55 protein-coding genes and 5 pseudogenes (2 of these 60 cut by a window edge) are annotated in these 54,880 nt (G+C 64.9%); 35 read left to right on the top strand and 25 right to left on the bottom strand.

What is annotated here, in order from left to right:
* Nucleotides 1-722, bottom strand: the 5' portion of a protein-coding gene (locus AB8Z38_RS01600; RefSeq protein ID WP_369722760.1) for a histidine kinase. It extends 649 nt beyond the left edge of the window; 722 of the gene's 1,371 nt are visible here — the first part of the coding sequence; its start codon is at nucleotides 720-722; its stop codon lies off the left edge, out of view.
* Nucleotides 723-909: 187 nt separating this feature from the next.
* Between AB8Z38_RS01600 and AB8Z38_RS01605 the strand changes: the two genes are divergently transcribed.
* The 5 genes from AB8Z38_RS01605 to AB8Z38_RS01625 all read left to right on the top strand — a co-directional run bounded on the left by AB8Z38_RS01605 (nucleotide 910) and on the right by AB8Z38_RS01625 (nucleotide 5,245).
* A complete protein-coding gene (locus AB8Z38_RS01605) occupies nucleotides 910-1,680 on the top strand; it encodes a MotA/TolQ/ExbB proton channel family protein (protein ID WP_369722762.1) in 771 nt (256 codons plus the stop codon).
* A complete protein-coding gene (locus tag AB8Z38_RS01610; protein ID WP_369722763.1) occupies nucleotides 1,677-2,348 on the top strand; it encodes a hypothetical protein in 672 nt (223 codons plus the stop codon). The genes AB8Z38_RS01605 and AB8Z38_RS01610 overlap by 4 nt, the downstream gene beginning before the upstream one ends.
* A complete protein-coding gene (locus tag AB8Z38_RS01615) occupies nucleotides 2,341-2,946 on the top strand; it encodes a hypothetical protein (RefSeq protein ID WP_369722764.1) in 606 nt (201 codons plus the stop codon). Before AB8Z38_RS01610 ends, AB8Z38_RS01615 begins: the two co-directional genes overlap by 8 nt.
* Before the next feature lie 118 nt (nucleotides 2,947-3,064).
* Complete coding sequence (locus AB8Z38_RS01620; protein WP_369722765.1) at nucleotides 3,065-3,805, top strand: metallophosphoesterase; 741 nt, start codon at nucleotides 3,065-3,067, stop codon at nucleotides 3,803-3,805.
* Nucleotides 3,806-3,811: 6 nt separating this feature from the next.
* A complete protein-coding gene (locus tag AB8Z38_RS01625) occupies nucleotides 3,812-5,245 on the top strand; it encodes a serine/threonine protein kinase (protein WP_369722767.1) in 1,434 nt (477 codons plus the stop codon).
* Nucleotides 5,246-5,250: 5 nt separating this feature from the next.
* Here the strand turns inward: AB8Z38_RS01625 and AB8Z38_RS01630 are convergent, their stop codons facing one another.
* The 4 genes from AB8Z38_RS01630 to rpe all read right to left on the bottom strand — a co-directional run bounded on the left by AB8Z38_RS01630 (nucleotide 5,251) and on the right by rpe (nucleotide 6,633).
* Complete coding sequence (locus tag AB8Z38_RS01630) at nucleotides 5,251-5,409, bottom strand: hypothetical protein (protein WP_369722768.1); 159 nt, start codon at nucleotides 5,407-5,409, stop codon at nucleotides 5,251-5,253.
* Nucleotides 5,410-5,466: 57 nt separating this feature from the next.
* Complete coding sequence (locus AB8Z38_RS01635) at nucleotides 5,467-5,640, bottom strand: hypothetical protein (RefSeq protein ID WP_369722769.1); 174 nt, start codon at nucleotides 5,638-5,640, stop codon at nucleotides 5,467-5,469.
* Between the two features lie 4 nt (nucleotides 5,641-5,644).
* Nucleotides 5,645-5,782 (bottom strand): hypothetical protein, encoded by a 138-nt coding sequence (locus AB8Z38_RS01640; RefSeq protein ID WP_369722770.1) that lies wholly within the window; start codon nucleotides 5,780-5,782, stop codon nucleotides 5,645-5,647.
* Between the two features lie 149 nt (nucleotides 5,783-5,931).
* Complete coding sequence (gene rpe, locus AB8Z38_RS01645; protein ID WP_369722771.1) at nucleotides 5,932-6,633, bottom strand: ribulose-phosphate 3-epimerase; 702 nt, start codon at nucleotides 6,631-6,633, stop codon at nucleotides 5,932-5,934.
* Nucleotides 6,634-6,886: 253 nt separating this feature from the next.
* Between rpe and AB8Z38_RS01650 the strand changes: the two genes are divergently transcribed.
* Nucleotides 6,887-7,669, top strand: a complete 783-nt coding sequence (locus AB8Z38_RS01650) for an EF-hand domain-containing protein (protein ID WP_369722773.1) — start codon at nucleotides 6,887-6,889, stop codon at nucleotides 7,667-7,669.
* 16 nt (nucleotides 7,670-7,685) lie between these two features.
* On the opposite strand, the gene AB8Z38_RS01655 is transcribed toward AB8Z38_RS01650, so the two are convergent.
* Nucleotides 7,686-8,681 carry a P1 family peptidase gene (locus AB8Z38_RS01655; RefSeq protein ID WP_369722775.1) on the bottom strand — a complete coding sequence of 332 codons (996 nt, stop codon included), beginning with the start codon at nucleotides 8,679-8,681 and terminating at the stop codon, nucleotides 7,686-7,688.
* A gap of 53 nt (nucleotides 8,682-8,734) precedes the next feature.
* Nucleotides 8,735-11,540, bottom strand: a pseudogene (locus AB8Z38_RS01660) (PAS domain S-box protein).
* A gap of 239 nt (nucleotides 11,541-11,779) precedes the next feature.
* On the opposite strand from AB8Z38_RS01660, the gene AB8Z38_RS01665 reads away from it, so the two are divergent.
* A complete protein-coding gene (locus tag AB8Z38_RS01665) occupies nucleotides 11,780-12,166 on the top strand; it encodes a response regulator (protein WP_369722776.1) in 387 nt (128 codons plus the stop codon).
* A gap of 73 nt (nucleotides 12,167-12,239) precedes the next feature.
* Here the strand turns inward: AB8Z38_RS01665 and AB8Z38_RS01670 are convergent, their stop codons facing one another.
* The 5 genes from AB8Z38_RS01670 to AB8Z38_RS01690 form a co-directional block, all read right to left on the bottom strand.
* A complete protein-coding gene (locus tag AB8Z38_RS01670; protein ID WP_369722777.1) occupies nucleotides 12,240-13,358 on the bottom strand; it encodes a branched-chain amino acid ABC transporter substrate-binding protein in 1,119 nt (372 codons plus the stop codon).
* Between the two features lie 160 nt (nucleotides 13,359-13,518).
* Nucleotides 13,519-14,256: an ABC transporter ATP-binding protein gene (locus AB8Z38_RS01675; RefSeq protein WP_369722778.1), complete on the bottom strand. Its 738-nt coding sequence runs from the start codon at nucleotides 14,254-14,256 to the stop codon at nucleotides 13,519-13,521.
* Nucleotides 14,256-15,089 carry an ABC transporter ATP-binding protein gene (locus tag AB8Z38_RS01680; protein WP_369722779.1) on the bottom strand — a complete coding sequence of 278 codons (834 nt, stop codon included), beginning with the start codon at nucleotides 15,087-15,089 and terminating at the stop codon, nucleotides 14,256-14,258. Before AB8Z38_RS01680 ends, AB8Z38_RS01675 begins: the two co-directional genes overlap by 1 nt.
* Nucleotides 15,086-16,363: a high-affinity branched-chain amino acid ABC transporter permease LivM gene (gene livM, locus AB8Z38_RS01685; RefSeq protein WP_369726720.1), complete on the bottom strand. Its 1,278-nt coding sequence runs from the start codon at nucleotides 16,361-16,363 to the stop codon at nucleotides 15,086-15,088. Before livM ends, AB8Z38_RS01680 begins: the two co-directional genes overlap by 4 nt.
* Before the next feature lie 58 nt (nucleotides 16,364-16,421).
* Entirely contained in the window at nucleotides 16,422-17,339 is a 918-nt protein-coding gene (locus tag AB8Z38_RS01690; RefSeq protein ID WP_369722780.1) for a branched-chain amino acid ABC transporter permease LivH, read from the bottom strand.
* Between the two features lie 341 nt (nucleotides 17,340-17,680).
* On the opposite strand from AB8Z38_RS01690, the gene AB8Z38_RS01695 reads away from it, so the two are divergent.
* Entirely contained in the window at nucleotides 17,681-18,205 is a 525-nt protein-coding gene (locus tag AB8Z38_RS01695) for a hypothetical protein (protein WP_369722781.1), read from the top strand.
* Here AB8Z38_RS01695 and AB8Z38_RS01700 read toward each other — a convergent pair.
* The 3 genes and pseudogenes from AB8Z38_RS01700 to AB8Z38_RS01710 all read right to left on the bottom strand — a co-directional run bounded on the left by AB8Z38_RS01700 (nucleotide 18,167) and on the right by AB8Z38_RS01710 (nucleotide 20,862).
* Nucleotides 18,167-18,559 (bottom strand): carboxymuconolactone decarboxylase family protein, encoded by a 393-nt coding sequence (locus tag AB8Z38_RS01700; protein ID WP_014494190.1) that lies wholly within the window; start codon nucleotides 18,557-18,559, stop codon nucleotides 18,167-18,169. The genes AB8Z38_RS01695 and AB8Z38_RS01700 overlap by 39 nt on opposite strands.
* A gap of 129 nt (nucleotides 18,560-18,688) precedes the next feature.
* Nucleotides 18,689-19,471: a 3-oxoadipate enol-lactonase gene (gene pcaD, locus AB8Z38_RS01705; protein ID WP_369722782.1), complete on the bottom strand. Its 783-nt coding sequence runs from the start codon at nucleotides 19,469-19,471 to the stop codon at nucleotides 18,689-18,691.
* A 36-nt stretch (nucleotides 19,472-19,507) separates the two neighbouring features.
* Nucleotides 19,508-20,862 (bottom strand): annotated as a pseudogene (locus AB8Z38_RS01710) (3-carboxy-cis,cis-muconate cycloisomerase).
* 170 nt (nucleotides 20,863-21,032) lie between these two features.
* Between AB8Z38_RS01710 and AB8Z38_RS01715 the strand changes: the two are divergent.
* From AB8Z38_RS01715 to AB8Z38_RS01755, 9 genes are all read left to right on the top strand, one after another.
* A complete protein-coding gene (locus tag AB8Z38_RS01715; RefSeq protein ID WP_369722783.1) occupies nucleotides 21,033-21,479 on the top strand; it encodes a carbon monoxide dehydrogenase subunit G in 447 nt (148 codons plus the stop codon).
* Nucleotides 21,480-21,613: 134 nt separating this feature from the next.
* Nucleotides 21,614-22,099, top strand: coding sequence for a (2Fe-2S)-binding protein (locus AB8Z38_RS01720; protein ID WP_369722785.1), 486 nt, complete (start codon nucleotides 21,614-21,616; stop codon nucleotides 22,097-22,099).
* A 31-nt stretch (nucleotides 22,100-22,130) separates the two neighbouring features.
* Complete coding sequence (locus AB8Z38_RS01725; RefSeq protein ID WP_369722786.1) at nucleotides 22,131-22,937, top strand: xanthine dehydrogenase family protein subunit M; 807 nt, start codon at nucleotides 22,131-22,133, stop codon at nucleotides 22,935-22,937.
* 62 nt (nucleotides 22,938-22,999) lie between these two features.
* Entirely contained in the window at nucleotides 23,000-23,923 is a 924-nt protein-coding gene (locus AB8Z38_RS01730) for an AAA family ATPase (protein ID WP_369722787.1), read from the top strand.
* Nucleotides 23,924-24,049: 126 nt separating this feature from the next.
* On the top strand, nucleotides 24,050-25,252 hold the full coding sequence (locus AB8Z38_RS01735) for a VWA domain-containing protein (RefSeq protein ID WP_369722788.1): 1,203 nt from the start codon (nucleotides 24,050-24,052) through the stop codon (nucleotides 25,250-25,252).
* Between the two features lie 10 nt (nucleotides 25,253-25,262).
* On the top strand, nucleotides 25,263-25,586 hold the full coding sequence (locus AB8Z38_RS01740) for an XdhC family protein (protein ID WP_369722789.1): 324 nt from the start codon (nucleotides 25,263-25,265) through the stop codon (nucleotides 25,584-25,586).
* A 2-nt stretch (nucleotides 25,587-25,588) separates the two neighbouring features.
* Nucleotides 25,589-26,290 (top strand): XdhC family protein, encoded by a 702-nt coding sequence (locus AB8Z38_RS01745; RefSeq protein ID WP_369722790.1) that lies wholly within the window; start codon nucleotides 25,589-25,591, stop codon nucleotides 26,288-26,290.
* Nucleotides 26,287-27,900: an NTP transferase domain-containing protein gene (locus tag AB8Z38_RS01750; protein ID WP_369722791.1), complete on the top strand. Its 1,614-nt coding sequence runs from the start codon at nucleotides 26,287-26,289 to the stop codon at nucleotides 27,898-27,900. The genes AB8Z38_RS01745 and AB8Z38_RS01750 overlap by 4 nt, the downstream gene beginning before the upstream one ends.
* Nucleotides 27,901-28,069: 169 nt before the next feature.
* Complete coding sequence (locus AB8Z38_RS01755) at nucleotides 28,070-28,459, top strand: DUF4189 domain-containing protein (protein ID WP_369722792.1); 390 nt, start codon at nucleotides 28,070-28,072, stop codon at nucleotides 28,457-28,459.
* Nucleotides 28,460-28,487: 28 nt separating this feature from the next.
* Here AB8Z38_RS01755 and AB8Z38_RS01760 read toward each other — a convergent pair whose 3' ends face one another.
* Nucleotides 28,488-30,269 (bottom strand): CHAD domain-containing protein, encoded by a 1,782-nt coding sequence (locus tag AB8Z38_RS01760; protein WP_369722793.1) that lies wholly within the window; start codon nucleotides 30,267-30,269, stop codon nucleotides 28,488-28,490.
* Nucleotides 30,270-30,470: 201 nt separating this feature from the next.
* Here AB8Z38_RS01760 and AB8Z38_RS01765 point away from each other — a divergent pair, with 201 nt between their 5' ends.
* Complete coding sequence (locus AB8Z38_RS01765; protein ID WP_369722794.1) at nucleotides 30,471-30,881, top strand: DUF2000 family protein; 411 nt, start codon at nucleotides 30,471-30,473, stop codon at nucleotides 30,879-30,881.
* Between the two features lie 94 nt (nucleotides 30,882-30,975).
* Here the strand turns inward: AB8Z38_RS01765 and AB8Z38_RS01770 are convergent.
* The 3 genes and pseudogenes from AB8Z38_RS01770 to AB8Z38_RS01780 form a co-directional block, all read right to left on the bottom strand.
* Nucleotides 30,976-31,388: pseudogene (locus AB8Z38_RS01770) on the bottom strand (GFA family protein).
* 12 nt (nucleotides 31,389-31,400) lie between these two features.
* On the bottom strand, nucleotides 31,401-31,889 hold the full coding sequence (locus tag AB8Z38_RS01775; RefSeq protein ID WP_369722795.1) for an SRPBCC domain-containing protein: 489 nt from the start codon (nucleotides 31,887-31,889) through the stop codon (nucleotides 31,401-31,403).
* Entirely contained in the window at nucleotides 31,886-32,221 is a 336-nt protein-coding gene (locus AB8Z38_RS01780; RefSeq protein ID WP_369722796.1) for an ArsR/SmtB family transcription factor, read from the bottom strand. Before AB8Z38_RS01780 ends, AB8Z38_RS01775 begins: the two co-directional genes overlap by 4 nt.
* A 106-nt stretch (nucleotides 32,222-32,327) precedes the next feature.
* Between AB8Z38_RS01780 and AB8Z38_RS01785 the strand changes: the two genes are divergently transcribed.
* The 10 genes and pseudogenes from AB8Z38_RS01785 (at nucleotide 32,328) to AB8Z38_RS01830 (ending at nucleotide 41,968) form a co-directional block, all read left to right on the top strand.
* Nucleotides 32,328-33,017, top strand: a complete 690-nt coding sequence (locus AB8Z38_RS01785; RefSeq protein ID WP_369722797.1) for a TetR/AcrR family transcriptional regulator — start codon at nucleotides 32,328-32,330, stop codon at nucleotides 33,015-33,017.
* Between the two features lie 167 nt (nucleotides 33,018-33,184).
* A complete protein-coding gene (locus AB8Z38_RS01790) occupies nucleotides 33,185-33,931 on the top strand; it encodes an HlyD family secretion protein (protein ID WP_369722798.1) in 747 nt (248 codons plus the stop codon).
* Nucleotides 33,928-34,860 (top strand): ABC transporter ATP-binding protein, encoded by a 933-nt coding sequence (locus AB8Z38_RS01795; protein ID WP_369722799.1) that lies wholly within the window; start codon nucleotides 33,928-33,930, stop codon nucleotides 34,858-34,860. Before AB8Z38_RS01790 ends, AB8Z38_RS01795 begins: the two co-directional genes overlap by 4 nt.
* A complete protein-coding gene (locus AB8Z38_RS01800) occupies nucleotides 34,857-36,020 on the top strand; it encodes an ABC transporter permease (protein WP_369722800.1) in 1,164 nt (387 codons plus the stop codon). The genes AB8Z38_RS01795 and AB8Z38_RS01800 overlap by 4 nt, the downstream gene beginning before the upstream one ends.
* Before the next feature lie 107 nt (nucleotides 36,021-36,127).
* Nucleotides 36,128-37,435, top strand: coding sequence for an adenylate/guanylate cyclase domain-containing protein (locus AB8Z38_RS01805; RefSeq protein WP_369722801.1), 1,308 nt, complete (start codon nucleotides 36,128-36,130; stop codon nucleotides 37,433-37,435).
* Between the two features lie 135 nt (nucleotides 37,436-37,570).
* Nucleotides 37,571-37,762, top strand: a complete 192-nt coding sequence (locus AB8Z38_RS01810) for a hypothetical protein (protein ID WP_369722802.1) — start codon at nucleotides 37,571-37,573, stop codon at nucleotides 37,760-37,762.
* Nucleotides 37,763-37,891: 129 nt separating this feature from the next.
* Nucleotides 37,892-38,623: a GntR family transcriptional regulator gene (locus tag AB8Z38_RS01815; RefSeq protein ID WP_369722803.1), complete on the top strand. Its 732-nt coding sequence runs from the start codon at nucleotides 37,892-37,894 to the stop codon at nucleotides 38,621-38,623.
* A 47-nt stretch (nucleotides 38,624-38,670) separates the two neighbouring features.
* Nucleotides 38,671-39,915, top strand: a complete 1,245-nt coding sequence (locus AB8Z38_RS01820; RefSeq protein ID WP_369722805.1) for an MFS transporter — start codon at nucleotides 38,671-38,673, stop codon at nucleotides 39,913-39,915.
* A gap of 22 nt (nucleotides 39,916-39,937) precedes the next feature.
* Nucleotides 39,938-40,838: pseudogene (locus AB8Z38_RS01825) on the top strand (amidohydrolase).
* Between the two features lie 119 nt (nucleotides 40,839-40,957).
* On the top strand, nucleotides 40,958-41,968 hold the full coding sequence (locus AB8Z38_RS01830) for a PhzF family phenazine biosynthesis protein (protein WP_369722806.1): 1,011 nt from the start codon (nucleotides 40,958-40,960) through the stop codon (nucleotides 41,966-41,968).
* Nucleotides 41,969-42,013: 45 nt separating this feature from the next.
* Here AB8Z38_RS01830 and AB8Z38_RS01835 read toward each other — a convergent pair whose 3' ends face one another.
* On the bottom strand, nucleotides 42,014-42,475 hold the full coding sequence (locus AB8Z38_RS01835) for a DUF488 family protein (protein ID WP_369722807.1): 462 nt from the start codon (nucleotides 42,473-42,475) through the stop codon (nucleotides 42,014-42,016).
* A 10-nt stretch (nucleotides 42,476-42,485) separates the two neighbouring features.
* Nucleotides 42,486-43,307, bottom strand: coding sequence for a DUF72 domain-containing protein (locus tag AB8Z38_RS01840; protein WP_369722808.1), 822 nt, complete (start codon nucleotides 43,305-43,307; stop codon nucleotides 42,486-42,488).
* Between the two features lie 120 nt (nucleotides 43,308-43,427).
* Here AB8Z38_RS01840 and AB8Z38_RS01845 point away from each other — a divergent pair, with 120 nt between their 5' ends.
* The 4 genes from AB8Z38_RS01845 (at nucleotide 43,428) to AB8Z38_RS01860 (ending at nucleotide 47,005) form a co-directional block, all read left to right on the top strand.
* Nucleotides 43,428-43,823 (top strand): hypothetical protein, encoded by a 396-nt coding sequence (locus AB8Z38_RS01845; RefSeq protein WP_369722809.1) that lies wholly within the window; start codon nucleotides 43,428-43,430, stop codon nucleotides 43,821-43,823.
* Nucleotides 43,824-43,899: 76 nt separating this feature from the next.
* Nucleotides 43,900-44,103: a hypothetical protein gene (locus AB8Z38_RS01850; RefSeq protein WP_369722810.1), complete on the top strand. Its 204-nt coding sequence runs from the start codon at nucleotides 43,900-43,902 to the stop codon at nucleotides 44,101-44,103.
* 241 nt (nucleotides 44,104-44,344) lie between these two features.
* Nucleotides 44,345-45,481 carry a glycosyltransferase family 2 protein gene (locus AB8Z38_RS01855; RefSeq protein ID WP_369722812.1) on the top strand — a complete coding sequence of 379 codons (1,137 nt, stop codon included), beginning with the start codon at nucleotides 44,345-44,347 and terminating at the stop codon, nucleotides 45,479-45,481.
* A gap of 18 nt (nucleotides 45,482-45,499) precedes the next feature.
* Nucleotides 45,500-47,005, top strand: coding sequence for a glycosyltransferase family 39 protein (locus tag AB8Z38_RS01860; protein ID WP_369722814.1), 1,506 nt, complete (start codon nucleotides 45,500-45,502; stop codon nucleotides 47,003-47,005).
* A 13-nt stretch (nucleotides 47,006-47,018) separates the two neighbouring features.
* On the opposite strand, the gene AB8Z38_RS01865 is transcribed toward AB8Z38_RS01860, so the two are convergent.
* Nucleotides 47,019-48,905 carry a CHASE2 domain-containing protein gene (locus tag AB8Z38_RS01865; protein ID WP_369722815.1) on the bottom strand — a complete coding sequence of 629 codons (1,887 nt, stop codon included), beginning with the start codon at nucleotides 48,903-48,905 and terminating at the stop codon, nucleotides 47,019-47,021.
* 84 nt (nucleotides 48,906-48,989) lie between these two features.
* Nucleotides 48,990-49,514 (bottom strand): FecR domain-containing protein, encoded by a 525-nt coding sequence (locus tag AB8Z38_RS01870; protein ID WP_369722816.1) that lies wholly within the window; start codon nucleotides 49,512-49,514, stop codon nucleotides 48,990-48,992.
* 576 nt (nucleotides 49,515-50,090) lie between these two features.
* Between AB8Z38_RS01870 and AB8Z38_RS01875 the strand changes: the two genes are divergently transcribed.
* On the top strand, nucleotides 50,091-51,188 hold the full coding sequence (locus AB8Z38_RS01875) for a tlde1 domain-containing protein (RefSeq protein WP_369722817.1): 1,098 nt from the start codon (nucleotides 50,091-50,093) through the stop codon (nucleotides 51,186-51,188).
* Between the two features lie 7 nt (nucleotides 51,189-51,195).
* On the opposite strand, the gene AB8Z38_RS01880 is transcribed toward AB8Z38_RS01875, so the two are convergent.
* Nucleotides 51,196-51,822, bottom strand: a complete 627-nt coding sequence (locus AB8Z38_RS01880) for a glutathione binding-like protein (protein ID WP_369722818.1) — start codon at nucleotides 51,820-51,822, stop codon at nucleotides 51,196-51,198.
* Between the two features lie 161 nt (nucleotides 51,823-51,983).
* Between AB8Z38_RS01880 and AB8Z38_RS01885 the strand changes: the two genes are divergently transcribed.
* Together AB8Z38_RS01885 and lepB are read left to right on the top strand one after the other, a co-directional pair.
* The gene (locus AB8Z38_RS01885; protein ID WP_369722819.1) at nucleotides 51,984-52,823 is read left to right on the top strand and encodes a LysR family transcriptional regulator; all 840 of its coding nucleotides are present in this window, start codon (nucleotides 51,984-51,986) and stop codon (nucleotides 52,821-52,823) included.
* A 74-nt stretch (nucleotides 52,824-52,897) separates the two neighbouring features.
* A pseudogene (lepB, locus tag AB8Z38_RS01890) lies at nucleotides 52,898-53,206 on the top strand (signal peptidase I); the annotation flags it as partial.
* Between the two features lie 111 nt (nucleotides 53,207-53,317).
* On the opposite strand, the gene groL reads toward lepB, so the two are convergent.
* On the bottom strand, nucleotides 53,318-54,880 hold the 3' portion of the coding sequence (gene groL / locus AB8Z38_RS01895) for a chaperonin GroEL (RefSeq protein ID WP_369722820.1). The gene runs 78 nt beyond the window's last position; only the last 1,563 of its 1,641 coding nucleotides appear in the window; the start codon falls outside the window, past its right edge; its stop codon occupies nucleotides 53,318-53,320.

The raw sequence follows: 54,880 nt of genomic DNA on the forward strand, positions 1-54,880 counted from the left end.
AGCGCCGCGCGTTGTTCGGTGCCCTCTTGCAGGCGGCTGCCGAGCGCATCGACCGCGCCGCCGATCATCGCAAGCTCCATCGAGCGAAAACGCGGCAGTTCCGTGCGATACTGGCCGCGGGCCATGCGCTGCAAGGCGGTGACGATGTTGCGCGCCGGCGCGAGCGCATGCGCGATCGCGAGCGAGGCAAGCACCCCGATCGCCGCCGCCATCAGCAGGGCAACGTCGATGACATTGAGGATGTACTCCCAGGCAAGCGAGATCGCGGCGGCGGAATCCGGTGTCGCAACCACGGTGCCGGCGGCAGCAGCTCGGGGGCTGACAGGCCGCACCACCTCGGCGTGGCTACCGAGCAAGGTCGGCACGATAGCGGCAAACCAGGGCGGCGGCGTCTTGCCGATGCCTTGGCTCTGGCCGCAGAGCGGCTTTTCGAATGCGGCCGCCGGCTGGAACTCGATGCAGACGCCTGGGGAGATCAGTTTCATGATCTCAAGCGTGCGCCAGTCAGGGACGGGCAGAAGATGCTCGCGCGTTCTGCTGCTGCGCAACAATAGCTCGTGCCAGTACAGCGCCTGAAGCGCCTGCGCGACCCGCTGCGCGGAGGCCGCGGTTGCCCGGTCGACGCTGCGATAGGCATCGACCGTGGCCCATACGGTCGCGGCTCCCAGGCACAGCGCGACGATCAGAAGCAGGCGGGCGACGAGCTGAAGCACGAGGCGCATGCGATCACCCCAAAGTTTGGTAAGCTCACAGTAACAACGCCGCCGCGCCTTGCCAATCGCAGGCGGTGCTGGAGGACGTGGCTCGGGCAAATTTCCCGAGCCAATTTGGGCATGGCTCTTTGGACCGAGAGCAGGGGCTTTGATCTAATCAGCAACGCAGATCGTTGCAGGCCGGGAGCGATGCAGCATGAGTTCGATGACGATTGGTCCGACCGCGCGGCAACCAGCCGATCCGTCCGAGCGAAGCGCGCTCCTGTTCTGGATGATCTTCACCGGTTTGTCTGTCTTTGCCGTGGTGCTGCTGTGGCGGTTCGGCCTGATCCATCTGATGCTCACTTCGGACCGGACCTATATTTCCAGCGTGATTGCGTTGCTTTATGTCGTCACCTGCGGTCACTGCTTTCTGCGGACGCGGGCGATTGCGCGCGAAGGCGCTGCGGCGCGGCGCTGTCGCACGGTGCTGTCGGCGTCCGACGGCAGCCGGGCGCTCGACGCAAGCGCGACGTCGCTGCCGCGCGGGCTGGTGCGGGATCATATCGAGAGCCTGGTGACCAAGGCGGCCGCGCAGGATTACCGGCCGGTCGACCAGACCTTGCTGCTGCGGACGCTGGCCGACCGCTTGCGCGGGTCCAACGGGTTCGGCGCCTTCGTCTCGGATACGCTGATGAAGCTCGGCCTGCTCGGTACCATCATCGGCTTCATCATCATGCTGGCGCCGATCGCCGGGCTCGATGCCGCCGACAAGGTCGCGATGCGGTCGTCGATGGGGCTGATGAGTGACGGCATGGCGGTCGCGATGTACACGACGCTGGCGGGTCTCGTCGGCTCGATCCTGGTCCGCATTCAATATTACATGCTCGACGCCGCGACGCAGCGAGTGTTCTCGGATGCCGTGGTGCTGACCGAGACTTATGTGACGCCGGCTCTCGAGCGCAGGCGTCCGGGACCGCCGACATGATGGATGATTTCGGACTCTATCCACGCGAGGAGCCGTTTGATCCCCTGGGCGTGATGCTGTTCAAGGCGCTCCAGGTGGTCGCTTTCCTGTTCTTCCTCGCGCTGCTCGCGGTCTCCCCGGATGCCAAGGAAGGCAAGATCGACTCCAAGGCCGAGTTCATGATCACGCTGGACTGGCCGGACAACCATCCCGACGATCTCGACCTATTCGTGCAGGATCCGGCCGGCAACATCGCCTGGTACCGCCACCGCGAGGCCGGCTTCCTGACGCTCGATCGCGACGATCGCGGCGGGGCCAACGACTTCATCATGGTCAACGGCAAGAAGATCGCTTCGCCGATCCGCGAGGAGATCGTTACGGTGCGCGGCATCGTCGCCGGCGAATACACCGTCAACGTCTCCCATTTCGTCGCCACGACGGGTCAGCCGGTCCAGGGAAACATCAAAGTTCAGAAGCTCAACCCGGTCGCGCAGGTCATCTTCGACAACAAGTTCACGGTCGACCACACCGGTGACGAGAAGACGGCGGTGCGGTTCCGGCTCGACGCCGAGGGCAAGGTGATCAATGTGGACCAGCGGCCAAAATCGCTGCTGGAGACGTTCCGCAGCGGCTGGCGCAACGGCGCCGATGTCGATCCGAAGACCGGCGTGAGGGTACGCCGTGAGTAATCTGCAAACGGTGATCCTGACGCTGTCGATCGCCTACGCCGTCATCGGCGCACTGCTGCTGGTCGTGCTGGTCTATGCACGCCTGCACTGGTCGCTGAAAGCGGTCGCGGTGGTCGTGACCAGCGCCTTTTATGTCGTCAGCTTCACGGAAATCCGCGGGCTGCTCGGCTGGGCGAGCACCGACCGGCTGCCCAGCTCCTTCAAGCTGCTCCAGGCCCGTATCGTCGAGCCGCATTCGCTGGAGGGCGATCCTGGCTCGATCTATCTATGGGTGGAGGAGCTCGACGAGGATCACCGCCCCAGCGGCATCCCACGGGCCTTTCGCGTGCCCTACAACGACAAGCTGGCCGACAAGACCCATGCGGCGGAGAACGAGATCGCGGCGGGGCATCCGCAGGGCGGGCGCGCCGCGGATTTTGGCGGCGGCGAGGGCAGCCTGATCGACATGGTGCGCGAATATGTGACGCCCAAGGTCGTCCTCGAGACCAGCGGCGGGGACTCCTCGACCGGCGAGTTCAATGCGCCGCCGGCCGGCGCTCAAGGCGCCGTGTTCACGCCGTTGCCGCCACCCCGGATGCCGCCCAAGGACGAGCAATAGGCCTCTTCACCATCACATCGGTGCTGTGCTGGTAAACCGTCCCGCGCTGGCGCATCCTGTTGACCTCCCTCAATTTGGCCTTATGGGCTTTCGATAAGAACCTGAGGGTGGAGGATGCGTGCTTCTCGCTGTTTTCTCGGATATCCATGGCAACCGGCAGGCGTTCGAGGCATGCCTGAAGGTCGCTCGCGCGAAGGGCGCGGAGCGCTTCATCCTACTCGGCGATTTCGTCGGCTATGGCGCCGATCCCGAGTGGGTGGTGGATACTGCGATGGAGTTGGTCGCCCAGGGTGCCGTCGCTGTCCGCGGCAATCATGACGAGGCCGTCAGCACCACGACCGAGACCATGAATGCCGAGGCGCAGATCGCGATCGAGTGGACCCGCGGGCGCCTCGACATCGCGCAGCGACGCTTCCTGGCCGAGCTGCCCACGCTCGCGCAGGACGGCGACCGCCTCTTCGTGCACTCGGAGGCCTCGCAGCCCACGCGCTGGAACTATGTCCGCTCGACCACGGATGCGGCCAAGAGTTTGATCGCGACGCCGTCCCATGTCACGTTCTGCGGCCATATCCACCGGCCCGCGCTCTATTCGATGTCGGTGACGGCGAAGATGACGAGTTTTGTGCCCAAGACCGACGTCCCGGTGCAGCTGCTGCGCGGGCGGCAATGGCTTGCCGTGCTCGGCTCGGTCGGCCAGCCTCGCGACGGCGATCCGGCCGCCGCTTTCGTGCTGTTCGAGACGGTCTCATGCCAGATCACCTATTGCCGCGTGCCCTATGACATCGCGAGCGCTGCGAACAAGATCCGCGAGAACGGCCTGCCGCCCTGGCTCGCCGACCGGCTGTCGCAGGGGCGCTAGGGGCCAATGCCAAAACCCCTGGTTAAATCCGGCGCGGAGATCGACGGCTACACCATCGGCGAATGCGTCCATTCCGGCGGCATGGCGACGCTCTGGACCGTCACCCATCCCGGCATCGACGTGCCGCTGCTGATGAAGATCCCGCGGGTGTCGGAGGGCGAGGACCCTGCCGCCATTGTCTCCTTCGAAATGGAGATGATGATCCTGCCGCGGCTCGCAGGCCCCCACGTGCCGGCCTGCTTCGGCACCGGCGATTTTGCCCACCAGGCCTACGCCGTGATCGAGCGCATTCCCGGGACTACGCTCTACAAGCGCCTGCCCGACCTGCCGCTGCCTTACGAGGAGGCGCGGCTGCTGGTGTCGAAGATTGCGGCCGCGCTCGCCGATTTGCACCGGCAGAACGTGATCCATCACGACATCAAGCCGAGCAGCATCATGTTCCGCGATAGCGGCGAGGCGGTGCTGATCGATTACGGCCTGTCGCACCACGACCATTTGCCCGACCTGTTGCAGGCCGAGTTCCGCCTTCCTTACGGCACTGCGCCCTACATGGCGCCGGAACGGCTGCTGGGCGTGCGCGACGATCCCCGCAGCGATCTGTTTTCGCTTGGTGTGCTGCTCTATTTCTTTACGACCGGCGAACGGCCGTTCGGCGAGGGCGAGACGTTGCGCGCGATGCGGCGGAGGCTGTGGCGCGATCCGCAGCCGCCGCGCAAATTGGGCGCCGACTATCCGCCCTGGCTCCAGGAAGTGGTGCTGCGCTGCCTCGAGATCGAGCCGGTCCGGCGCTATCCGACGGCGGCCCAGCTCGCCTTCGATCTTGCTTATCCGGATCAGGTTAGACTCACCGCGCGCTCGGAGCGGACGACGCGCGATCCCCTCAGCGTCGCTTGGCGGCGCCGCTTCAACCAGGACGCCATGCAGCCGCGCGCGAAGGCGGATGTCGCCGAGCAGATCGCCTCGAGCCCCATCCTCGCCGTCGCGCTCGATACGGAGGAAGGCGCGCCGGAGCTGAACGAGGCGCTACGCGTGACCACCGAGCGGATCCTGGCAACCTTGCCATCGGCGCGGCTCGCCTGCGTCAATGTATTGAAGCTCAACCGGATCGCCATCGATCGGACGTTGGACGAGCAGGGCTCCAACAAGCATATCGACCGCCTGGTGGCGCTCCGACACTGGGCCACACCGCTTAAATTGGATGAGAGCCGGTTGTCGGTTCACGTGCTGGAGGCGGTCGATCCCGCCGCCGCGGTGCTGGAGTTCGCCGAGGTCAACCAGGTCGACCATGTCATCATCGGCGCGCGGCAGGGATCGTTCAGGCGCACGCTGCTCGGCAGCGTCTCGGCCAAGGTGGCCGCGGAAGCGAGCTGCACCGTCACCGTGGTGCGGCCGCCGCGAATGGCCGCGGACGCGGCTGAGGCCGACGAGGCGGCCGGCTAGAAGGATCAGACCGCGTGGGCGGCGTGGACGACGCGCTTGCGGCGGATAGGCCAGGTGAACTGCGGACCAGCTTCGCCAAGATCCGGGCAGCCGCCGAAGTACTGGATGATCTCGCGGCAGGGTTCGCAGTTGAAGAGATTACGCGACGCGGATGCCTTGGTCATTTCCTTGAGGCAATTCGGGCAATGCGGTTTCATCGGTCTTGGTCCAGAAAAAAGGTTTCAATGCCGGCGCGGCGACGGATGATCCGGGTCTGCCGTCTCGGGCCCAGTGTCGTCGCGCATGTCGCCCTTGGTGTGTTCGAGCCGGCCGAAGAAATAGTCGAGGTTGGGATGCGGGCGTCGCGGGATGCGGCACCGGCGCTTCGGCTGACGCTTCACGAGTGCGATCTGCATGGCGTCAGGCCGGATAACGGTTGCGACCGATGCTAGGGGAACGCGCCGCGACCTTCACCGGTCCGGCTGATGGGCCAAAAACAACAAATGCACTAAAACCAAGCCACAACGCCACGCCAGTCCAAACCAGGGTCGTCGTCATGATGTGCTCCCGCCAAATCAGGCAGGAATCACTAGCGGTGATTTGCGCGAATCAGGGAAGTCCGGAGGAGTACGGATTCAGGTTGCAATTTTAGGCATTGCGCGCCGCAAACATCCGTAAGAACCGCAGATTGCCGGCGCAGCTGCGCTTCAGATCGCCTCGCCGCGTGCGGCTGCGGCGGCGTTGCGGATCGCCCCGATATTGGTCTTGTACGCCTCCTGCGTGCCGCCCTTGAACACCGAGGTGCCGGCAACGAAGGCGTTGGCGCCGGCCGCGGCAAGCGCGCCCGCCACCTCAGGCCCGACGCCACCGTCGACCTCGATATCGATCGGCCGGCCCGCAACCATGGCGCGGATGTCGCTGATCTTGCCGATCGCGGAGCGGATGAAGGCCTGACCGCCGAAGCCCGGATTGACCGACATCACCAGCACGAGGTCGACCAGGTCGAGCACGTATTCGAGCGCGCCGACCGGCGTGCCCGGATTGAGCGAGACGCCGGCCTTCTTGCCGAGCGCGCGGATCGCTTGCAGCGAGCGGTGAAGATGTGGACCCGCTTCCGCATGCACGGTGATGTGGTCGCAACCGGCCTTGGCGAAGGCCTCGAGATAGGGATCGCAGGGCGAGATCATCAGATGCGCGTCGAAGATCTTCTTTGTGTGCGGGCGCATCGCCTTGATGACGTCGGGGCCGTACGAGATATTGGGAACGAAATGCCCGTCCATCACGTCGAGATGAATCCAGTCGGCGCCGGCGGCATCCACCGCGCGCACCTCTTCGCCGAGCCTCGAGAAATCGGAGGCCAGGATCGAGGGCGCAATTGCCAGGGGTCGGGGGGCGAAGGCTTGGGTCATGGTGCTGTTTCCCGTGGCGGCCGAAAGAGCAATGGGCCTCGCCTAACATGGGCCTTCGCGCCCGGCAATGCAGGGGCGGTGAGCTTCCTGTGGGCGGAAATTCTTGCCGTCTCCGGCATGAATTGCCGATGGTCCCACGCCCCGCAAGGCGCGGTGGAGGCGGATTTCATTGAGCTTTTTGCGCTGGCACGACGCTTGCTGCTTGACCGCCGGAACATTGGCCGCGGCATGCCGCATCGGTTGGAGTTGTGCAATGTTGTTTGCGCTTGGTGCCGTCTCGAGTGCGCTTGATGCCATTCAGTCGCTGACAAACTCGAAATCCTCCTCCTCGGCGCAGAAGACGGGATCGTCGCAAGGCGCGGGCGCCAATCCGTTTGCGATCGACAGCGGCAGCAACAGCACGACCACCTGCGCGATCTCGTCGGTCAATTCCGGCAACGGCGCGCAGATCGCGCCGGAGACGATGAGCGCACTGATCGCCGCACAGAGCCAGTCGTCGGACAGCGCGACCAGCTCGACGTCGTCGAGCTCGGCATCGGCGAGCCGCGACGCTGCGCTGAAGGATCTGTTCTCGCAGATCGATGCGGACGGCGACGGCAAGATCACCAAGTCCGAATTCGAGAAAGCGCTGGGCGCCGGCGGCACCAACACCGCGCAGGCCGATGATGTGTTCTCGAAGCTGGACAAGAATTCCGACGGCAGCGTCAGTCTCGAGGAGATGTCCAAGGCGCTGAAGAGCGGCCATCGTGGCGGCCACCATCACGCGGGCGGCGCCAGCGGCTCCGGCGATGCGTCCGGCAGCGGCTCGGACTCCTCGTCGCAATCGAGCGGCGGGTCGACCTCGACCACGTCGACGGGTGCTGACGGCTCGACCACCACCACCGTCACCTATCCCGACGGTTTCAAGATGACCACGACGGTACCTGGCACGTCAGCCACCGGCAACTCGCCCTACGACTTGTTCGCACAATTGATGCAACGCCAGGGGCAGGCGTCGTCCGCGTCCTCAGCTTCATCGACATCTATGAGCGTGTGACGCGCGTTCTGAGGCACTAGCCAAACTGATCCTTCCACGCCGGCAGCGCGCCTGGCAATCGCAGCGCAGCTGCTTCGTAGATGCCGCGTGCGATCGCGCGGGCGACCACGTTGGCGGCGACCGTGCCGAGCTCGGTGAGGCCTGCAACGGGCTCGATCGGTTTCGCGCACGTCGCGGCGGCAAACAGCACGTCGCCGTCGGTAGGGGCGTGCACCGGATAGATCGCGCGGGCAAAGCCCGTGTGGGCGATCATCGCCAGCCGCTTGGCTTGCGGCTTGGTCAGCACCGCATCGGTGACGATGACGCCAATCGTGGTGTTTTCGCGCTCGCTTGCGGTAGGCCCGCCCTTGATGCGCATCTTGAGCATGTCGTCCGTGAACGCAGCGGGCAGTCCGTGGCCACCGAACTCGCGGTTGATCTCGAACGGCGCCGCCCAGAACCACGGCCCGTCGCCGACAGTGACGCTGCCCACCGCATTGACGGCGACGATCGCCGCGACCTTGACGCCGCCGGTCGTCACTGCCGAGGCCGAGCCGAGCCCGCCCTTGAACGTCGCGGTGGTGGCTCCCAGACCGGCGCCAACGCTGCCAAGCGCAAACTCCGTGCCGGCGCAAGCCGCCGCGGCGTAGCCGAGGTCGCGATAGGGTGAAAAACGGCCCCAGGCCTTGTCGCCGCCATTGAGAAGATCGAACAGGATCGCACCCGGCACGATCGGAATCAGCGCCTCGCGGACGCGGAAACCGCGCCCCTGTTCGGCGAGCCAGGCCTGGACCCCGCCGCCCGCGTCGAGGCCGAAGGCGGAGCCGCCCGACAGCGCGATCGCATCGACCCGCTCGACTGTGCTGGCGAGATCGAGCAATGCGTCCTCGCGCGTGCCGGGGCCGCCGCCACGGACGTCGATCGCCGCCACCGCCGGGGCATCGAAGATGATCGCGGTCGTGCCGGAGGCGACTTTTGCGTCCTCGGCATGGCCGACGCGAACGCCGGCAACATCGGTGAGAAGGTTTTTCAAGGACCGCACTCCATGCCGTGCCGTCTCAGCGATAGCGCACGGACGCCGCAGGCTCAACTCGCCAGCGCCGTCCTGAGCATTTTGGCGAGCTCGGACTTGCGGTATGGCTTTGCCAGCAGCAGCACGCCGGAATCGAGCCGGCCGTGGTGGACGATTGCGTTTTCGGTATAGCCCGACGTGAACAGAGTCTTGAGGTCGGGGCGCCGCCGCGCCGCCTCGTCCGCGAGCTGACGGCCGTTCATGTTGCCGGGCATGATGATGTCGGTGAAGAGCAGGTCGATGTCCTTGTCGGCATCGATGATGGTGAGCGCCTCGGCCGCATTGGCGGCTTCGAGCGCGGTATAACCGAGGCTCTTGACCTGAGTCATGACGTATTGCCGTACCAGCGCGTCGTCCTCGACGATCAGGATCTTCTCGTCGCCGCCGGTGATGGGCACGTTCTGGAGCGCCTCGTATTCGGTCTCCTGCACACCCGTGGAGCGCGGCAGGTAGATCTTCACGCTCGTGCCGTGGCCTTCCTCGCTGTAGATCTTGACGTGTCCGCCGGACTGCTTGACGAAGCCGAACACCATGCTGAGCCCGAGTCCCGTGCCCTTGCCGACTTCCTTGGTGGTGAAGAAGGGATCGAACACCCGATCGACCAGCTCGGCCGGAATTCCGGAGCCGGTATCGCTGACCGCGATCATCACGTAATTGCCGGGAGCGACGTCGGCATTCATGCTGGCATAGCCGTCGTCGAGAAAAATGTTGCGTGTCTCCAGCACCAGCGTGCCGCCTTCCGGCATGGCGTCGCGTGCGTTCAGCGCAAGGTTCAAGATCGCGGAGGTGAGCTGGTTGGGGTCGACCAGCGCGGGCCAGGCATCCTCGGTCAGCTGCGGCGTGATGGTGATCTGCTCGCCCAAAGTGGGATGCAGCAGCTTCGCGGCTTCGAGCGCCAGGGCATTGACGTCGATCTCGCGCGGCTGGAGCGGCTGCTTGCGGGCGAAGGCGAGCAGATGCTTGGTCAGCTGCGCGCCGCGCTCGGCGGCGTCGTCGATCAGCCTGGTGATGGCGGCGAGCTCGGGGCGGTCGGCAACGGCGTCCGCCAGGATGCCGATCGTGCCGGTGATGACGGTCAGCACGTTGTTGAAATCGTGGGCGACGCCGCCGGTCAGCTGGCCGATGGCGTCCATCTTCTGGACCTGCCTGAATTGTGCCTCTGCGGCTTGTTTGTCGGTCAGGTCGCGGCCAATGAAGAAATGGCGCTTGACCGGCTCGGACCACGTCCCCATCCAGTTCAGCGTGACCTCGTGACCGTCATAGTGGTAGTAGCGCGCCTCGAAGCTGCGTTTGATCTGGCCGCGGCGCGCCTCGCGCATCTCATGGCGGGTCCTTTCGAGATCGTCGGGATGGATGAACTCGGTCGCGCTGTGCCCGATCATATCGTCCGGGCTGAAGCCGAGGATGTCCTTCACGCTCGGGCTGACCTGGATGAAATTGCCAAAGCCGTCGGTCACCAGGATCAGATCCTGCGAGGTCTCGAAGATGCGCTGGCGCTCCTCGATTTCGCGGCGCAGTTTCTCCCGTGATTGTTTCTCCTCGGTGATGTCATGGGCGATCTTGGAAACCCCGATGATCTCTCCGCTGGCCGATCTCAACGGGGAAATATTCAGAACGACATCAACTTGGCGGCCGTCATTCCGGATACGGACCGTCTCGTGCTGGCCGATCGACTCGTTGCTGCTGATCCGGTTGAGAATACCTCTGACTTCGGCCTTCCGGTCCGGCGGCACGATGAGGTCGATCGGCTGCCCGACCGCCTCACTGGCGGAATAGCCGAACAGGCGTTCGGCAGCACTGTTCCAGCCCGTGATGACGCCATCCAGCGACTGGGTGATGATGGCATCGTTGGAGGATCTCGACCACGGCACCGTACAGCGCAAGGCGCTTGCCATAGAAGTCACGGTCCAGGGCCGATTGTTCGCGCAGCCTGCCGACCAGACCGACCGTTTGCGCCTGGAGGCGAACGTTCTCGATCAGCAGCACGGCGAGCACGAAGCTCGATGCGCCGAGGCTGTAGAGGCGGCCGGCGTAGAAGCCGAGATCGTAGCGAGCGACGTTGACGATCGCCGACAGGCCGATGTCGAATAGCCAGGCGCACATCGTGACCATGAGCCAGACGTCGATCACGCTGTGCGGTTTGCGGAACCACAGCGCTATCAGCGCTGCGAAGCTCAACGACCAGATGAACGATACCACCCCGGTCATGGTCGTGGTGTAGCGACCGTCTTTGAGCAGGACTGGCAGCAGATCGTGCTGCGCCGTAGCCACCCAGGTGATGGCGGTCATCGCCACGACCACACCGAGGACGGCGAGCGCGATCGAACGCTCGGTCGATCCCTCGATCTTGTTGCCACCGCTACCGTCCTTCAGCCAGCTATAGGCCAGCACGAACAGCGGGAACCCACCGTGACAGATCATGTAGAGCCAGATCGAGGTCTGTGAGCTGGCGCCCAGCAGTCCGGCCGGGGCGAACAGCCCGGGAAAGGTGAGGGCGTGGCTCGTAGCCGCCGCGGCCGTGAACAGATATCCGGCAGCCAGCCACAGCAGCGCGCGGCTGCGCAGGATCGCGAATTGTGACAGCAGCAGAACTGCGGTGATGATGTCGATGACCGCGAGGGCCGACTGGCAGCTGGCCAGGAACGCCGGCATTTGCATCAGCGGCGTACCCGCGAACGGAGCGGCCACCGCGAACAGGATCGTGGAGATGCCCACAATCGCCAATGCTGCAGTGCGATCGCTCTGCGTGGCGGGCAGCGTCGAAAGGAAAGTGCTTCGATCGTTCTTTGCGTGCACGTTGACCTCTCGCTCGGTCGGCATAGGGTATCTTTCAGAACTTCGTCGGCCGGCTTGCCCTAGTCTCCATGGTAACGCGCTCCGGGCACCGTTCCCAAGAGGACATGCCCACGACTCAACCGAAGGTTACAGTTTACTTAATTTGCGAAGGGATGCGGAACAGGAATCGGTAAGGTTGGCTTTACTGAACGGACCCATACTGCCTTGGCCAGGCCGCCGTTGGATTGAACCAATTAATGTTACGAGATCCGGGAGTTGTTCCCATGCCCCGTGTCCTAATTGTCGACGATCAGAAGGACGTCCGCGCCATGGTCGCCATCGTGCTCCGGGTCAACCACTATGACGTGGTCGAGGCGGACAGCGGGGCGGCCGGCCTGAAGGCCTTCAGCGAGAGCGCTTTCGACGCTGCGATTGTCGACATTTTCCTGGCCGAAACCAGCGGCGTCGACCTCATGGCGACCATTCGCGAGCGGGTTCCAGGATTCCCGATCGTGGCGATCTCCGGCATGACGGCGCTGGATTTCATCGGCGAAGCGCCCGGCCTTGCCAATGTGGTCTGCCTGCAAAAGCCGTTTCGGCCCAACGACCTGCTGCAGGCGCTCCAGAAGGCGCAACAAGCGGCGCGCGGAGAATTTTCCGCGGCCGTCTGACCGCGCTTGAAAAGACAACGCCCCGGCGGACCGGGGCGTTGGTGACATCTGGTAAAAGGTCAGGCGTTCTGTCTCAGGTGCCGTTGCCCTTGATCTCGGAGTAACCGCCCTTGGCGTCCCACTTGTAGACGACATAGTCGAGCTGCTTGATGTCGCCCTTGGAGTCATACTCGATCGGGCCGATCACGGTGTCCCACTTGCCGGCCTTGATGGCCGCCATGACCTTCTTGGCATCGGTGGTGCCGGCCTTCTTGGCTGCCTGCGACCAGACCTGCATCGCCGCATAGGTGTAGAGCGTGTAGCCCTCAGGGTCGATGTTCTTGGCCTTGAAGGCGTCGACGATCTTCTTTGCGGTCGCCTTCTCGCGCGGATCGGGACCGAAGGTGAACAACGTGCCTTCACCGGCAGGGCCGGTGATGGAGGCGTACTCCTTGTCGGCAAGCGCGTCGCCGGCCATCAGGATCGTCTTGAGCCCCTGGTCGCGCATCTGGCGCAGGATCAGGCCGCTTTCCTGATGGTAACCGCCGACATAGACGAGATCGATATTGTCGCGCTTCAGGCGCGAGACGATCGCGTTGAAGTCCTTGTCGCCCTTGTTGTAGGACTCGTACATCTTCTCGGTGATGCCGGCCTTGTTGAGCGCCTTCTTGGTTTCATCGGCCAGACCCTTGCCATAGGTGGTCTTGTCGTTGAGGATCGCGATGTTCTTGCCCTTGAAGTTCTTGGCGATGTACTGGGCCGCGACCAGGCCCTGCTGGTCGTCGCGGCCGCAGACGCGCGCCACGTTCCACAGTCCGCTATCGGTGAACTTCGGATTGGTGGAGGCGGGGGTAATCTGGAGCACGTTGCCGTCGGCATAGGCCTCCGAGGCCGGGATCGACGAGGACGAGCAATAGTGCCCGGCGACGAACGGGATCTTCGCGCTCGCGATCTTCTCGGCGACCGAGCGTGCCTGCTTCGGATCGCAGGCGTCGTCCTCGATATCGAGCGCGAGCTTCTTGCCATTGACGCCGCCGGCCGCGTTGATGTCAGCCACGGCCATTTCGGCACCGTTCTTCATCTGGCGGCCGAAGGCCGACTCGCCGCCGGTCATCGGGCCTGCGACTGCGATGGTGACATCCTGCGCGAACGCCGCGCTCGACAGCGCGATAGACGCACCGAATGCCAGACCGATGAGCTTGAGTGATTTCATGAGATACCTCGCGGGGTGGTCGCCTGTGGAAGTTGCCGGGGATGCCCGGTCCAAACCGGCGCCATTGTTGAATGAATCTTCGGAGAAGTCACCGGCAAAATACGGACATGCGCGGAGATATCGCCATATTCGGCCGGACGGGGTCCGGCATTGGGCGGCCTCAGCCGTGCCGCCCGCCTTCCAGATAGGCGGCGCGAATTTCGGGACGCTGCAACAACTCGGCGCCGGTTCCCGCCAGCGTAATCAGGCCATTGACCATGACGTAGCCGCGATGCGCGAGCTTGAGCGCATGGTTGGCGTTCTGCTCGACGATCAGGACGGTCAGGCCATCCTGCCGGTTCAAGGCGCGGATCGCGTCAAAAATCTGCCGGGCGATCAGCGGCGCCAGCCCGAGCGAGGGTTCATCGAGCAGGAGCAGGCGAGGGCGGCTCATCAAAGCGCGGCCGATCGCCAGCATCTGCTGCTCGCCCCCGGACAGCGTGCCGCCGCGCTGGACGTAGCGCTCCTTCAGCCGCGGAAACAGCGAGAAGACGCGCGCAAGCGTCGCCTCCCGCTCGGCCTCGGTGCATGAGGTGGCGTCCGCTCCCATCTGGAGGTTTTCCGCCACGCTCATGCGCGGGAAGATGCGGCGGCCTTCCGGCGCTTGCGCGATGCGCAAATGCGCGATCTCGTGGGTCGGAACGTCGGTGATGTCGCGGCCTTCGTACAGGATCTGGCCGGCGCGGGCGCGCGGCTTGCCGAAAATCGTCATCATCAGCGTCGACTTGCCGGCGCCGTTGGCGCCGATCAGGGCGACGATCTCGCCGGCATTGATCTCGACGTCGACGCCCTTGAGCGCCTCGATCTTGCCATAGGCGGCATGCAGGCCACGGATCGCGAGCAGGGGAGCAGGCGCCATCACGAGCCGCTCTCCATCACGGCCACGGCCTCTTCCTCGTCGGTGCCGAGATAGGCTGCGATCACCTTGGGGTCGTCGCGGACCGCGCGCGGCGATCCTTCAGCGATCTTCACGCCATGGTCCATCACCACGATGTGGTCGGAGATCTCCATCACCACGGACATGTCGTGCTCGATCAGCAGGATCGAGGTGCCGAGTTCGTTGCGGATCGAAAGCAGCAGCTCGCTCAGGGCGGCGCTTTCACGCGCATTGAGGCCGGCGGCGGGTTCGTCCAGGCACAGCAGCGCGGGCTCGGTGCACATCGCGCGCGCGATCTCGAGCCGCCGCTGGTCGCCATAGGCGAGATTGCCGGCGGCATCGTCGGCGCGGTCGAGCAGGTTGATCCGCTTGAGCCAGTCAGTGGCGAGCTCGATCGCGTGCTTTTCGGCGTCGCGGTAGGTCGGCGCACCGATCAGGCCGAGGAAGGTGAAGCCGGAGGCGAGCATCAACGCGTTGTGCTGCGCCACCATCAGGTTTTCCAGCGCGGTCATGCCGGGAAACAGGCGGATGTTCTGGAAGGTGCGGGCCACCTTGGCCTGCTTCGCGATGCGAAAATCGTTCAGCCGCTCCAGCGCGATGACCTTGCCGTCGTCATGGGTGAGGCGGATGGTGCCGCCGCTCGGCTTGTAAAAACCCGTGATGCAGTTGAACACGGTGGTCTTGCCGGCGCCGTTCGGTCCGATCAATGCCGTGATCTTGTTCCGCTCGGCCGCGAGCGAGAGCTCCTGCACGGCGACGATGCCGCCGAAGCGCATGGTGAGCTGGTCGACCTTAAGGATTGTCTCGCCGCTCATCCGTGCCCTTCCTTGACGAGGTCGGACGAGATCGCCTGAGCCTTGGTCAGAAACACGGTCGGCGCGCGATGGCCGATCAGGCCGCGCGGCCGCCAGATCATGATCAGCACCATGGCAATGCCAAACACCAGCATGCGGTAGGTCTCGAGGCTGCGGAACAGCTCGAAGCCGCCGATCATGGCGAGTGCTGCGAGCGCCACGCCGAGCTGCGAGCCCATGCCGCCGAGCACGACGATGGCGAGCACCAGCGCCGATTCCTGGAAGGTAAAGGATTCCGGGCTGATGAAGCCCTGCCGCGTGGCGAAGAATGCGCCGGCAAAGCCGCCGAACATCGCCCCGGTCGCGAACGCGGTGAGCTTTGTGGTCGTGGTGTTGATGCCGAGCGCGCGGCAGGCGACTTCGTCCTCGCGCAATGCCTCCCAGGCCCGGCCGATCGGCAGGCGGCGCAACCGGATCGTGACCCAGTTGGTGAGAAGCGCGAGCGCCAGGATCAGGTAAAACAGGAAGACGATGCGATGGGTCGGCGAATATTCGATGCCGAGCTTGGCGGCGAGCCCGTTGTCGCTGTTATCGAGCGGGATGCCGAAGAAGGAGGGGCGCGGAATGTTGGAGACACCGTTGGGCCCGCCGGTCAAATCCTGCCAGTTGATGATGACGAGGCGGATGATCTCGCCGAAGGCGAGCGTCACGATGGCGAGATAATCGCCGCGCAGTCGCAGCACGGGGAAGCCAAGCAGTACGCCCCAGAACGCGGCCAGGATGCCGGCGAGCGGCAGGCACACCCAGAAAGACCAGCCGAAATTGGTGGCCAGCAGCGCGTAGGAATAGGCGCCCACCGCATAGAACGCGACGTAGCCGAGATCGAGCAGGCCGGCGAGGCCGACCACCACGTTCAGCCCCCAGCCCAGCATCACATAGGTGAGCACGAGGATCGCGAGGTCGAGGATGTAGCGCTGGTCATAGAAGATCACCGGCACCAGCACCGTGAAAATCAGGAGCGCCGGGGCGACATAGCGGCCGAGCAACGACATTCCGCTTTGCACCGCGGGTGGCACCAGCTTTTCGGCACCGGTCGGAGCGATCCACTGCCGCAACAGCTCGATCACAATCGAACCGCCAAAAACGGCAGCGACAATCGATGCAAGATCGCCGAAGCGGGTCCAATAGGTGAGTTGGCCGTCGGAGCCCGCCTCGGTGCGGATGCCGATCATCAGCGAGAACAACACCAGCGCGATCAGTGCATTGATGAAGGCGGTCTTCAGAAGGGCGGGGATGCCGGCGGTGCGACTGGCGTGCGTGGTCTTGGGCGGAGTGGGTGTCACGCGGCGGCCGTCAGACTTTTTCGACTTCGGGACGGCCGAGCAGGCCGGTCGGCATGAAGATCAGCACGACGATCAGGATCGAGAACGCCGCGACGTCCTTGTACTCGACCGAGAAATAGGCCGACCAGAACGTCTCGATCAGGCCAATGGCGAGGCCACCGAGCATGGCGCCGGGGAGCGAGCCGATGCCGCCGAGCACGGCAGCGGTGAACGCCTTGATGCCGGCGACAAAGCCCATGAAGAAATCGACCAGGCCGTAGTAGAGCAGGTACATCAGGCCCGCGACCGCGGCGAGCGCCGCACCGATCACGAACGTCATGGAGATGGTGCGGTCGACGTTCACGCCGAGCAGCGCCGCCATGGTCTGGTCCTGCTCGCAGGCGCGCATGTCGCGCCCGAGCCGGGTGTGCGAGACCAGCCAGGTGAAGATCGCCAGCAGCACGATGGTGGTGACGACCACCATGATCTGGATGTTGGAGAGCTGGATCACGAAGCCGTTCGCGCTTTCATGCAGCGTGTAGCCGCCGGTGATGAAGGGCGGGATCGGCTTGACCCGGGCGCCTTGCGCCACCTGCGAGTAATTGGTCAGCACGAAGGACATCCCGATCGCCGACAGCATCGGGGCGAGGCGGAAGGAGTGGCGGAGCGGCCGGTAGGCGATGCGCTCGATGGTCCAGCCGTAGAGGGCTGTGATCGCCATCGAGACCAGCAGCACGATGAGCAGGATCACCGGGATCGCGGTCAAGCCGGTCGAGATCAGGAGCAGGAAAGTGATCAGGGCGACGAAGCCGCCGATCATGAAAATGTCGCCATGGGCAAAGTTGATCATGCCGACGATGCCATAGACCATCGTGTAGCCGATCGCGATCAGGCCATAGATCGAGCCGAGCACGAGACCGTTGATGAGCTGCTGGGTGAAATAATCCATAGGCTGCCGTTTACCCTGACACCGCTCAAAGGGAGCTCTTGAGAAAGAGTTCTTCAAGTTTTCTTCTTGGGCCCCGGCAGCCCTTGAGCATTCTTCCCGTTTTGTAACAGGAGGGAACTGGCGCCCGCAACTGGCGATGCGGGGGCATGATAGTTTGTACAGAGGTCATTTTCGTGTTCCGCTCTCCCGTGTTCTGGAGGAAACCGGGGTTCCGTATCCGGCGGACGGGGCGATTAAGGTAAACAAAGGGTTTAAATTGCCGCCACAGTCCGATGCGAGTTAGCTCCCCGCAAAGCCGTCGCCTTCCGTCGAAGGCTTCAGGCCAACGAAGCGGGAAGCGGATGTTCAGGAACTGGCGGATCGGCTCGGTCAACGGCGCGCTGCTGGCGGCGTATTTCATTCCGGCCTGGACGCTGGTCGCCTTCAACATCGTGGTGGCGCCGGTGCACGGCCTCTACGAGCGCCCGAGCGTCGCGGTCGCACTGTTCCTCAGCGACAATCTCCAGATGTCCGGCATCGGCACGGTGCGCGCCGCCTGGCTCCTGGCACTTGGACGACTGACCGTGGTGGCGTTCTTTGCGATCTATCTCGCGCTTCTCTGCATTCCCCGCACCCGCAAGTCTGGCGGCAGCGACGAGGCGCTCGGCATCGGGCTGGCGATCGGCAGCCTGATCTCGTTTGCGAGCATGGTGATGGCCTCGAAGGTCGGCGAGATGGCCGCACTGCGGCTGCACGCCACCGAGCTCCTGCTCTTGCTCGGTGCTGCCATCGTCCTGGTGATCGAACGCCCGGAGGCGCCGCCGCGGACCGCCGCGGCTGCGGCGCCGCTAGCTCTTGAGCAGGCCGAGCTCCTGCACAATCGCTGAGGCTTCCTTCACGGCGTGGTTCGCCGCCGGGACTCCGCAATAGATCGCCTGCTGCAGCAGAATTTCCTTGATGTCATCGGGGGTGAAGCCGCCTTCGGCCAGCGCCGCGCGCACATGCAGGCGGAATTCGTCCCATTGCCCGAGCGCGACCATGGTGCCGATCACCAGCACCCGCCGGGTGCGCTCGTCGAAATGCGGCCGGGTCCAGATCTCGCCCCAGGCGTAGCGCGTGATCATGTCCTGGAAATCGGTATTGAAGGCGTTGCGGTTGGCGATCGACTTGTCGACCCAGGCATTTCCGAGCACTTTTCGGCGCACATTCATGCCGGCATCGCGGCGCTTCTGGTCGTCCATGGTCTTTCCTCCGGATCAGTCATTCCGGGGCGCCTCGGAGAGGCGAACCCGGAATCTGGAAGTGGGTGAAATGCGGATCGAGATTCCGGGTTCGATGCTTCGCATCGCACCGGAATGACGATGGCGCGATCAGCGCTGCGTCAGGAACCCCACCACCGCGTCGGTGAACGCGTGCGGCTGCTCGACATTGGAAATGTGGGCGGCGTCGATGATGGTCATGCTCGCGCCGGGAATTTTTGAGCGGATCAGTTCGCCCGCCGAGATCGGCGTTGCCATGTCGTGGCGGCCGGCGATCACCAGCGTCGGGCTCTTGATGCGGGCCAGCAGATCGCGCTGGTCGAGCGTCGAGAGCGCCTCGCAGCAGGCGAGATAACCCTCGACGGGGCTCGCGAGCAGCATCGCCTTCATCCTGGCGGCGATCTGCGGCTCGCGCTCGCGGAAATCGGCGGTCAGCCAGCCGGCGATGACGGCGTCGGCCACCGCTGCGATGCCGCCTTTCTTCACCGCCTCGATGCGTTCCAGCCATTTGGTCGGCTCCGCATAGTAGCAGGAAGTGTTGGCGAGGATCAGTCTGCCGAATCGTTCAGGCGCGTTCGCGCCGAGCCATTGCCCGACCATGCCGCCCATCGAAAGGCCGCACCAATGCACCTTCTCGATGTTGAGATCGTCGAGGATCGCGAGCACGTCGCGGCCGAAGCGTTCCATAGAGTAGGGGCCGGACGGCACTCCGGACTTGCCGTGGCCGCGGCGGTCGTAGCGGATGACGCGGAACACCTGCGTCAGCGCCTTCATCTGCGGCTCCCACATCTGCAGCGTGCAGCCGAGCGAGTTGGAGAGCATCAAGGTCGGCCCGCCGTCGCGACCCTCGACGGAGACGTTGAGCAGGCAACCGTCGGCATCGATCATGGGCATTGCGACGTCTCCATTCTATGTGCGCTCACGGCTGCTCTATTCGCGATCGAGGCTGTCGAGCAGCCGGTCGATGAGAGCTTGCGAGACGCCTTGATAGGCCATCGGTTCGAACAATGCCGCAATTTTCTGCGGCGCAAGATGCGCCGTGACCTGCGAGATCGCCTGACAGGACCTCGCGCAGATGCTTCTTCTCCGCGAGCGCGCGCTTGCTCGCGGCCTCGACCAGATGATGCGCATCGCTCTTGCCGATCTTTTCGGCCAGCGCAAAGGTGACCGCTTCGGCCATGATGAGCCCGTGGGTCGCATCGAGATTGCTGCGCATGCGCGCGACGTCGACCTCGAGCCCTTCGGCGATGTCGACGACGGCCGTGAGCGCGCCCGAGGTGACCAGCATCAGCTGCGGCAGCGTCGGCCATTCCGCATGCCAGGGCCCGGCGCTGCGCTCGTGGTCCTGCACCTGGGCCGCAAAAATTGTCGCGGCGAGCTGCGGGGCCATGGTCGCACAGCCGAGCGCGCTTGCGGCCGCGACCGGGTTGCGCTTGTGCGGCATGGTCGAGGAGCCGCCGCGGCCCTCGCCGGCGGGCTCAAAGGCTTCCGCGACGTCGGTCTGCATCATCAGCGAGACGTCGCGTGCGATCTTGCCGCAGCTTCCGGCGAGAATCGCGAAACACGACGCAGCCTCCGCGATCCGGTCGCGATGGGTGTGCCAGGGCGCCTCGGGCAGCGGCAGATTGAGCTCCTGTGCCAGCCGTTCGGCTACCATGAGCCCCCTGTCGCCGAGCGCTGCGAGGGTGCCGGCGGCACCGCCGAATTGCAGCGCGAGCCCGTCGCGACGCAGCCGCCTCAGCCGGCAGCGCGCACGGGCGAGGCTTGCGGCATATTCGGCGGCCTTGAGCCCGAACGGCATCGGCAGCGCGTGCTGGAGCCAGGTCCGTGCCACCATCGCGGTGTTGCGATGAGTGCGCGCAAGCGCGGCAAAACCCTTGATGGCACGGCTGAGGTCGGCGTCCAGCGCATCGATGCCTGCGCGCAGCGTCAGCATGGTCGCGGTGTCGATGACGTCCTGGCTGGTCGCGCCCCAATGCACGTAGCGCGCGGCCTCTGCGTCGGTCTTGCCGGCATTCGCAGTCAGCGCCTTGACCAGGGAATCGCCAGATTGCCCGAGCGCACCGCGGCCTGCGCCAGCGCGGCGAGGTCGAAAGTATCCGCCTTGCAGGCGGCTTCGATCGGGCCCACTGCGCTCCCGGGGATCACGCCCGTAGCGGCTTCGGCCCGGGCCAAAGCTGCCTCAAAATCGAGCATGCTCTGCAGGGTGGAGCGGTCGTCGCAGACCGCGCGCATGGCCGCGCTCGACAGCATCGGCGCGAGCAGGGGGAGAGGGATGTGCTCATGTTGTGCGCGACCTAACCACCATGGGCCGGCTCTGCCAATCCCAAACCGCGCGGCTAAGCATTTTGCGGTTGCGAATATGCATTGCACGTGGCCGGGCTTGCCCTTTCCTTTGCGGCGTCCGTGCGTTACTTGAGCAGCATTATAGTTTCGCGATCCGGGAGGCGCCCCCATGGCCATGACGATGAACGGCGAAGTCCAGCTTGCGGCGCCGCGCGAGGCCGTCTGGGAGAAGCTCAACGATCCCGCCGTGCTGAAGGCCTGCATCCCCGGTTGCGAGGAGCTGGAAAAGACCGACGACGGCGGTTTCCGCGCGACGGCGAAAATGAAGGTCGGCCCGGTGTCGGCGCGGTTCAAGGGCAAGGTCATGCTGAGCGATCTCGACCCGCCGAACGGCTACAAGATTTCCGGCGAAGGCGAGGGCGGCGTGGCTGGCTTCGCCAAGGGTGGCGCGGTGGTGAAGCTCGCGGAGAAAGACGGCGGCACACTGTTGTCTTACGAGGTCGAGGCCCAGATCGGCGGCAAGTTGGCGCAGCTCGGCCAGCGCCTGATCAACGGCACCGCCAAGAAACTTGCCGACGAGTTTTTCGCCAATTTCGCCAAAGCCGTACAGGGCTGAAGGCCTTGCCTTTTGTCATGGCGGCTTGCGTCCCGGGCGATGTTGCCCCAGCGGACAATGGCCCATATGATGGGTTCGAATAATTATAAAAAACCGCTTCGACGGGACCCGTCGGGGCGCTGAAGAGAGTGCTTATGGCGAAAATCTCCCTCATCGTGAACGGCAATCCTGTAACCGCCAATATCGATCCGCGTACGCTGCTGGTGCAGTTCCTGCGCGAGAATCTGCGGCTGACCGGCACCCATGTCGGCTGCGACACCTCGCAGTGCGGCGCCTGCGTCGTCCATCTCGACGGCAAGGCAGTCAAATCCTGCACCACGCTTGCCGTGATGGCCGACGGCCACGAGGTCAAGACAATCGAGGGACTGGCGGCGGACGGCGCGCCGCTGCATCCGATGCAGGAGGCCTTCCGCGAGCACCATGGCCTGCAGTGCGGATTCTGCACGCCCGGCATGATCATGACCGCGATCGACCTCGTGCATCGCAAGGGCAACGAGCTCGACGACCACACCATCCGCGAGGAGCTGGAAGGCAATCTGTGCCGCTGTACCGGCTACCAGAACATCGTCGCCTCGATCGCCGCCGGCGCGAAGGCGATGGCGAAATCCGATCTCGCGTAACCCACGCGCACTCCGCGATCAGGACATTCACATGTACGAATTCAAATACCATCGCCCTGCAACCGTGCGGCAGGCGGCCAACCTCCTGGTGAAGAACGAAGACGCCAAGCTGATTGCCGGCGGCCATGCCCTCGTTCCGGTCATGAAGCAGCGCCTTGCCAGCCCCCCTCATCTGGTCGACCTCTCCCATATCGAGGGGCTCAACACGATCGAGATGAAGGGCCGCGCGCTGGTGATCGGCGCCACCGCCAAGCACGCCGAGGTCGCGACCTCCGCCATCGTCGGCGAAGCGATCCCGGCGCTGGCCAATCTTGCCGGCGGAATCGGCGATCCCGCGGTGCGCCACAAGGGCACCATCGGCGGCTCGCTCGCCAACAACGATCCGACCGCGGACTATCCGGCCGCCGTGCTCGCGCTCGGTGCGACCATCGTCACCAACAAGCGTCGCCTGAAAGCGGAAGAGTATTTCCAGGGCCTGTTCACGACGGCGCTGGAGGCCGACGAGATCATCACCAAGGTGATGTTCCCGGTGCCCAAGAAGGCGGCCTACGTCAAATTCCGCAACCAAGCCTCGCGCTATGCGTTGGTCGGCGTGTTCGTGGCACGGCGTCCGTCGGACGTGCGTGTCGCCGTCACCGGTGCCGGTTCCGAAGGCGTGTTTCGCGTTACCGCGTTTGAAGAAGCCTTGAAGAAGCGCTTCGCCGCGAAGGCGCTCGATGGCATCGAAGTGCCGGCCGAGGGGTTGAACAGCGACATCCACGGCAGCGCCGAATACCGCGCGCATCTCATCGGAGTGCTGACCCGGCGCGCCGTCGATGCCGCCAACGCCAAGGAATAGATGGGTCTGCCGATTGGCCCAACACTTGCCCCGTGTCAGGGCGTAGCGAGACTGGCTCTTTCATGAATTCAGCGGCCAATACCTCCGGTGCCTTGCCGGCATCGGTCGAAGCGATGCTCGAACTCCTGACCTCGCGCGGCTACCTCGCCGAGCGGTCGCTCGCCACGGTGGCGTATCTCGCGCTGCGCATGGGCCGGCCGCTGTTCCTCGAAGGCGAGGCCGGCGTCGGCAAGACCGAGATCGCAAAGGTGCTATCGGCGGCGCTCGGGCGCAAGCTGATCCGCCTGCAGTGCTATGAAGGCCTCGACGTCTCCTCGGCCGTCTACGAATGGAATAGCGCCGCGCAGATGATCGCGATCCGGATGGCGGAAGCCGCCGGTGATACCGATCGCGATCAATTGTCGTCGGACATCTTCGCCGACCGCTACATGATCAAGCGGCCGCTGTTGCAGGCGCTGGAGCCGGATGTGGCGGGGCCGCCGGTGCTGCTGATCGACGAGCTCGACCGCGCCGACGAAGCGTTCGAAGCCTATCTGCTCGAGATCCTTAGCGACTTCCAGGTGACGATCCCCGAGTTCGGCACCGTGAAGGCGCCGCATCCGCCGATCGTCATCATCACCTCGAACCGCACCCGCGAGATCCACGACGCGCTGAAGCGGCGCTGTCTTTATCACTGGGTCGACTATCCCGCCGCCGACCGCGAGCTTGCGATCGTCAAGTCGCGCGTGCCCGGCATCTCCGCAAAGCTGTCGCAGCAGGTCGTGCGCTTCGTGCAGGCCCTGCGCAACCAGGATTTCTACAAGTCGCCGGGCGTCGCCGAAACCATCGATTGGGCCACCGCGCTCTCGGAGCTCGACGCCCGCGCGCTGACCCCGCAAGTGGTCGGCGATACGCTGGGCGCGCTGCTCAAGTACCAGGACGACATCACGCGGATGCAGGGCGATGCCTTGGAGAAGGTGCTGAAGGAAGCGACGAGCGAGAATTGACCACCGTCGTTCCGGGGCGATGCGAAGCATCGGACTATGGTGCGCAATTGCGCACCTGAGAACCACGAGATTCCGGGTTCGCTCGTTTCACTCGCGCCCCGGAATGACGGGGAGGATAGCTGAACCATGGCCATCAACTACCTGGCGCCCGAGCGGACCGAGCAATTCGCCGACAACATCGTCGGCTTTGCCCGCGCGCTGCGCGCCGCTGGCATTCCGGTCGGGCCGGGCACCGTCATCGATGCCGTGAACGCGCTCCAGGTGATCGACATCGGCAGCCGCGCCGACGTCTTCGCCACGCTGGAGGCGATCTTCGTCAAGCGCCGCGAGCATGCGCTGATCTTCAAGCAGGCCTTCAACCTGTTCTTCCGCGCCTCGGAAGAGTGGAAGCACATGCTCGACTCGGTGCCGCTGCCGGATAGCGCGAAGAAGAAGCCGCCGGCCGGCTCGCGCCGCGTGCAGGAGGCGATGTCGCAGCCGCGCATGACGGAGACGCCGCAGCACCAGCAACAGGATCTGCGTCTGTCGGTGTCCGACAAGGAGATCCTCCAGAAGAAGGATTTCGCGCAGATGAGCGCGGCGGAGATTGCCGAGGCGCTGCGCGCGATCGAGCGAATGCGGTTGCCGCAGGCCGAGCTTCTCACGCGCCGGCATCGGCCCGATCCACGCGGCCTGCGCCTCGACCTGCGCCGCACCTTGCGCGCCTCGCTTCACACCGGCGGCGACATCATCGACATCCACCGCCTCGGGCGTATCGAGAAGCCGGCGCCGATCGTGGCGCTGCTCGATATCTCGGGCTCGATGAGCGAGTACACCCGCCTGTTCCTGCATTTCCTGCACGCCATTGGCGACGCGCGAAAACGCGTCTCGGTGTTCCTGTTCGGCACTCGCCTCACCAACGTGACCCGGGCGCTGCGCCAGCGCGACCCCGACGAGGCGCTGGCGAGCTGTTCCGCGGCGGTGGAGGACTGGGCCGGCGGCACGCGGATCTCGGGGTCGCTACACAATTTCAACAAATTGTGGGCGCGGCGCGTGCTGAGCCAGGGCGCTATCGTGCTGCTGATCTCCGATGGGCTGGAACGGGAGGCCGATTCCAAGCTCGCCTTCGAGATGGACCGGCTGCACCGCTCGTGCCGGCGGCTGATCTGGCTCAACCCGCTGTTGCGGTTCGGCGGCTTCGAGGCCAAGGCGCAGGGCATCAAAATGATGCTCCCGCACGTTGACGAATTCCGCCCGGTACATAATTTGAGTTCGATCCAGGAGCTGATCAGCACGCTCTCCCGGCCGCTGCCGCCGCATCACCGCAGCCTGATCCGCTCCGCAGCCTGAGAGGTCAACCATGCTCGATCGCGACGAGGATATCCTGAAGGCGGCAGAGGACTGGCAAAAAGCCGGTCGTGGCGTCGCTCTGGCGACGGTCGTGGACACCTGGGGCTCGGCACCGCGTCCGGCGGGCTCGAGCCTCGTCATCAATGACGAGGGCACGTTCCTGGGGTCGGTCTCCGGCGGCTGCGTCGAGGGCGCCGTGGTCACCGAGGCCATGGATGTGATCCAGAGCGGCAAGCCGAGGATGCTCGAATTCGGCGTCGCCGACGAGACCGCCTGGAACGTCGGGCTGTCCTGCGGGGGCACCATTCGCGTCTTCGTCGAAAAGGTCGGCTAGCCGTGAAGCTCGAGATCTTGCACGAACTCAACGCCGAGCGCGCCGCGCGCCGGCCGGTGATTCTGGTCACCGACACGGAGAGCGGTGAGCAGCGGCTGGTGAAGGCAAAGGACTTCGCGAAAGACCCGCTGGCTGCCGAGCTGGACAAGCAGCTTCGCATGGGCAAGAGCGCCAGTGTCGAGGCCGGGGGCAAGAGGCTCTTCCTCAACGTCTACGCGCCCACGGCAAAGCTGGTCATTGTCGGCGCGGTCCATATCAGCCAGGCGTTGGCGCCGCTCGCACGCTCGCTCGGCTACGACGTCACCGTCGTCGATCCGCGCACGGCCTTTGCGAGCCCCGAGCGCTTCCCGGATGTTCCGCTCGTGGCCGAGTGGCCCGACACGGCGCTGCCGCCGCTCAATGTCGATGCCTACACCGCCTTTGTCGCAGTGACGCACGATCCCAAGATCGACGATCCCGCGCTGCTGCACGCCTTCGAACGCAACTGCTTCTATATCGGCGCGCTCGGCTCGCGGAAGACTCATGCCAAGCGCGGCGAGCGGCTGCGGGCGCAGGGTGCGACCGAAAGCGACATCGCGCGGATTCACGCGCCGATCGGGCTTGCCATCGGCGCCGTCTCGCCGTCTGAGATCGCGGTGTCCATCATGGCGGAGATCACGGCCGTGCTTCGCCTGCCGCCCAAGCAAAAAGAACAAGCGGCATGAAATTCGGTCCGGCGAGCCCCAGGGATGCGATCGGCGGGGTGACCGTCCACACCCTGCGCCAGGGAGCGCTGGTTTTGAAGAAGGGCACGACCATCGGCGCTGCCGAGGTCGAGGCGCTCGAGCGCGCCGGTATCAAGGACATCGTCGTGGTGCGGATGGAGACCGGCGATGTCTCCGAGGACGTCGCCGCCTCCAGCATCGCGCTGGCCGTCGGCGGCGACGGCATCCATGTCGAGCGCGCCTTCACCGGCCGCGCCAATCTGTTCGCCGCGCGCCCCGGCGTGTTGGTGATCGATCGCGCCGCGGTCGATCGCATCAACAATATCGACGAGGCCATCACCTTTGCGACGCTCTCCGCCTACAAGCCGGTGGTCGAGGGGGAGATGGTCGGCACCGTCAAGATCATCCCGTTCGGCGTGGAGCAAGGCTTGCGCGACGCCGCGGTGAAGGCCGCGGGCAAGGACGTGCTCAAGATCGCGCCCTATGTGATCAAGCGCGTCGGCGTGGTCTCGACGCTGCTGCCGGGGCTGTCCTCCAAGGTGATCGACAAGACGCTGCGCGTCACGGCCGAGCGGCTCGCACCGGCCGGCGCGGGCATCATCGCCGAGCGGCGCGTCGCCCATGAGGAGCGCGCGTTGTCGGCCGCGATCAAAGAGCTGCTCGGGCTTGGCGCCGAGCTCGTGATCGTGTTCGGCGCCTCGGCCATCGCCGACCGCCGTGACGTGATCCCGGCGGCCGTCACCGAAATCGGCGGCGAGATCGAGCATTTCGGCATGCCGGTCGATCCCGGCAATCTGCTGCTGATTGCGCGCGCCGGGGGTGTGCCGGTGCTGGGCGCGCCGGGTTGCGCGCGCTCGCCGGTCGAGAACGGTTTTGACTGGGTGCTGATGCGACTCTTGGCCGGCATCAAGGTGACGCGGTCCGAGCTGATGGGCATGGGCGTCGGCGGCCTCCTGATGGAGATCGTCACCCGGCCGCAACCGCGCGCCAAGCCGGAGATCGAGGGCAACAGCCGGGTCGCGGCCATCGTGCTCGCGGCAGGCCGCTCGACGCGGATGGGTGGGCCCAACAAGTTGTTGGCGGAGTTCAATGGCAAGAAGCTGGTGCGGATCGCGACCGAGCAGGCACTCGCCTCGAAGGCCTCCGAAGTGATCGTCGTGACCGGTCATCAGGCCGATCTGGTCGAACAGGCGCTTGCAGGATTAAAGGTGAAATTCGTCCGCAATCCGGATTTCACTGGCGGCATCGCAAGCTCGGTCAAGGCCGGCATCGCGGCGGTGCCTGACGGCTGCGACGGCGCATTGGTCTGTCTCGGCGACATGCCGCTGATCGATGCCAGCCTGATCGACCGCCTGATCGACGGCTTCGCGCCGGACCGCGGCAATCTCATCGTCGTGCCCGTCAGTGAAGGCCGCCGCGGCAATCCGGTGCTGTGGTCGCGGCGCTTCTTCAAAGAGTTGATGACACTCGACGGCGATGTCGGCGCGCGGCACTTGATCGCCAAGCATGCGGAGGCAGTCGCCGAAGTGACGGTCGACGGCGAGAGCGCCTTCCTCGATATCGACACGCCGCAGGCGCTGGACGCGGCACGGGGGGCGACGGTGCCGTAGGGTGGGCAAAGCGGAGCGTGCCCACCAATTTTGGAATGATGGTGTGGATGGTGGTGGGCACGGCGTTCGGCCTTTGCCCACCCTAATGGCTTTTCAATCGCTCGTTCACCATCTGGAAACGACCGCCGCTTAGAGTCTTCTCCACCTGCCTTGGGGGGAGGGGTTCTCCATGACTTCGAACGTCGTCGCGCGCCGTTGCGCGATGTTTTTCTTTGCGCTGTCGGTTTGTGTCGCCGGCGCCCGCTACATCACTGAAGCCCACGCCGCCGGTGCGTTTGCAGTCGGCAAGTGCGGCGCCTATGGCCAGGCCTTTGACTATGGCGCCGAGCACGAGGCTCGCGCCGCGGCGCAAAAGCAATGCAAGGGTGAATGTACGACAGTGACGATGAAGCGCGCCTGCGCGGCGATGTCGGTCGATCTCGCCAATCCCTGCGGCGCCTACGGCTATGCCGTCAAGCCGAAGATCTCGGCCTCGCTCAATGCCGCCACGCGCGAATGCTACAAATTTGGCGGCAAGGAATGCGTGATCCGGGCCTGGGCCTGCGACGCCAAAGGCTGAAGGCTCTTAGCAGTCGCTGGCCCGCCGATCATGCCTCCGCTTCGGTCGACCAGGGCACCTTGGTCTTTACGAAGTCCGACCATGCCTTCCGCAGCCGCGGCTCGACGCCGACCATCGCGTGGGCCTGCCAGCCCGCGATCGCGGCTGCCGCAGTGGCGCCGGCCGAGGACTCGATGCCGATATCCGCGAGCAGCGAAGCCGTCGTCGCCATATCGTTGTACAGTCCGAGCTCATGTTGCAGGACGGCCAGCGCTTTGAAAAAACGCTTGGCTGATTTTCGCTGCCCGTACAGCGGCAGCAGGAAGTCGGCGACGTAACGCAATTTTTTGGCAGCGAGCCGCACCTGGTGCAGCTCTTCCGTCGTGCGCGATTTGAAACGGCGGCCGCGCTTGAGCAGTTTCGCATGCTGAGCCGAGAGAATGCGGTGTGCGAAATTCAGGGCGGGCTCGGCCAGTTGCGCCAGATGTTCCGGAGCGGCGTCGCTGCGCCAGCCGCGGGTTTCGATCCAGCTGCCAAGCCCGATCAGGAAATACGAGGCGCGGCGATCGGCCAGCACCAGGCGGACCTTGTCGTAGCACGCGCCCCGGCGTTGCTCGACGGCCGCCTCCAATGCGTCGAAGCCCGCGATCGCCGGACAGCCTTGCGCAACGACACCCAGGGTCTGGTGCTGGAACACGTCCCAGTCGCGCGCGGGGGATAGAGTTTGCGCCAGCCATTTGGCCTCTGAGCGCAGCAGGTCGACCTTGCTCAGCGACACCACCGATCGCATCAGGTCCAGTACGGATCGCAGGCGTCGCAGCGCCACGCGAAGCTGGTGAATGCCCTCGGCATCGCGCCCGTCCTCGGCGGCGGGCAGAGACTGGAGCAGATGATGCAGACAGGCACGCAGGATCGCCGCAAACGCCTCGTCGAGCGATGCGGAGGGATCAAGGCGTATCTTGCGCGGCCTTGTCGCGGCTGGTGGGTTGTCGGCCGCAAGGTCAAATCCGCGCGCCGATTTGCTGCGAATGGACGGCCTGGCCGGCCCATGCTCCGCCAGCCGCAGCGCCAGCTCGTAGATGGCGGATGGGTTACCACCTTTGAGTTCCAGCTCGATCTCGCTGACCGGCATCGATCGGTCGCCGGATGTCAGATGCCCCCGGTCGAAGGCGACCTCGACCGTGCCGGACGGCAGGTCGACGACGCGCTGATGCCGGCGAATGTCGGTGGTGAAGATCGCTTCCAGCGGCTGCCGTTGGAGTTCGGCGCGCAGCTTGTCCGGGATGAAGGGCAGCACCAGCGCGATGTCGGGAGCCATGGACGAGACGCTAGCTTCCCATTCGCCGCGGCGCAGCGGATCGTTGCCGAGTTCGGCCTTCACCGTCTGCGTGAAACGCGTGCCGCTCTGGCGGACACGAAAACTCAATCCGTTGCGCTGGAGCGTACGCTTGGGCGTGTCGTAGTAGACGGCCCTGAGGTGTTTCCGTGAACCCTTGTTGCGCGCGTTCGCGACGATGACGGGCGCCTTGCCGAAATCCGCCAGGCGATCCGCGTTCACAAGCAGCTTGAGCTCGATCTCGGTGGCACGTGGGGCAATCTCGCCAGAGGTTTCCCCGCGCATCGGTTCGGCGCGCGTTTCATCGGCGGAACGGCCGACCTGCACGCACGCTTCGGGCGAAACCCCGTCGTTGCGGAACTCGGAACCAGACCTTGCGCTGGAAACGGCGGAGTTCTTGTTTGCCTTCCCGTCCACCGGCAACGGATGACCATTGGTCTTCGTCGGACGCTGCGCGGGTTCGAAGGATCGCTTGATGGCGCCAATTTCCGACATTCGCAATTTGTGACAGTTCGATGACAGGGGCGCGCGAGATATAGCCCGCCTGACTCGCGAGGAGAAGTGCAGCCGAGCGCATCTCGCTTGAAATTTCCGAACTGTGATCGATAGGTCAATCCGAGTTACATTCGCAGCCGCAATCGTCGCGCGAGAAATCCTGCTGTCTTTCTCGGCGGTTGGAAGCGTGTGGGAGAATTCATGCTGTTCGACACGAAAGTCGCCGTTGTCATTCGCAACGATCTCGAGGCCTGGCAGAAGCTCAATGTCGCGTCGTTCCTGACGAGCGGCGTCGCTGCCGCGTTTCCGGAATGCATTGGCGATGCCTATGAGGACGCCTCTGGAACAAGATATCTTGCGATGATCGGCCAGCCGATCCTGATCTATGGCGCCGATGGTCCGGCCTTGTCGCGCGCACTCGATCGTGCGCTCACGCGCAACGTCGCGCCGGCGGTTTACACCGAGGGCATGTTCAAGACCACGCACGACGCGGCCAATCGTGAGGTGGTGAAGGCGGTGGCGCGTGCTGACCTCAATCTCGTCGGCATCGCTATGCGCGCCGAGCGCAAGGTGATCGACAAGATCGTCGATGGATTGAAATTCCACAGTTGACGAAGGTGCCGGTGTTGGCCGTTGAGGCTCTCCCGCAAGGCTTGCGGGGGAGGGAGCGCACCTTCCGCGCGGCCGCGATCAACCCAATCAATCGCTACCGCGGCGGCATGGTCTCGAATTTCGTCAGCTCCGGATCCAGATGATCCCAGCCATGTCCGCGCGCGGCGTAGGTGACGACCTGCGGCTTGAAGCGGGCCGGCTCGTCGAGGCTCGCTGCGCGGATGGTGAAGATTCCGGGCTGTGCTGCGAAGGTCATGTAGACCGGCACACCGCACACGGCGCAGAAGGCGCGCGTCTTCACGCCGCCGCTGTCGCTGACCATGTCCCATCGGCTGGCCTCGCCCGTCAAGGTGACGCCGTCGCGCGCGAACGTGGCGTAGAGCCGTGGCCGGTGCCGCTCTCGCGCTGGCAGTCCCGGCACTGGCAGTGATTGGCGAATAACGGCTCGCTGGCTATCGAGTAGCGGATCGCGCCGCAGGCGCAGCCGCCGGTATAGGGCTTCTTCATCGCGATAATTCCTTACTTGGCTTCGCCGCTGATCTCGTCGAGCTGGCGAACCACCTTCTTCCAGCCGCCGCTCATGCCCGTGTAGGCCGTGTCGTTCCCGGGCAGAACGAAGCCCGCATGAACCAGCCGGATGCGCGTGCCGGCTTCGACCGGGGTGAGGGACCAGGTCACGACCGTATCGAGCGGTGCGCCGTAGCCGGTGTTGCGCGCGTCGCCGCCCTTCCAGGCGTAGACGAGGCGCCGGTTCGGCACGACCTCCAGCACCCGGCAATGGATCACGCCGTCCCAGGCGCCGCCCGGGGCGGTCTGGTACGTGAAGGTGTTGCCTTCGACGGCTTCGAAGCCGGTCGGCGGCATCAGCCAGCGTGCGATCAACTGGGCACTGGTCAGCGCTTTCCAGATCGTCTCGGGCGCGTGAGGGAACACCTCATCGATCACGATGTCCCGGATATCTTTTTGGATAGCTTGTTGGGCCTCGGCTTTCAGCTCGGCAGCACTCACGGGTCGATCTCCTTCAAGAGGTCACGCAGGTTCTGGAAGCGCTCGCGCCAGAAGACGCCGTAATGATCCATCCAGGTGACCAGCGGCTCGAGTCCTTGCGGCGCAGCGCGGTAATAGACGTTGCGACCATCGGCACGCTCGGCGACCAGGCCCACCTGCTTTAGCGATTTCAGGTGCTGCGAGATCGCGCCCTGGGTCACGCCCGAGCCGCGCGTCAGCTCGGCGACGCTGATCTCCTTGCTCTCGAACACGCGCTCGAACACGGCACGCCGGGTCGGATCGGCGAGGGCGCGCATCACGGCGGTGACGGGGTTTGGGGCGGTTTCGATCATGCCGACTAATTAGCGTAGGCTAATGCATTAGTCAAGACTAATGTCTTCCTCGGTCGGGAGCGCTCATCTGATTGACAGTGACTGACTAGTCAGTCATAATAGCGCCATGACAAAAAAGCCCGCCAAAGCCGTCACAGCATCCGCAGTCCACGCACGGAGCGGCGCGCCAGCTGAAGAGAAAGCCGCGCCCGCCTCGAGCCGCGCCGCGCGCGCGGAGGAGCGGCGCGCCGCGATCGTGGACGCCGCGATGGAGGAGTTCATCGCCCGCGGCTTTGCGGCGACGCGGCTCGACGACATTGCCAAGCGCGCAGGCGTGGCCAAGGGCACGATCTACCTGCACTTCAAGGACAAGGAATCGATGTTCGAGGAGCTGGTGCGGATCGTGATCGTGCCGGTGGTGGCGCGGCTCAACGCACTACCGCCGCCGACCGGCTCGGTGCGCGATCTCGTCGAGACCTTTGCGAGCAACTTCCTGAAAGAGGTGATCGGCACCAGGCGTGGCGATCTCGTGCGCCTGATCGTTGCAGAGGGGCCGCGCTTTCCGTCCGTGGCGGACTTCTACTACCGCGAGGTCGTCTCGCGCGGGATGGCCGGCATGCGCGCGCTGATCGAGCTCGGCATCGCCCGCGGCGAGATCCGCGAAAAGGATCTCGCGCGCTTTCCGCAGATCCTGGTCGCGCCGGCGCTCATTGCGGTGATGTGGCAGAGCCTGTTTGCGCAGCACGCGCCGCTCGATGCGCAGGAAATGCTGCGCGTTCATCTCGATTTGATATTTGGGAAACGGAGCACGACATGACGTCGTCGCAAAGCACCTTTCACCCCATCCTGAGGAGCGCGGAACGCGCGTCTCGAAGGATGAAGGCCCGGCTGTGGCTCCTCGCCCTTCGAGACGCCGCTTCGCGGCTCCTCAGGGTGAGGGTGCAACAGCGGTTTCGGCCGCGCCTCGGTTCGATCGCAGTTCTGATGCTCGCCATCGGCCTCGCCGGCTGCAACGAGAAGCGTGATCCCGGCTTCCAGGGCTGGGTCGAGGCCGACATGATCTTCGTCAGCCCGGACGAAGCCGGACGGGTCACCAAGCTCAACGTGCGCGAAGGCGACGAAGTGAAGGCCGGCGATGCCTTGTATTCCGTCGACGACGACCTCCAGCTTGCCGATCTCAACCAGAACAAGGCGACGCTCGCCAATGCGCAACAGACCTATGACCGTGCGGCCTCGCTGAGCAAGACCGGCTCGGGCACGCAGGCCAATCTTGACTCCGCCGTCTCCGCCTTGCGGGTCGCGGAGGCGCGGGTGGCGACGTCACAGACGCGGATGGCGCGGCGAAAAGGTTTTGCGCCGGTCGCCGGCACCATCCAGCAGATCTACTTCCGCGAGGGCGAGATGGTGGCGGCGCAGCGGCCGGTGCTCTCGATCATGCCGCCCGGCAACATGAAGCTGCGCTTCTTCGTGCCGGAGACCGAGCTTCCGAAGCTTGCGATCGGCGACGAGGTGCGCGTGACATGCGACAATTGCGGCGCCGATCTCACGGCAAAAATCTATTTCATCGCGACCACCGCCGAATACACCCCGCCGGTGATCTACAGCCTCGATGAACGCAACAAGCTCGTCCATCTGGTCCAGGCGCGGCCCTCGCGGCCGGATGCCCTGCGCGTCGGCCAGCCGATCAGCGTCTATCTCAACCCGAAAACGCCGGTGGCGGACAAGCGATGAACGGCGGCAACGGCATTGCGATCGACGTCAAGGGCCTGAGCAAATCGTTCGGCGGCCGCGAGGTCGTGCACGATCTGTCGATGCAGGTGAAGCGCGGCTCGATCTACGGCTTCCTCGGACCCAACGGCTCGGGCAAGACCACCACCATCCGCATCCTCTGCGGCCTGCTCACGCCTGACAGCGGCGAGGGCACCTGTCTCGGCTATGACATCTTGCGCGATGCCGAAAAGATCAAGCGCCAGGTCGGCTACATGACCCAGCGTTTCAGCCTGTATCAGGACCTCTGCGTGCGCGAGAACCTCGAATTTGTCGCGCGGCTCTACGGCCTGCGCGATCCGCGCCGCGCTGCGCGCGACATGATCAGACGGCTCGGTCTTTCCGGCCGCGGGGAGCAGCTTGCCGGTGAGCTCTCCGGAGGCTGGAAGCAACGCCTTGCGTTAGGGGCCTGCACGCTGCCCAATCCGCAATTGTTGCTGCTCGACGAGCCGACCGCCGGCGTCGATCCCAAGGCGCGGCGCGATTTCTGGAACGAGATCCATGCGCTTGCCGCCGATGGACTGACCGTGCTGGTTTCCACCCATTATATGGATGAGGCCGAGCGATGCCACGAGATCGCGTATATCGCCTATGGCCATCTGCTCGCGCACGGCACGGTGGACGAGGTCATCGCGAAATCCGCGCTCACGACTTACACCGTGACCGGCGAGGACCTCAACAGCCTGACGGCCCAGCTCACCGGCAAACCGGGCGTCGACATGGTGGCGCCGTTCGGCACCTCGCTCCACGTCTCCGGTCGCGATGTCGCGGCACTGGAGGCGAGCATCGCGCCGTGGCGTGAAAAGACCGGCCTGCACTGGCATAAATCGGCGCCGTCGCTGGAGGATGTCTTCATCGAGCTGATGGGCCGCTCCAAGGATAATTTCCAATGAGTGCCGTCGATCATTCGGCCCCCGCCCGCGAAATCCGCGAGCGGTTCGGCTTCTGGAAGCGCTCCTATGCGATGCTGATCAAGGAGTTCATCCAGCTCAGGCGCGATCGCGTCTCGTTCGCGATGATCGTGATGCTGCCGGTGATGCAGCTGTTGCTGTTCGGCTATGCCATCAACACCACGCCGCACAATTTGCCAAGCGCGGTGTTGTTGCAGGAGGACTCCGATCTCGCCCGCTCGGTGCTGAAGGCCTTGGAGAACACCGCCTATTTCCGCTTCATCTACCAGGTGCACGACGTCGATGATTTCGACAACCTGCTGAAATCCGGCAAGGTGCTGTTTGGCGTCGAGATCCCGCGCGGCTTCGAGCGTGCGGTGCGGCGCGGCGACAGGCCGGCGCTGCTGGTCGCGGCCGATGCGACCGATCCGGTTGCGGCAAGCGCCGCGCTTGGCTCGCTCGGCATGATCGTGCAGACCGCGCTCCAGCACGATCTCTTTATTGGCGATCCCCCGGCCATGCCGTTCGAGATCCGCGCGCATGCCCGCTACAATCCGGCGGCGGTCTCGAGCCTCAACATCGTGCCGGGCCTCGTCGGCACCATCCTGACCATGACCATGCTGATCTTCACCGCGCTCTCGGTGACGCGCGAGGTCGAGCGCGGCACCATGGAGAGCCTGCTGTCGATGCCGATCAAGCCGGTCGAGGTGATGTTCGGCAAGATCATCCCTTACGTGCTGGTCGGCTTCGTCCAGGCCTTCCTCATCATCGGCATCGGCGTGTTCCTGTTCGGTGTGCCCGTGCTGGGCAATCTGTTCCTGCTGGCGCTGCTCTCGACGCTGTTCATCACCACCAATCTGGCGATCGGCTACACGATATCGACGGTGGTGCAGAACCAGCTCCAGGCCATGCAGATGTCGATGATGTTCTTCCTGCCGAGCATCTTGCTCTCCGGCTTCATGTTCCCGTTCGCGGGGATGCCGGCCTGGGCGCAATATGTCGGCGAGGCCCTGCCGCTGACGCACTATTTGCGCATCGTCCGCGCCATCATGCTGAAAGGCGCGAGCATGCAAAACCTGCGCTTCGATGCGCTGGCGCTGGCCGCCCTGATGCTGCTCGCCATGACGATCGCCGTGACGCGCTTCCGCCGCACGCTGGATTGAGGCAAGATGCCCCCTGATGTCATTCCGGGGCGCACGAAGCGCGAACCCGGAATCTCGAGATTCCGGGTTCGATGCTTCCGCATCGCCCCGGAATGACTGGGGGTGGAATGGTCAGTTTTGCGAGCAGGAAAACCCGGCAGCGTGCCGTTTTGTCGGACGAATTCGAGCGCGAGCTGACGCGGGAGGTGCTGCGCACCGAGCTGTTGCGGGTGAAGGCGCTGATCATCACTGGCTGCGTGATGATCTTGTTCCTCACCTCGACCTACCTGATCGACCCCGCCATCGTGAACCGGATCTGGCGCGGGACGGGAGGTCTTGTCCGCGAATACATCCTCCTGGCGGGCTTCATCCTCTTCGAGGTCTGGGTCCACAGCCAGATCACGCGAAACCTCAAGCTCGATCGCGACCTGCCGGTGATCAGGCGCTATATCGGCGCAACAATCGAAACATCGCTGCCGACGATCATCCTGATCCTCCAGATTCGCAGCATGGGCGCTGGGCCCGCGCTCGGCTTCGTGCTGCCACTGGCCTATTTCATCTTCATCATTCTTTCGACGCTGCGTCTCGATTTCTGGCTGTCCACCTTCACGGGATTCGTGGCCGCAGCCGAACTCCTGGCCGTCGCGCTGTACTACAATTCGGCTGACGACGCCGGCGAACCCCTGATCTACTTTCACGCCGTGCGCAGCACCATCATCCTGATCGGCGGCGTGCTCGCGGGCGCCGTCGGCGCGCGATTGCGGCGGCAATTTGCCGCGAGCATCGCGGCCGCCACCGCGCGGGACCGGGTGACTAATTTGTTCGGCCAGCACGTCTCGCCTCAGGTGGTGGAACGATTGATGGCGGAGGGCACAAGTGCTGCCGGCGACCTCCGCCGTGTCGCCGTGATGTTCGTCGATTTCCGTGGCTTCACCGCCGGCGCGCAGTCGCGCACGCCGCAGGAGGTGGTCGACCGGCTCGACGGCGCCTTCGCCGTGCTGGTCGACATCCTCGATCGGGAGGGCGGCATCGTGAACAAGTTTCTCGGCGACGGCTTTCTCGCGCTGTTCGGCGCGCCGCTGGAGGCCTCCGACGCCGCCCATCGCGCGGTCGCCGCCGGCCGCGAGATGCTGAGCGCGATGGACCGCATCAACGCGCAGACCAGCTGGCCGCTCAGAATCGGCATCGGCATCCATTTCGGCGAGGTCGTCGCCGGCAATATCGGCTCGCCCCGGCGCAAGGAATACACCGTGATCGGCGACACCGTGAACTTTGCCTCCCGGCTTGAGGCGCTGAACAAGGAGTTTGGCTCCCAGCTCCTGATCTCGTCCGCCGTGCGCGAGGCGCTGGGCGATGACGGCGGCGATGCGGTGGCGCTCGGTGAGGTCACGGTACGCGGTTACGAGCAGCCGATGGCGGTGTTTCAGCTGGGGTGAGGGAGGCTTTTGGCGTCCTCGCAAGCCGCTCGCGTTTGTTTGAAGACCCGCGATGAAATATCTGCGGCGGCATTCCGCTCCTGCACTCAGGACGTCGAAATCTTTCGGCTTCCGTTTGTCACGCGGAGAAGATCCATGATCCGATTGAGCTTCGTCTCGGCTGCCCTGATCGCCGCTTCCGTCTATCAAGCCTACGCCGTGGCCGCTGCGCCGGCGCGGCGCGCCGCACTCCACACAACGGGCGACTGCGTGAGGGCTCCCGCAGAGGGCGCCTATGCCACCGCGCCCTACAAGGAGCCGCCTTGTATGCCGAAGACCACGAACTGACGATCGAGCTGGGCGCGGCCGGGTCGGCGAAGTCTGCGATCCGGCCGCGGGTCTTCTGCGGCGGGCTCGAACATCGTGGTATTTTCGTAGTGCTTGACTCCGAATTCATCTAGTCATCTATATGACCAAATGAGTTCAGCGCCGCTCGACGACCGCCTGCCACGCTACCAGCGCCTGCGCGACGATCTCGCCGCGCGGATCAACCGCAATGAATGGCGGCCCGGCGAGCCGATCCCGTCCGAAGCCGAACTCGCTGCACATTACGGTGTTGCCATCGGCACCGTCCGCAAGGCGATCGACCAGCTGGTCTCGGATGTGGTGCTGGAGCGCCAGCAGGGCCGCGGCACCTTCGTGCGGCGGGCGCGCTTCAATTCCTCGCTGTTCCGCTTCTTCCGGTTCCAGTCCGAGAGCGGCGAGCGCCGCGTTCCGAAGAGCCGCATCATCCGACGCAAGAGCGTGCCGGCGACGTCGGCTGTCGCATCGGCGCTACGCATTCCCACAGGCGAGCCCGTGATCAGCCTGTCGCGCCTGCGTCTGATCGACGACGTACCGCTGCTGGCGGAAGAGATCTGGCTCCAGCAATCGCGCTTCGCAAAAATCCTCGAGATCGACACCGCCGAGTTCGGCGACCTGCTTTATCCGCTCTACGAAGAACGTTGCGGCGAGGTCGTGGTTTCGGCCGAAGAAATCTTGACGGTCGAGACGGCCAACGAGATGCAGGCGCGGCTGCTGCGGCTTGAGGCGCATGCGCCGCTGATCGTGATCGAGCGCCTCGCGTTCGATCTGGAGCGGCGGCCGATCGAATGGCGACGGTCGCGCGGACCCGCCGATCGCTTCCGCTACCACGCCGAGATCCGGTGAGAGCGGGCTTCAGCAAGATCAATCAATAACGAATTCAGGGGGAAACAATGGCGAACTGGTACAGTGAATGCTCGCCGCTTGAGAAGCGGACGTTTTGGGCAAGCTTTGGCGGCTGGGCACTGGATGCGCTCGATGTCCAGATGTTCGGCCTCGCGATTCCGGCGCTGATCGCAGCGTTCGGCATCAGCAAGGCCGATGCCGGGCTGCTCGGCTCGGTGACGCTGTTCTTTGGCGCATTCGGCGGCTGGCTCGGCGGCGCGCTCGGCGACCGCTTCGGCCGCGTCAAGGCACTCCAGATCACGGTCGCGACGTTTGCATTGGCGACCTTCGCCAGCGCGTTTGCGATGAGCTACACCCAGCTTGTCGTACTCAAGGCGATCCAGGGCGTCGGTTTCGGCGCCGAGTGGGCCTGCGGCGCGGTGCTGATGGCCGAGATCATCCGCCCCGAGCATCGCGGCAAGGCGCTCGGCTCGGTGCAGAGCGCCTGGGCTGTCGGCTGGGGCGCGGCCGTGCTGCTGTCGGCGCTGATCTTCACCTATGCGCCGGCGGATATCGCCTGGCGGCTGCTGTTTGCGATCGGGCTCTTGCCTGCGCTTCTGATCATTTTCATTCGCCGTGGTTTGAAAGAGCCGCCGCGTGCCGCAGCAGCCGACGCAAACGCGCCGTTCCTCGCCACGCTCTCCGGCATCTTCCATCGCGACGTGCTGCGTTCGACCCTGGTCGGCGGCCTGTTCGGCATCGGCGCCCATGGCGGCTATGCCGCGCTGACAACCTTTCTGCCAACCTATCTGCGCGAGGTGCGGCACCTGTCGGTGCTGGGCTCCAGCGGCTACCTCGCCGTCATCATCCTTGCCTTCTTCTGCGGCTGTATTGCAAGCGGCACCATCAGCGACCGCATCGGCCGCCGCGCCAATGTCGCCTTGTTCGCGGCGGCCTGCATCGTGACGGTGCTGGTCTATATCTTCGCGCCGTTGACGGACGCGCAGATGCTGGTGCTCGGTTTCCCCCTGGGTTTCTTCTCAGCCGGAATCCCTGCCAGCATGGCCGCACTGTTCAGCGAGCTCTATCCCGCAGGCGTGCGCGGCACCGGCGTCGGCTTCTGCTACAATTTTGGCCGCATCGTCTCCGCCGCATTCCCGTTCCTGGTCGGCTTCCTCAGCGATCACATCGGGCTCGGAGCGGCAATCGGCATCGACGCGGCCTTCGCCTATTCGCTTGTGCTGATCGCGGTGCTGCTCCTCCCCGAAACCCGCGGCAAAGTGTTTGAGCAGACTGCTGCGGCGCGCGCCTGACGAAGAATGAGGAGCAATCACCATGATGTTCAGCCAGCGTGGCCTGACCCGCCGCCAGTTCGGCGCCGGCCTTGTATCCCTCGTGCCGGCGTTGGCCGCCGCGGGCCAAGCGATGAGTGAGACGAGCTTGAAGACCATCGATACCCACGCCCATGTCTTCCATCGCGGGCTAAAACTCGCGCCCGGCCGTCGCTATGCGCCCGACTATGACGCGCCGCTGTCGCTCTATCTCGAGCAGCTCGACCGCAATGGCATGACCAATGGCGTGCTGGTGCAGCCGAGCTTTCTCGGTACCGACAATTCCTATCTGGTCGAATGCCTGAAGCAGACCAGCGGCCGCCTGCGCGGCATTGCCGTCGTCGACCCTAAAGTCGCTGCCGATGAGCTGCGTGCGCTCGATCGTGCCGGCGTTGTCGGCATCCGCCTCAACCTTGTCGGCCAGCCCTTGCCCGATCTCGCCGCCCCCCGAATGGAAGACGCTGCTTGCGGAGGTGAAAGCGATGGGTTGGCAGGTCGAGATCCAGCGCAACGCCTCCGATCTCGCCGAGCTTGCGCCGAAGCTGCTCGATCACGGCGTCGCGGTGGTGCTCGATCATTACGCGCTGCCCGATCCGAAACTCGGCGTTGCCGATCCCGGCTTTCAGTCGGTGCTGAAGCTCGGGGCGACCCGGAGCGTCTGGGTCAAGATCTCGGCGCCGTACCGCAACGGCGCGGCGGGCGAGAGTTTTGCGAAAGAGGCCTATCCGCTGCTGCGCAACGCTTACGGGCTCGATCGCCTGCTGTGGGGCAGCGATTGGCCGCACACGCAGTTCGAGGCAACGCAGAATTACGCGAAGAACCGCCAATTTCTCGATGCGCTGATCGTCGACAAAGACGAGCGCGCGAAAGTGCTGGCCTCGCCCCAGCCGCTGTTCCGCTTCTGAAGCTCTCCGCGATTGCTCCGAATGCTCCGAATTTTGGGGCATGACGGACGATGTTCACGCCTTGTAGAGTGCTGCGCGAGGCGGCCGGTTGCGGCACGCCATTTGCGTGAGGGTTTTACATGCAGCGCCGCTACATCACCGTCGACGTGTTCACTGGCCGCGCCTTCGGCGGCAACCAGCTCGCCGTGGTGCTGGATGCGGCGGGGCTTTCGACCGCGCAGATGCAGGCGATCGCGACCGAGTTCAATTATTCCGAGACGACCTTCGTGCTGCCGCCGCGCGATAAGGCCAATGACGCCGAGGTGCGCATCTTCACGCCGGTGCGGGAGCTGCCGTTCGCGGGCCATCCCAATGTCGGCACCGCCTTCGTGCTCGCGACGATCGCGAAGGAGCCGAAGCCGCGTCTGCTGTTCGAGGAGAAGGCTGGGCTCGTGCCGGTTGAGATCGTGCGGGAGCAGGGCCGGGTGGTCAGCACCGAACTCACGGCGCCGCAGCCGCTCTCGCGGCTCGCGCAGTGTTCCGCCGAAGAGGTCGCGGCCTGCATCTCCTTGACCGCGGAGGACATCAAGATCGATCGTCACGCGCCGCAGGTTGTCAGCGTGGGAACGCCATTTCTGGTGGCTGAGCTGCATTCGCGCGATGCGCTCAAGCGCGCCAGGCCCGACGCGGCGGCGTTCGGCAGGGTTCTTCCGCGCGACGGTGCGTTCTCGGTGTGGTTCTATACGCGCGACGTGCCGGCGGCGGAGGCGCCTTGCGAACGCCAAGCGCGGATGTTCATGCGCGGCGCCAGCGGTCTCGTCGAGGACCCCGCCACCGGCAGCGCCACCGTCGCAGCAGCCGCGTTGTTCGCCGATCTCGATCGCACGCCTGACGCCGAGTTGAAGCTCACGGTCGGGCAGGGCTATGACATGGGCCGCCCAAGCCTGCTCCTGACGCGCGTGCGCAAGCAGGACGGCAAGATCGTTTCAGCCCATGTCGGCGGCAACTGCGTGCAGATGATGGAAGGGACGTTCCGGCTGGCGGGGAGGGGTAGAGGCGCATCGTCTAGCACGCTCTCTCCAGTCGTCATTCCGGGGCAGCGCAAAAGCGCTGAGCCCGGAATCCATTCATCGATTGACTCTGTGGCTTGATGGATTCCGGGCTCGCGCTATGCGCGCCCCGGAATGACATGCAGACTACACCTGTCGCCCCGCCAAATTCTTCACCACCACCCCATCCCGCTCCTCGATCACCTCCGCGATCATCTGGCGATGGCAGTGGGTGTGGTCGCGCTCATAGCAGAGCAGGCAGACCGGGCCGGCCTTCTTCACCAGCGCCGAGAGCTCGTCGATCTCTTCTTTGGCCTGCGGCGTCTTCAGGTGTTTCGCGTAGATCCTTTCGAGCATGTCGTAGTGCCCGCTGCGCGCGGCGAGGCGGCCTTCCTTGGGTGTACCGAGCGCGGCGAGATGGACGTAGGCGATACCGCGTTCATCCAGGCCTGCGGCAAGCTGCTTCTTCGAAAAGCCCGGGCGCCGCGACGATGTCACAGCGCGGACGTCGACCACGAGCTTGACACCGGCCTGCTCCAGCTCGTCCAGCACGGCCTTGGGCGGCGTCTGCTCATAACCGATGGTGAAGAGCTTCTTTGTCTTTGCCATGAACCACCCGTCAGGCAACGCGCGCGATCAGTTCCATGGCGCCGGCCGGTGCGCGCACCTTGCCTTCGTGAATGACATACGCGAACACGTCGCGCGGTTCCTTCTTCGGCTTGGCCTTGTCGACCTTCGGCAAATCGTCGGGTTCGCTTCCCTCGGCCCAGGCCTGAAACCGCTTGCTCCAGGCGTCGAGCTGCTTCGGCGGGTAACAGGTCTTGATCTCGTCATTACCCTTCTGAAGCCGCGCGTAGACGAAATCACCGGCGACGTCTGCGATCGCCGGATATTTGCCATGCTCGGCAAATACCACCGGCGTTTCGAATTCGCGGATCAGCGCGACGAAGTCCGGCGTACAAAAACTGTCGTGGCGGACCTCCACGACATGGCGCAGCGCGCGGCCGTCGAGCTTGCGAGGCAGCAGCTCGAGGAACTTGCCGAAATCGGCGCCGTCGAATTTTTTGGTCGGCGCGAACTGCCAGAGCACGGGGCCGAGATGGTCGCCGAGCTCCAGCACGCCGGAATCGTAGAACCGCTTGATGGAATCGCCGGCCTCCGCCAGCACGCGGCGATTGGTGGCAAAGCGTGGCCCCTTGACCGAGAACACAAAACCTTCCGGGACTTCGCTTGCCCATTTGCGAAAGCTCTCTGGCTTCTGCGAGCCGTAATAGGTGCCGTTGATCTCGATCGAGGTCAGCTTCGAGGCGGCGTAGGAGAGCTCCTTCGCCTGCGTCAGCTTTTCCGGATAGAACACGCCGCGCCAGGGCTCAAAGGTCCAGCCGCCGACGCCGATGAAGATGTTGCCGGATTTTTTTGACGCGGTTTTTGCTTTGGCCACGGGCGCAACTCACATCGTCGAGGAGGGGAGGGCCGTCATCCTAATCAAACCAGATGTGATTGGCCAGTTGCCGTCTCCCGTCTAAGCTCGCGGTGGAATCTGCAAAAAAAGGAGAACAAGATGCGGATGCTGATGATGGGAGCGGCGCTCGCAATGATGACATCTGCCGCCATCACTTCTGCCGTCACGACATCAGCTGTCATGGCGGAGGACAACGATGCGAAAGGTGCGCAGAAGCTCGCGATGCAGGGCCGCGACGATTACTGGCATTGCCTGGCGCGCGAATATTCGCGGAATAGCAATCAGGGCCTGTCGGAACAGGATTTTGGCCGATCGGTCGCGGGGGCCTGTCCGTCGGAGCGCCAGTCCTACCGGGTGGCGCTGCTTGATTATCTCACCGCGCAGTATCCGACCATCGATGCCGGCGCCCATCTCGCGACCGCGAACAGGGCGGTGGAGTCGGCGCAGAAGGACATCGTGACGGCCTTCGTCAAGCACCGGCCGCCAGTACAGTAGGGGAGTGGCGGACCCCTTCCGGCCGCGCGTTCATCCGTGGTATTACTGGGCCGATCTGGAACGGGGACGGGTTCGCATGTCGTCTGAGTCGGTAGGGGGCATTTTTGGCGCGATCGTCGCCGCGGTGGTGCTTGCGGTCGCTGTCGTGTTTGGGCCGATCGGCCAATATGGCAAGCCGCCCAAGCCGGTGAAGTCCGACGCAGCCCCTGCTGCGGCGCCCGCGGCCCCCGCCGCGCCCGCACCGCGCGGCCCGGTGATCCGGGAAGTCCCGAACCAATAAGGGCCTGAAAAAGGCAGTTCCGACCCCTTGCGAGGCGCCCGTGCCGTTCCTATTTAGGCTGAGACGGCAACGTTGAGTGACAATCTCCGTTGTCGAAACGACCTTGGAATAGCTTGGCCCGCGCCGGATGTACGCGCGGTCCGCCGTTCCGGGGTCGTTGGCATTTTGCGGCCCTTTTGGGCCGATCCCCAGAGAAACCCCGGCTTGGCAGCGCAGGACGCGGCGGATATACGCTGCCGTCATGAATGAAGCGATCAGACCGGGCCCCGAAAATCCCCCCCAAGCGAGCTCGCGATCGCCGGAAGTTTCGGTCATCGTCCCGACCTTCAACGAGCGCGACAATGTCACGGTGCTGTACCGGCGGCTTGAAGCGTCGCTTGCCGGCGTTGCCTGGGAGGTCGTGTTCGTCGATGACAATTCGCCCGATGGCACCTGGGACGTGGTGCGTGCGTTGGCGCAGCGCGACAGCCGCGTGCGCTGCATCCGCCGCATCGGCCGCCGCGGCCTGTCCGGAGCCTGCATCGAGGGCATCCTTGCCTCCAGCGCACCCTATGCGGCCGTGATCGACGCCGATCTCCAGCACGACGAGACGCAACTGCCGAAAATGCTGTCGCTGCTTGCAAGCGGGCAGGCCGACCTCGTGGTCGGCAGCCGCTACATCGAGGGGTACAAGAGCGAAGGCTTCAACAAGCAGCGTGCCGGCGCCAGCGCGCTTGCGACCGAGGTCGCGAAGAAGATGCTGCGGGTCGAGATCGCCGATCCCATGAGCGGCTTCTTCATGGTTCGCCGCGACCGTTTCGAGGAGTTGGCGCCGAAACTGTCGGTGCACGGCTTCAAGATCCTGCTCGATTTGGTTGCGACCGCGCATGGCACGTTGCGCGCCGTCGAGATTCCCTACACCTTCGGTCAACGCCAGCACGGCGAGAGCAAGCTCGATTCCATGGTCGCGCTCGATTTCATCGGCCTGGTGCTGGCGAAGCTGAGCAATGACACCGTCTCGCTGCGCTTCATCCTGTTCGCGATGGTCGGCGGCATCGGTCTCGTGGTGCATCTCACCACGCTGTTCATTGCGCTCGAGCTGATCAAGGTGCCGTTCGCGGAGGCGCAGGCCGCCGGCGCCATCGTCGCCATGACCAGCAATTTCGTCCTCAATAACTTCCTGACCTATCGCGATCAGCGGCTGAAGGGCTTTGCGCTCCTGAGCGGCCTGATCATGTTCTACGTGGTGTGCAGCGTCGGCCTGCTTGCCAATGTCGGCGTCGCCTTCTCGGTCTACGACCAGGAGCCGATCTGGTGGCTGGCCGGCATGGCCGGCGCGCTGATGGGCGTGGTGTGGAACTACGCGATGTCCGGACTGTTCGTCTGGCGCAAGAAATAGCGCGCCGAGGAATCTGGCATGGGCGGGGCTGACGCGCGGATCATCCGCAATACGGCGCTGGTGATCCTTGCGCTGCTCGGCTTGCGGCTCGTTGCGGCCGCCTTCACGCCGATCACCTTCGACGAAGCCTATTACTGGATGTGGTCGAAGAGCCTGGCGGGCGGCTATTACGACCATCCGCCGATGGTCGCCTATGTGATCCGCGCCGGCACCATGATCGCCGGCGATACCGAGCTCGGCGTCCGCCTCGTCTCGGTCCTGCTTGCTTTGCCGATGAGCTACGCGATCTACCGCTCGGCTGCGATCCTGTTCGGCGGCGCGCGGGTGGCGGCGACCAGCGCCATCCTGCTCAACGTCACGCTGATGGTGGCGGTCGGCACGCTGATCGTGACGCCCGACGCGCCGCTGCTGGTGGCCTCCAGCTTCGTTTTGTTTTTTCTGGCAAAGGTGCTCGAGACCGGCCGCGGTGCCTGGTGGCTCGCGGTCGGCGCCGCCGTCGGCGCGGCGCTGCTGTCGAAATACACCGCCATGTTCTTTGGCCCTGCGATCCTGATCTGGCTCGCGGCGGTCCCGAAGCTGCGGCGCTGGTTTCTCTCGCCCTGGCCCTATCTCGGCGGCCTCGTTGCGCTCGCGCTGTTTTCGCCGGTGATCCTCTGGAATGCGGATCATCAATGGGTCTCGTTCGCAAAGCAGCTCGGGCGCGCGCGGATCGAGGATTTCCGGCCCGTCTTCATCGCCGAGCTGATCCCGACCCAGATCGCGTTCGCAACCCCGCTGGTCTTCATCCTCGGTGCCATGGGGCTGCACGCGCTGACCTGGCGCCGCGCCGGCGCGCTGGCCTCGCGCGTGCTGATCGAGGCGTTGTTCTGGACCATCGTCGGCTATTTCGTCTGGCATTCGCTGCATGCCCGCGTCGAGGCGAACTGGTTCGCGCCGGTCTATCCGCCTTTTGTCGTCGCCGCGGCGGCCGCCGCCAATCTCGTGCAGTGGAAACCGCGTGCGCGACGGCTGGTGGATTTTTGTCTGCGCTGGGCGGCGCCAGCCGGCATCGTGATGTTCGCAGCGCTCATCGTGCAGGCCAATACCGGCTGGCTGTCCGGCTACCGCCGCGATTCGACCGTGCGCAGCGTCGGCGTCGGCTGGCGCGAGCTTGCCGCCGGCATCGAAGCCGCGCGGGTCCGGACCGGGGCGACTTGCGTGCTGGCGCCGGATTACGGCACCACGGGCTGGCTCGCCTTCTATCTGCCGCGCGGCACCTGCGTGGTGCAGCGGAACCAGCGCATCCGCTGGGTCAACATGCCCGAGCCCGATGCAAAACTGCTGGCGGGCAAGCTGATCTATGTCGACGAGCCGCGTCCCGATGGCCAGCCCTTCCTCAGGGACCTCTTTGCGCAGGTGACGCGCGTTGCGGAATTGCAGCGCAAGCGCGGTCCGCTCGTCATCGAGACCTATGCCGTTGATCTGCTGGAAGGCGCCAAGGGCGACGTGCTGGACCGCTCGCCACCGCCGGAAGCGCAGCCGTAGCGGCGCGACCCGCTCAGCTTGCCACGTCGGCTTCGGCCGCCGGCTGCCTCGATTGGCTCTCATCGCGCCAGAACCAGACGGCGACTGTGCCGGAGCGGCCGCGGATTTGCGTGCGGAGCGGCCCTCGCAGTGTGCTGTCGCGATCGCCGAGGTAGTCGGCCGCATCGAGCAGCGTATCACTCAATGCGAGCCGCGCGCCGTTCTGGGTCGCGACTTCCATCAGCCGGCTCGCGACGTTGACGGTGTCGCCGTTGGCCGTGATGTGCTGGTGGCTCTCGCCGAGACGGGAGGCGACGATCGGGCCGAAATGTGCCCCGATCTTGAAACCGAGCCGGCCGCCGATCGCGGGCGGCAGTGACGCGATCCAGCGCTCGACGCCGCGATGCAGGTCGATGGCGCATTTCAGCGCGCGTGCCGCGTCGTCGGGCATCGCCGCTGGCAGGCCGAACAGGATCATGGCGCCGTCGCCCAGAAAGCTGGTGATCATGCCGCCGCAATCGACCGAGGTCTTGTCGATCAGCACGTGGAACGTCTTCAGAATGTCCTGGAGCTGGTCGGGATCGATCCGTTCGCTCAGCGCCGTGAACCCGGAGAGATCGATGAAGATCACCGCCGCGTCCTGGCGGACTGGTGTGGCGAGGAAATCGGGATCCTGCGCCAGCCACTCCTGAACTGCCGGCGACTGGAATTGCGCCAGCGACCGGCTCCTCGCTGTGAGGTATTGCGTGCGGCGGTCGCCCGCCCACAATTGCACGCCGGCAAAGATCGCGACCGGCGGCACCGCGGCCGCAAGCGTCGTCGCGGCATTCAGCCAGACGCCGTGCGTGAATGCGATCAGATTGAGCGCCGCCCAGGCGATCACCACCACAGCCGCTGCGATCAGGCCAGGCGCGCTGCGCCGCCACGCGAGCAGACCCACCAGCAGCATCGGCAGCAGGATCGCCGCGAGCGCGTCCGCGGTGTGAACCCTGCGGTCTCGCACGATGCTGTCGCCGGCAACGAGATGCGTGATCGCAGTCGCGACCACCTCGACGCCCGGCATCAGGGTGTCGAACGGCGTCGGGAAGAAATCGCCGCCGCCGGCGACCGCGGCGCCGATCACGACAATGCGGTTCTCGATCGCCGCGCGGTCCAGCGTTCCGTCAAAGATGCTCTGCGCGCTGACGGTGCGGATGGTCCGGCGCGGGCCGTAATAGGTGATCGGCAACGCAAAATCGGTGTCGGTCGGCACCGCGCGATCGCCGAGCATGAGGTGATCCGGCGCGATCGTCAGCGGCTTGTTGAGCGCGCGGCTCGCGACTCGCAGCGGAAATGACAGCTCGACCTTGTCGTGCGTCCGGAACAGCATGGGCACGGAGAGGGGAGAGCCCGACTGTCCCGTCGCAACGTTGACGATTCCGACATCGGCGTGATCGGCGAACGCCGGCAGCGGTAGCAGGAAGCGCTCGGCCTCGGGCAGGGCGCCGAGCAGGCCCTCGCTGCTCGGCGCCACCGTCTGATCGGCGCTCGGGAAGATCGCCGCGGCTGCAAGGACCATGGGACCGGTGGCGAGCGTATGCGCCAGCGTGGCGTCGCCGATCGCGGCACTGCGGTCGACCAGCAGCAGGTCGATCCCCAAGACTTTCGGCTTGAACTGCACGATGGTGTCGACGATGCGCGCGAGATCGGCGCGCGGCAACGGATAGCTGCCGCCGCGCTTCACCACGGTGTCGTCGATCGCGACGATGGTGACGAGATCGGGCGGACGCTGCACGCCACGGGCGAGCGTGCGCAGGTCGGTCAGCGTGGCCTCGAGCCGATCGAGAAAGCGCAGATGGCCGCTGGCGTGGGCCGCATAGATGCTGCCGCCCCATAATGCGGTGAGGACGAGGGCCACCAGGATCTGAACGCGTCGGCTCATCATCACGTCGTACTGCAATCTTCTAGCCTTATTGTCCAAGCCTTGTTGTCCAAGCCTTGTTGACCGAGCCTTATTGACCAAGCCTTATAGTCCAAGCCTTGCCATCAAGGCGTCGATGCGCGGCTGGCCCCATGGCTTGACGGCCAGCGGGCCGGTCGCTTCCACGTCGACGCCTTCGCCGGGGCCGAGTACGACGCCGCGCCCACGGGCCCTGCGAATTACGCCGACGCGCCCATTGGCGACGAAAACGGACGTCTTCGCGTCACCGACGTCGACCGCCCATTTGGTGCCGCGCACCGCTGCGATCGCCTGCGGCGTCAGCACCTTGAAGGGATTGCCGCCGGGCTTCTTCGGCACCTCGACCAGCAGGGCTTTGCTGCTCAACTCGATGGAGTCAATATGTCCGTCGCGGTTGGCGTCCTTAAGTTCAAATCGGGCGCCATTTTCAGCAACGATGGTGATGCCGTTGTCACAGTGCCAGGTCTGCGTGCCGGCAGCCGACGCCGAGGACGTACAGCCCGCATTGGCCGCAGGCTGCGCGGCAGCCGACCCCATCAACACGAGCGAGCACGCCAGGGCAAAAAATCCGGCGCGCGCAACCTTTGTCATGCCAGCCTCCATTTCAGCGCTCGGCACATTTCAAGGGTGAGGTTGATAGGGAATAGTATCGTACGTGGAGGCCGCCGAGAATGCGTTGCCTGCAGGTATTTTGTCGCTGCAGTCTTTGCCAGAGCGCGCGCGATCAAGTTTCGGTCAGCCGAAACGCACCAGCTTGGCGCAACGCTGGGTCGCTATGATTCTGACGGCATGGAAGATCACGGAATGGACGCAGTTGGATGCGTCATAGGCTGCGGTCGGAGACGCCAGATCATTGCGTCGAACCGGCCGAGAAACATGGTTAACAGTGCCGCGTAAGTCCGTAGTTCTGCGGGATTTTTTCTCTAAATGGGACACCTCTGGCCGGTTGCCCCAGCTCCGCCAGAACTTAATCCGCATTTAACTAAAAGTCGCCTTAATGCCGCTCCGAGCCTCTGCGAAATGCTGTCTCCGGAACGTGACCAGCGGCACTTCGAAGGGGGACTGAGTGACACCGTCCTGGACGCAAGGCGAATGAGTACGAGTATCGCTGCGCAGAGTAACGCGGCACGGAAGCCCAAGAATCCAAATCGGAAGTCTTCCCGGAAAATGGCCACCCACAGCGGGCTTGGCGCCGCATTGATCGGCTGCGTCGTGCTTGGCGCCGGCTGGACCGTCTACACCAACATCCTCGCCGCGAGCGTCTATCCGACCGTCGGCAGCATTGGCTACGACGAGCCCGTGATCAAGCGCGCGCCCAAGGTTGCGCTGCGCGAGGCAGGTGAGGCGATCAAGGAAGCCTTCTCGCTGCTGCCCGACCGGGTGCAGGTCGTCACGCCGATCTCGCGCGAAATGTTCAACGAGCGCTTTGCTGCGGCTGCGACCCAGGGCGTGGACTCCAACGCCGCGAGCGCTGCGCCGGCAACGAAGGTCGCCGAAGCCAAGGAGTCCACCAAGGAGCCCGCGAAGCCCACCGTCGTCGCGAGGGTCGCGGAAGCGCTGAAGCCGCTGAACCCGTCCAAGGTTGCTGAAAAGCTCGCGGATGCCGCCAAGCCCAAGCGTGCCGATGCCCCGGTGCAGCTTGCTTCGGCCGATCCGGCCGAGATCGTGCCGGCGCCCGCGCCGAAGCCAAAATCCTTTGCCGATCGCGCCAAGGCTGCGGTGATGTCGATCACCGGGCCGCGGCAGTCGATGGTCGAAAAGCTCTGGGGCAAGCGCGAGCCCTCCGGCGGCCTGCTCGCCTATGCGTCGGCCGATGCCAGCGTCACCGCGAGCATCGCGCCGAAGGAACAGAACCCGATGCTGGGCGGTTCGGCGCCGTATGACCGCTCCACCGCGGTCTACGACATCACCGCCAAGACGGTGTATCTGCCCGACGGGACCAGGCTCGAAGCGCATTCAGGCCTCGGCTCCAATCTCGACGATCCCCGTTCGTCGCGCGTCCGTATGCGCGGCGTGACCCCGCCTCACATCTACGACCTTAAGCCGCGCGAAGCGCTGTTCCACGGCGTGCCCGCGCTGCGGCTGATGCCGATCGGCGGCGAGAGCGCGATCTACGGCCGCGACGGCCTGCTCGCGCACACCTTCATGCTCGGACCGAACGGCGATTCCAACGGCTGCGTGTCGTTCAAGGACTACTACGCGTTCCTCGATGCCTACCGCAACAAGGGCATCCGCAGGCTCGCGGTGGTCGCGCGGATCGATTGATCCGCGCCTAAACTGCGACGGTCTTCCGAAGCGCGCTTTCGGTGGCAATCGCTTCCCGCACGGCGGGCCTCGCCTGCATGCGTTCGAGATAGCTGACCAGCGACGGGTGGCGGTCGATCTCGACGCGGGCGTAGCGAAGCAGCAATAGCGCCCAAGTCAGATGGGCATCGGCCACCGTGAAACGATCCCCGACCAGATGCGTGCGGCTGTTCAGATGATCGGCCGCGAACGCCACGCTCTCCTCGATCCGCACGCGTGCCGCCTTGGCTGCCTCGTCCTTGTACCAGAAGGTCGGAAACAGAAATCCCTTGTGGATCTCGGCTCCGATGAAGCTCAGCCATTCCTGGAGCCGGTAACGATCGACGTGGCCGGGAGGCGGGGCTAGCCCCGTCTCCGGCCTCAGGTCGGCGATATATTGCAGCACCGCCGCGCTCTCCGTCAGCCGCTCGCCATTCTCCAGCACCAGCACCGGCACTGCGCCTTTCGCCGAAATGCCGCGGAAATCGGCATCATCCTCGATGCGCTTCTTGGTCACGAGATTCACGCGATGATAGCGCGCCTCCAGGCCCGCCTCCATCAGCGCGATGCGGCTGGCGAGCGAGCAGGCCATCGGCGAAAAATAGAGTTGCAGCATGTGGCCTCCCGGATCAGACGAGCGCGTCACTGCGCGCGATGAGGGCGAAATGGTCCGACCGCAAGACTACCGCGGGCACGGCCTGCCATTGTGCAGGACTATTGGCAGCGTATGGCTGCGAATTTGCAGGACCGGTGGGCGCCTGCTAGGCTGGGCGGACGATGAACTGGGACGATCTGCGCATCATCGCCGCGGTGAGGGACGAGGGCACCTATGCCGGCGCCAGCGCGCGGCTGCGCATCGACGAGACCACCGTTGGCCGCCGGCTCGCGCGCATCCAGCGCGACCTCGGTGTGCCCTTGTTCGATGCCGTTGACGGCTTGCGCCGGCCGACGCGGCATTGCGAAGCCGTGCTCGAGCACGTCGGCGCGATGGCCGCGCATGTCGCGGCGATCGATCGCATCGGTGAAAGCCAGCCCGGCCCGGTCGGCCGCATCCGCATTGCCTCGACCAATACCGTGGCCGAGCAGCTGCTGGCGCCGCATGCGCCGGGCTTCCTGCACGACAATCCGGGGCTGACCCTGCAATTCCTCACCGCCAGCGGCAACGTCAAGTTCTCGCGCTGGCAGGCCGATCTCGCGATTCGGCTGCGCAAGCCGGAGAAGGGCGACTTCACGATCTCCAAGCTCGCCGATCTGCGGCTGTATTTCTTCGAGCCCGTCGACCGCGCGGGCGGCGAGCCGATCGCTTGCGTCTTTCCGGATGAACTCGACGCCATTCCCGAGGCGCAGTTTCTGCGCGCCAGGCGGTTGAAGAACGCGCGCTGCGTGACCGATAATTTCCGCGTGGTCAGGACCATGATCCAGTCGCATCAGGCGATCGGCGTGCTGCCCGAACTTAGCTGCGCCGACCTGCTCGCCGACCGCAGCCTGCGCGCAACGCTGCTGACGAAGCGCCGCGACGTCTGGCTCCTGGTGCAGAACCATCTCAAGCGCGATCCGGCGACTCGCCTTGCGATCGAATGGGTCCGCCACTGCTTCAAGGATCTGTCACGCAACTGATCGCTTGCGGAATCGGGAGGCTCGGTGCGGTTGAACGCAGCCCGAGAGCTGCACGACCAAATCGACGAAGCACGGGATTCGCCTGCGGGTTAGACGCCGGCGCGAAAATCAAGCGCTGGCGCGAGACGCTGCCGAACGGCGCCAGCTATTTGACTTACGACTGCATCGATGGCGGTTACCTCGACAACAGCAGCGTCTTCACGGTGCCAGCGGGTCACTTCTTCGCGCTCGGCGACAACCGCGACAACTCCACCGACAGCCGCATGACGTCGGCGATGAGCTTCATTCCCATGGACAACCTCGTCGGCCGGGTGACGCGGATCTTCTGGTCGCAGAACGACAGCGGCGAGTTGCGCTTTAAGCGACTGGGAAAAATTCAGTAGGCGCCTCGTCATTCCGGGGCGGCGCGTAGCGCCGCGCGGAATGTGTCCCAAACAAAACCCCGGCATCGCTGCCGGGGTTTCGCATTCTCGAGTTTGCCTGAATGGCTGGACTTAGAAGTCCATGCCGCCCATGCCGCCGCCCGGGGGCATTGCGGGGCCGGCGCCGGCCTTCTTGGGCAATTCGGCGACCATGGCTTCCGTGGTGATCAAGAGAGCCGCAACCGAGGCTGCGTTCTGGATCGCGGTGCGGACCACCTTGGTCGGGTCGATGATGCCCTTCTTGACCAGGTCGGCATATTCGCCGGTCTGGGAGTCGAAGCCGTAGGCGTAGGTCTTGTTCTCCAGGATCTTGCCGACGATCACGGAGCCGTCTTCACCGGCGTTGATCGCGATCTGGCGAGCGGGCGCGGAGAGCGCCTTGCGCACGATCTCGACGCCGGTCTTCTGGTCGTCGTTCTTGGTGCGCAGGCCCTTGAGCTGCTCGGAAGCACGGAGCAGGGCGACGCCGCCGCCCGGGACGATGCCTTCCTCGACCGCCGCGCGGGTCGCATGCATCGCGTCATCAACGCGATCCTTGCGCTCCTTCACCTCGACCTCGGTCGCGCCGCCGACGCGGATCACCGCGACGCCGCCTGCGAGCTTGGCGAGACGCTCCTGGAGCTTCTCACGGTCGTAGTCCGAGGTGGTTTCCTCGATCTGCGCCTTGATCTGGGCCACGCGCGCTTCGATGTCGGCCTTCTTGCCGGCGCCGTTGACGATCGTGGTGTTCTCCTTGTCGATCATCACCTTCTTGGCGCGACCGAGCATGTTGAGCGTGACGTTCTCGAGCTTGATGCCGAGATCTTCCGAGATCGCCTGACCGCCGGTCAGGATCGCGATGTCCTGCAGCATGGCCTTGCGGCGATCGCCGAAGCCCGGAGCCTTGACGGCCGCGACCTTCAGACCACCGCGCAGACGGTTCACGACCAGGGTCGCGAGGGCTTCGCCTTCGACGTCCTCGGCGACGATCACCAGCGGCTTGCCGGTCTGCACCACGGCCTCGAGCAGCGGCAGCAACTCGTTCAGCGAGGAGAGCTTCTTCTCGTTGATGAGGATGTAGGCGTCGTCCATTTCAACGCGCATCTTGTCGGCGTTGGTGACGAAGTAGGGCGAGATGTAGCCGCGGTCGAACTGCATGCCTTCGACGACGTCGAGTTCGGTCTCGAGCGACTTGGCTTCCTCAACTGTGATGACGCCCTCGTTGCCGACCTTCTTCATGGCGTCGGAGAGGAACTTGCCGATTTCGGCATCGCCGTTGGCGGAGATGGTGCCGACCTGGGCGATCTCGTCGTTCGAGGTGACCTTCTTGGAGTTCTTGACGAGGTCGGCGACCACGGCTTCCACGGCCAGGTCGATACCACGCTTGAGGTCCATCGGGTTCATGCCGGCGGCAACCGACTTGGCGCCTTCACGAACGATCGCAGCCGCGAGCACGGTTGCGGTGGTGGTGCCGTCGCCAGCCGCGTCAGCCGACTTGGAGGCGACTTCGCGCACCATCTGCGCGCCCATGTTTTCGAACTTGTCGTCGAGCTCGATCTCCTTGGCGACGGTGACGCCGTCCTTGGTGATGCGGGGAGCGCCGAACGACTTGTCGAGCACGACGTTGCGGCCCTTGGGGCCGAGCGTCACCTTGAC

The organism is Bradyrhizobium sp. LLZ17 (assembly GCF_041200145.1).
Lineage (GTDB): Bacteria > Pseudomonadota > Alphaproteobacteria > Rhizobiales > Xanthobacteraceae > Bradyrhizobium.

Coding starts and splice junctions, on each gene's coding strand:
- AB8Z38_RS01630 (WP_369722768.1), bottom strand. CDS start 5,409: ATGACCAAGGCATCCGCGTCGCGTAATCTCTTCAACTGCGAACCCTGC.
- AB8Z38_RS01805 (WP_369722801.1), top strand. CDS start 36,128: ATGGTCAGTTTTGCGAGCAGGAAAACCCGGCAGCGTGCCGTTTTGTCG.
- AB8Z38_RS01780 (WP_369722796.1), bottom strand. CDS start 32,221: ATGATCGAAACCGCCCCAAACCCCGTCACCGCCGTGATGCGCGCCCTC.
- AB8Z38_RS01850 (WP_369722810.1), top strand. CDS start 43,900: ATGTCGTCTGAGTCGGTAGGGGGCATTTTTGGCGCGATCGTCGCCGCG.
- AB8Z38_RS01835 (WP_369722807.1), bottom strand. CDS start 42,475: ATGGCAAAGACAAAGAAGCTCTTCACCATCGGTTATGAGCAGACGCCG.
- AB8Z38_RS01680 (WP_369722779.1), bottom strand. CDS start 15,089: ATGAGCGGCGAGACAATCCTTAAGGTCGACCAGCTCACCATGCGCTTC.
- AB8Z38_RS01670 (WP_369722777.1), bottom strand. CDS start 13,358: ATGAAATCACTCAAGCTCATCGGTCTGGCATTCGGTGCGTCTATCGCG.
- AB8Z38_RS01715 (WP_369722783.1), top strand. CDS start 21,033: ATGGCCATGACGATGAACGGCGAAGTCCAGCTTGCGGCGCCGCGCGAG.
- AB8Z38_RS01625 (WP_369722767.1), top strand. CDS start 3,812: ATGCCAAAACCCCTGGTTAAATCCGGCGCGGAGATCGACGGCTACACC.
- AB8Z38_RS01675 (WP_369722778.1), bottom strand. CDS start 14,256: ATGGCGCCTGCTCCCCTGCTCGCGATCCGTGGCCTGCATGCCGCCTAT.
- AB8Z38_RS01880 (WP_369722818.1), bottom strand. CDS start 51,822: ATGCTGCAACTCTATTTTTCGCCGATGGCCTGCTCGCTCGCCAGCCGC.
- AB8Z38_RS01750 (WP_369722791.1), top strand. CDS start 26,287: ATGAAATTCGGTCCGGCGAGCCCCAGGGATGCGATCGGCGGGGTGACC.
- AB8Z38_RS01610 (WP_369722763.1), top strand. CDS start 1,677: ATGATGGATGATTTCGGACTCTATCCACGCGAGGAGCCGTTTGATCCC.
- AB8Z38_RS01810 (WP_369722802.1), top strand. CDS start 37,571: ATGATCCGATTGAGCTTCGTCTCGGCTGCCCTGATCGCCGCTTCCGTC.
- AB8Z38_RS01640 (WP_369722770.1), bottom strand. CDS start 5,782: ATGACGACGACCCTGGTTTGGACTGGCGTGGCGTTGTGGCTTGGTTTT.
- AB8Z38_RS01820 (WP_369722805.1), top strand. CDS start 38,671: ATGGCGAACTGGTACAGTGAATGCTCGCCGCTTGAGAAGCGGACGTTT.
- AB8Z38_RS01730 (WP_369722787.1), top strand. CDS start 23,000: ATGAATTCAGCGGCCAATACCTCCGGTGCCTTGCCGGCATCGGTCGAA.
- AB8Z38_RS01740 (WP_369722789.1), top strand. CDS start 25,263: ATGCTCGATCGCGACGAGGATATCCTGAAGGCGGCAGAGGACTGGCAA.
- AB8Z38_RS01765 (WP_369722794.1), top strand. CDS start 30,471: ATGCTGTTCGACACGAAAGTCGCCGTTGTCATTCGCAACGATCTCGAG.
- AB8Z38_RS01845 (WP_369722809.1), top strand. CDS start 43,428: ATGCGGATGCTGATGATGGGAGCGGCGCTCGCAATGATGACATCTGCC.
- AB8Z38_RS01605 (WP_369722762.1), top strand. CDS start 910: ATGAGTTCGATGACGATTGGTCCGACCGCGCGGCAACCAGCCGATCCG.
- AB8Z38_RS01790 (WP_369722798.1), top strand. CDS start 33,185: ATGCTCGCCATCGGCCTCGCCGGCTGCAACGAGAAGCGTGATCCCGGC.
- AB8Z38_RS01865 (WP_369722815.1), bottom strand. CDS start 48,905: ATGAGCCGACGCGTTCAGATCCTGGTGGCCCTCGTCCTCACCGCATTA.
- AB8Z38_RS01785 (WP_369722797.1), top strand. CDS start 32,328: ATGACAAAAAAGCCCGCCAAAGCCGTCACAGCATCCGCAGTCCACGCA.
- AB8Z38_RS01800 (WP_369722800.1), top strand. CDS start 34,857: ATGAGTGCCGTCGATCATTCGGCCCCCGCCCGCGAAATCCGCGAGCGG.
- AB8Z38_RS01875 (WP_369722817.1), top strand. CDS start 50,091: ATGGCCACCCACAGCGGGCTTGGCGCCGCATTGATCGGCTGCGTCGTG.
- AB8Z38_RS01690 (WP_369722780.1), bottom strand. CDS start 17,339: ATGGATTATTTCACCCAGCAGCTCATCAACGGTCTCGTGCTCGGCTCG.
- AB8Z38_RS01760 (WP_369722793.1), bottom strand. CDS start 30,269: ATGTCGGAAATTGGCGCCATCAAGCGATCCTTCGAACCCGCGCAGCGT.
- AB8Z38_RS01735 (WP_369722788.1), top strand. CDS start 24,050: ATGGCCATCAACTACCTGGCGCCCGAGCGGACCGAGCAATTCGCCGAC.
- AB8Z38_RS01755 (WP_369722792.1), top strand. CDS start 28,070: ATGACTTCGAACGTCGTCGCGCGCCGTTGCGCGATGTTTTTCTTTGCG.
- AB8Z38_RS01830 (WP_369722806.1), top strand. CDS start 40,958: ATGCAGCGCCGCTACATCACCGTCGACGTGTTCACTGGCCGCGCCTTC.
- AB8Z38_RS01720 (WP_369722785.1), top strand. CDS start 21,614: ATGGCGAAAATCTCCCTCATCGTGAACGGCAATCCTGTAACCGCCAAT.
- rpe (WP_369722771.1), bottom strand. CDS start 6,633: ATGACCCAAGCCTTCGCCCCCCGACCCCTGGCAATTGCGCCCTCGATC.
- AB8Z38_RS01695 (WP_369722781.1), top strand. CDS start 17,681: ATGTTCAGGAACTGGCGGATCGGCTCGGTCAACGGCGCGCTGCTGGCG.
- pcaD (WP_369722782.1), bottom strand. CDS start 19,471: ATGCCCATGATCGATGCCGACGGTTGCCTGCTCAACGTCTCCGTCGAG.
- AB8Z38_RS01665 (WP_369722776.1), top strand. CDS start 11,780: ATGCCCCGTGTCCTAATTGTCGACGATCAGAAGGACGTCCGCGCCATG.
- AB8Z38_RS01855 (WP_369722812.1), top strand. CDS start 44,345: ATGAATGAAGCGATCAGACCGGGCCCCGAAAATCCCCCCCAAGCGAGC.
- AB8Z38_RS01635 (WP_369722769.1), bottom strand. CDS start 5,640: ATGCAGATCGCACTCGTGAAGCGTCAGCCGAAGCGCCGGTGCCGCATC.
- AB8Z38_RS01870 (WP_369722816.1), bottom strand. CDS start 49,514: ATGACAAAGGTTGCGCGCGCCGGATTTTTTGCCCTGGCGTGCTCGCTC.
- AB8Z38_RS01650 (WP_369722773.1), top strand. CDS start 6,887: ATGTTGTTTGCGCTTGGTGCCGTCTCGAGTGCGCTTGATGCCATTCAG.
- AB8Z38_RS01795 (WP_369722799.1), top strand. CDS start 33,928: ATGAACGGCGGCAACGGCATTGCGATCGACGTCAAGGGCCTGAGCAAA.
- AB8Z38_RS01860 (WP_369722814.1), top strand. CDS start 45,500: ATGGGCGGGGCTGACGCGCGGATCATCCGCAATACGGCGCTGGTGATC.
- AB8Z38_RS01700 (WP_014494190.1), bottom strand. CDS start 18,559: ATGGACGACCAGAAGCGCCGCGATGCCGGCATGAATGTGCGCCGAAAA.
- AB8Z38_RS01815 (WP_369722803.1), top strand. CDS start 37,892: ATGAGTTCAGCGCCGCTCGACGACCGCCTGCCACGCTACCAGCGCCTG.
- AB8Z38_RS01725 (WP_369722786.1), top strand. CDS start 22,131: ATGTACGAATTCAAATACCATCGCCCTGCAACCGTGCGGCAGGCGGCC.
- AB8Z38_RS01885 (WP_369722819.1), top strand. CDS start 51,984: ATGAACTGGGACGATCTGCGCATCATCGCCGCGGTGAGGGACGAGGGC.